Raw genomic sequence first — 55,842 nt, 5'->3', positions numbered from 1 at the left:
CCTCGTCACGTCGGCGAAGCCCTTGCGCGCCGCCACGAGCTGGCCCCGGCGCACCACCTGGAACGTCACATGGGCGTTCACCATGCGCGGGAAGCCGACCGAGGCGAGGTCGTCGGCGGAGCTCCAGGTGTCCCGCATGGTCCACCGCAGGGTCGGCGTCAGACCGCCGGTCGGGATCTTGAGGCCGTCGTTGAGGGTGCCGCGCACGCTGTCGGCGGACACCTCGCCGCCGCCCAGCGACTCGACGGCCTTCGTGAACACCGTGTAGGCGATCCAGGTGGTCTGCACCCCCGCGTCCGCCGAGTCGATGCGGTTGTCGCCAAAAGCCTGCGCGCTGATGACCTTCTTCATCGCGTCCCAGCGGGCGTCGCTCTCCACCGGGTACCAGCCGGTGATGTACGACCCCTCGTAGGGCCCCGAGCCCCCGCCGGACGCGTCGATCACCGTCTGGTCGACGCTGCCCATCGCCATGGCGGTGCGCACGGTCGGGTAGTCCTCGCGGGCGCGTCGGAAGGAGTCCATGAAGGTGCTGGTGCGGTCACCGAGCGCGGGCACCACGCACCCGTCCTTCGAGCCGGGGGCCGAGGCACGGGACGTCGAGCTGTCGAGCGCCTTCGTCGACTGCACCGAGTACTCGCTGGCGTCGTCCGCGGCCCGCACGTCGCTCGCGGCCCGGTGCCCGCCGGTGGTCAGCCCGGAGTCCAGCAGTACGGGCAGCTCGTCGCCCGCGATGGTGTCGGGCCGTACGAGGGTGACGTCGCCGCAGACCGCGGCGAGTTCCTTGCCGAGGCCGGCCAGCAGGGTGGGCTGGCCGCCGTTGACGGGGTAGGACAGCGGGCTGGTGAACTCGTCGTTGGTGACGCCGTAGCCGCCGATGTAGGGGATGCCCGCGCCTTCCAGCGGCGGGAAGAAGGAATCGCCGTACTGGCTGTAGGAACCGACGACCGCGACGACGTTCTCCTTGACCGCGCGCCGGGCGCACTTCGCCGCGGACACGGCGTCGTTGTGTTCGTTGCAGGTCAGAACGGTGAGCTTGCGGCCGTTGATGCCGCCCTTGGAGTTGATCCAGCGCGCGTAGGCCCGGGCGAAGGCGGGCATGCCGGGCTTGTTGGTCGCGTCGGTGTCCGACGGGGCCCAGGTCATGACCTTGATCGGGCCGTCCCCGGCACCCCCCGTGGTACCGGGGACGACCCCGCAACCGGTGACGAGGGAAGCACACGCCATCAGTGCCCCCGCCGCGAGGACGGTGGCTCTGACGGGCCGGTGGTGCTGGAGGAGGAAGGTGCTGCGGATGCGTCGCCTGCCGGTCATGGGCCCACACGTTTCCGTCACATCGCCAACTCGGGTGTGACCCTCGGTCAATGAAAGGTGACGTAAAGGTGAACAGCGAGGGCCTGTGCGGCACGTATGGGGGAAGAACGTACGATCGATGACCGTGCAAGGTTCGGAGAACTCTTCCCGTCGCGGCCGTCGCTCCTCCACCATGGGCGGCATGCCTCAGAACGACATGCCGTGGTGGCGCTGGCGCAGCAATGTGCGCTCCGCGCTGCACATGCTCTCCGACCCCGGGTTCCAGCAGAACGTCTGGCTGGCCGGCGTCGAGGGGTACGGGGACGTCACCGACGCCGTGTACCGCCTCGTCGAGGACACCTGGCTCGACAACTGGTCCGCCGAGAAATACGTCGGCACGATCTTCCGGGACTCCCAGGAGGCGGCCCTCGTCGACACCGCCGTGCTGCGGGTGCTGCGGATCATGCACCAGGTCGGCCCGGACGCCCCCGTCTCCGTGTACATGGAGAACCCGGGGTGGCCGGACGCGGTGCGGGCGGCACGGGACGCGCACGTGCGGATGGCGACGGCCGACGGGGAGGATCCCGACGCGCCGCCGCGCACGCTCCAGGTGCTGCAGATCATGACCCGGTCCGCGTGACGGACGCGGTGTTTCCCGCACCGGTGGATATGCGACCCTGTCCTGCATGAACGAGCAGTCCCCCCGAGCCGAGGCCCTGGCCGACCAGTACGTCCTGACCCTGTCCTGCCCCGACAAGCAGGGCATCGTGCACGCCGTGTCGAGCTACCTCTTCATGACCGGCTGCAACATCGAGGACAGCCAGCAGTTCGGCGACCACGACACGGGTCTGTTCTTCATGCGCGTCCACTTCTCGGCCGAGGCTCCGGTGACGGTGGACAAGCTGCGGGCGTCGTTCGCGGCGATCGGTGACTCCTTCCACATGGACTGGCAGATCAACCGGGCCGAGGACAAGATGCGGGTCGTGCTGATGGTCAGCAAGTTCGGGCACTGCCTGAACGACCTGCTCTTCCGCGCGCGCATCGGCGCACTGCCGGTCGAGATCGCCGCCGTCGTCTCCAACCACACCGACTTCGCGGAGCTCGTGGGGTCGTACGACGTTCCCTTCCACCACATTCCGGTGACGCGGGAGAACAAGGCCGAGGCGGAGGCGCGGCTCCTTGAGCTGGTGCGGGAGCAGGACGTCGAACTCGTCGTGCTCGCCCGGTACATGCAGGTGCTCTCCGACGACCTGTGCAAGCAGCTCAGCGGCAGGATCATCAACATCCACCACTCGTTCCTGCCGAGCTTCAAGGGCGCGAAGCCGTATCACCAGGCTCATGCGCGGGGGGTCAAGCTGATCGGGGCGACGGCGCACTACGTGACCGCGGACCTCGACGAGGGGCCGATCATCGAGCAGGAGGTCGAGCGGGTGGGGCACGGCGTCACTCCGGACCAGCTCGTGGCGATCGGGCGGGATGTGGAGTGCCAGGCGCTGGCGCGGGCCGTGAAGTGGCACGCCGAGCGCAGGATTCTGCTGAACGGGCGGCGGACGGTCGTGTTCGCCTAGGAGCGTCGGGCGGCCGCGGGTGCGTGGGGGCTGTTCGCGCAGTTCCCCGCGCCCCTGAAGGCAGGTCCACTGCACCTGCTCAAGGGGCGCGGGGAACTGCGCGAGCAACCACCCACCGCCCGCAGCCGCCCACCAACCCCCAACCAGCCTCCACCTACATGCGGCTCAGGCTCGCCGCGGCGAACAGCACATCCCTGATCGCCTCACGATCACCCACCTGCCCCGCCGCAGCCTCCGCAGGAGACACGTGGCCGGCCGCCAGCTGGCAGAACTCCACGCCGTCCAGCGCCACATGCGCCACCTCGTGCTCCGCCGAACCCACCGCCGCCGGGGAGTCGAGCGGGATCAGCCATTCGCCGCCACCGAGTCCCTCGATTTCCAGACGCAGGGTGCGGCCGGGGCCTCCGGCGCTCACCAGATGCCGGCCGTGGGTCGGTGACGTCAACCCCTTCTGCCGCCGCTGCGCCAGCACCGCGGGCAGCATCCGCGCCGCCAGGTCGATCATGCGGTTGAGGTGGCGGGGGGACGGGGGGTTGTAGGGGTAGTCGACCGCCTCCGCGATGTCCTCGGCGTGGACCCAGCACTCGAAGGCGCGGTCCAGCATCGCGTCGTGCAGGGGGAGCGTGAAGTCGCCGTAGGCGACCTCGAGTCTGCCGGCGGTGCCGCCGGTGAAGGACACCGTGCGGACGAGGTCGTGGCTCTGCTCGCGCCAGGGAGTCCGGACCGAGCGGGTCGGCGGGAAGTGCGACGCGCGCCAGTACGCCTCGGTGCGGCCCGACGGCGTGGGCGCGTCCGCGACGGCCTCGCCCAACGGGTCGTCCAGGCCCAGGGCGACCGCGACGAGACCGTCGACCGACAACAGGTGGGCCATGACCCCGGCGACCGTCGTACGGCGGCTCGTGGTCTCGTCGGCGTCGAACCAGCGCAGCCGGACCGGGGCGTGCCACTCGGCGTCGCCGAAGTCCTGCAGCAGGGCGTCGAGACGGGCGGCCTCGGCGTCGTACGGCGTTGCCCAGTCGGGAATCGGGATGCGGGGCGGGCGCCGGTCGAGGCAGCCGTCGAGGACGCGGGTGCGCAGGCCGGGGTCCAGGTCGAGGCTCTCCGGCCGCTGCAGCAGACCCACCGCGCCGCGCAGCCGCAGGGCCTCCTCGGCGCAGGAACCGCAGACGCCGAGGTGGTCCTCCACGGCGGCCGTCTCCTCCGCGGAACACGCGGCCAGCGCCCATGCCCCGAGCAGCGACGTCAGCACACGGTGCTCCAGGACCAGGGGAGCGGGCGGGGCCGCCTCGTCCAGCGCGGGCAGCGGCAGGCCGGTGTCCTCGACGGAGGCCCGGGGGAGGGGTATGCGGGGCGGGTGGCCGGGGTCGGTGCCGCCGCCCTCGCTGTCACCGGGGTCGGCCGGGCCGCCCGAGCCCGGGCTTGCGTCACCCGCGCCGGGGTCGCCCGGTCCGCCGGTGCCGCCGCCCGTATCGCCGGGGGTGTCGTCGTTCCCGGGGCCACCTGTGTTCTCGGGGCCCCCGGATTCCCCGGCACCCCCGTCCTGCTCGTCGTACGCCTCGAAATCGCCTGTGCCGCTCACGCCATGCCTCCGTATCCCGGGGGAGCCCCGGGCGCTCCGGTGTCGTGCGCCGTGGACAGGAGCTGGAGGCCCAGGCGGAGGCGGCGGCGGGCCTCGTCCTCGGTGATGCTGAGGTCGGCGGCCGCCTGGCGGTAGTCGCGGCGCTGGAAGTACGCCAGCTCCAGGGCGGCCCGCAGCGGGGTGGGCATGGACTGGACGATGTAGTCGGCGCGGGCGGCGACCGAGGCGCGGCGCACCTTGCGCTCCAGCTCGTCGGCGGAGCCCTCGCCGGCCCGGGTGAGCGCGGCGGTCTCGGTGGCGCGCAGCCGCTGCACGGCCAGGCGGTGGGTCAGCCCGGCGACCCAGGAGCGCAGCGGGCCCTGTTGGGGGTCGTAGGACTCGGGGTGCTGCCAGACGTGGACGAAGACGTCCCGGGTGATGCCGTCGGCGGCGCGCTCGTCTCCGAGGACCCGGTGGGCGAGGCCGTGCACGAGTGAAGCGAAACGGTCGTAGAGCTCGCCGAGGGCGGCCGCCTCACCGCGTGCGAGCCGCTGTTGCATCTTGCGGTCCCAGCGGGGCGGTGCGTCCTTCTTCGCCATGCGGCCCCCTCACCCCTGGCAGTGTCCGGGTCAAGCCTGCGCCGACCGTCTCCTCGAATGTAGTCGGCACCTCCGACAGCGCACGCCCCTTTGTTCCAATGCGCGCCCCCCGAAGGGCCTCAGGTGGTAGTGGACCTTCCCCTCCCGTGCACTCATTGATCAGACTCGATCGAACAGGATCGAAGCCGACTAAAACAAGCCTCTTTCGAACGATTTCTGTTTCTCGCTCTGTGTTTCAGGGAACGGCCGCTGGGCAGCCACGCTGCAAGGAAGCGTAGGAAAGGCTTCCGTTTGCTTTCCGGCGAATGAAGGGCATGGTGGTGGCGTTCAATGTGACCGGCGACGAGCAGGGCGAGTGGACCGTGCTCAGTGTGTCGGGCGAGCTGGACCTGGTGACCTCGCCGGCGCTCCGCCAGCGGGTCCACGACGCGGTGGCCGAGGGCCGCCACAGTCTCGTCCTCGACCTCTCCGAGGTGTACTTCTGCGATTCCAGCGGCGTCGGCGTCCTCATCGCCTCCCGCCGCCTGATCCGCTCCTGCCAGGGCGAACTGCGGCTGATCCTCCCGGCGCAGGGCGCCGCCGACGGCTCCCACGTCAACCGCGTCCTCGGCGCGCTCGGCGTCCGCCGCCTGTTCGAGGTCCACCCGGACCTGGACTCGGCGACCGACGAGGAGGCGGGACCACTGTCCGCCTGAGCCCGTACACCGAGCCCGTCCAACGAGCCCGAGCACCGGGCCCGTGGACCCGTAAGCCCTTCTGTACGCACGGCTGTGACCTGGGGCACCCCGACTGCCACACCGTTGTCCCGAAATTTCCCCGGTCCTGGCACAAGCGCCGCCTTCCGGCCCCCGGGGCGCCGCCCGCGTCGTACGCTCCGTGCGAGATGCACCCGATGTGATGTGAGGCGGCCCGAAAAGACATGGTCAGCAGCGAGTACGAGCGCAGGATCGCCGACCGGTTCGCCACCTTCGACCAGGACGGCAACGGCTACATCGACCGCGAGGACTTCAACGTGGCGGCCAAGGCGCTGCTCACGGAGTTCGGTACCGCGGCACGCTCCGACAAGGGACAGGCGCTGTACGTCGGCGCGGAGGCGTTCTGGCAGGGCATGGCCGGGATCGCCGACCGGGACGGCGACCAGCGGATCACTCGCGACGAGTTCGTGAACGGCGCGCTCAAGCGGCTGCGCGACAACCCGGACCGGTTCGCCGAGATCGCCCGCCCCTTCCTGCACGCGGCGATCGCCGTCGCCGACCAGGACGGCGACGGACGTGCCACCGTCGCGGACACCGCGCGCGTGCTGCGCATCCTGGGCGTCGGCGAGGACATCGCGCAGGCCGCCGCGGCCGGCCTGGACACCGACGGCGACGGCAAGGTCGGCGAGGCCGAGATCGTGCCCGCCTTCGCTCGTTACTTCACCGTCCCCGAGTAGCGCTCCCTGAGCTTGTACTTCAGGACCTTGCGCAGGGTCTCGTTGCGCGGAAGGGCGTCCACGACCTCCAGCTGCTCCGGCAGCTTGTGCGTCGACAGCCCAGCCGCGCGCAGATGGCCGGTCACGGCGTCCAGGGTCAACTCCTCGGCCCCATCGGGCTGCTCGACCACGGCACACACGCGTTCCCCGCGCTCGGCGTCCGGCAGCCCGATCACCGCCACGTCCCCGACGGCCGGATGCGCGGCCAGCAGGTCCTCGATCTCCTTCGCCGAGATGTTCTCGCCCTTGCGGATGATCACGTCCTTGAGCCGTCCGGTGAGCACCAGGTGGCCGGTGTCGGTGAGATGCCCGAGGTCACCGGTGCGCAGAAAGCCCTCCTCGTCGAAGGCCTCCGCCGTCTGCGCCGGATCCAGATATCCCTGACACACCGCCTCCCCCTTCAGCCGCACCTCCCCGTCCACGATCCGCACAAACATCCCCTCCGGCGGCCGCCCCTCGGTCGTCGCCAGGTTCTCCACCGTGTCGTCCGGCGCCCCCATGGTGATCATCGGCACCTCGGTCATGCCGTACCCGTGCGTGAGCTGCACCCCCAGCTCGCCTACGACGGCGTGGTAGACCTCCGGCGGCTTGGGCGCCCCGCCCCCGGCGAGCAGTCGCAGCGTCGGGATGATCCGCTCTCCCGGTTGCTTGCGCTGCTCGGTGAGGAACATCGAGTAGAACGCCGTCGAACCGCCCGCCACCGTCACCCCGTGCCGGCGGTAGCCCTCCAGGGCGTCCGGCAGCGCGAACTGCTCGAACATCACCGCGGGGAAGCCGTACAGCAGCAGCATGACGGTGTAGTCCGGGCCGGCGATGTGCGCGTACGGGAAGGCCATCGACCCGACGTCGTCGGCCGTGAGGCGCAGCGCGTGCGCGAGGCAGGAGCCGCCCGCGATCAGTGAACGGTCCGTGTGCAGCACGCCCTTGGGGTCGGAGGTGGTCCCCGAGGTCCAGTAGATCCACCGGACGGAGGTGCCGTCGGCGGGCGGGGCGGGGAGGACGGCCGGGTCGCCGTCCGGGAGATCGTCGTACGCCTCGAAGATCCCCTTGGCGCCGAGCCGCCGCGCCATCTCCGTGTGGTCGAAGCCGCGCCAGACGCCCGGTACCGCGAAGAACTCCGCCTTCGACTCCCGTAGCGCGAAACCGACTTCGCGGTCCCGGTAGAAGGGGATGACCGGCGACTGCACGGCACCCAGGCGGGCCAGCGCGAAGGAAAGCAGGGCCGTCTCGATACGGGTGGGCAGCTGCCAGGCGACGACCGTGCCGGGACGCACGCCCATGTCGTACAGGCCGGCCGCGACCCGCTCCGCACGCGCGCGTAGCTCGCCGAAGGTGAGGGTGCGCTCGTCCTGGAGGAGGACCGGGCGGTCGGGGCTCAGGTCGGCGCGGCGGGCGGCCAGCTCCCAGAGGGTGCGGGACGCACTGAGCGCGTGGGCGGTGTCGGTCACGGCGGCCCCCTTGTGCAGCAACAGAGCTGACGGATAGTCAGATCGTGGGCAGAGCGTAGGGCTCGACGCCTTGCCGGTCCAGGGGTGCGCGACCTAGCCTTCGTGCACGAGCTGTATCTGACGGGTTATCAGATATGGCGGACAGGGAGTGCCGTCATGGATCTCGCCTACACGCCGGAAGAGGAGGAGTTCCGGGCGCGGCTGCGCGAGTGGCTCGCCAAGGTGCTCCCCACGCTGCCACCGAAGCCGTCCCCGCAGGACTGGCCCGGACGCAGGGCGTACGACCTCGGCTGGCAGCGCATGCTCCACGACGCCGGGTACGCGCACGTGCACTGGGACGCGTCGCCCACCACGCGGCTGATCTTCCTGGAGGAGACGGAGACCGCGGGCGCGCCCTATGTGGGCGCCGGGTTCGTCGGACTGCTCCACGCGGGCCCGACGATCGCCGCCGAGGGCACGCCTGAACAGCGGGAACGCTGGCTGCCGCCGATCCTGCGCGGTGAGCAGGTCTGGTGCCAGGGGTTCAGCGAACCGGACGCCGGGAGCGACCTCGCCTCGCTCCGCACGCGCGCCCGCAGGGACGGTGACGACTATGTGGTGAGCGGGTCCAAGATCTGGACCTCGCACGCCGAAGTCGCCGACTGGTGCGAGCTGTTGGTGCGCACGGATCCGGCGGCGCCGAAACATCGCGGGATCAGCTGGCTGGCCATGCCCATGTCCGCGCCCGGTGTGGAGGTGCGCCCCCTGCGGACGCTCGCCGGGTCCGCCGAGTTCGCCGAGGTCTTCCTCGACGAGGTACGGGTGCCGGTGGCGAACCGGGTGGGGGAGGAGAACGACGGCTGGCGCGTGACCATGGTGACGTTGTCCTTCGAGCGCGGGACCGCCTTTGTGGGCGAGGTGGTCGCCTGCCGGCGGGTGCTGGGTGAACTGGCCCAGGCGGCACGGGAGAACGGGTGCTGGGACGATCCCGTGCTGCGGCGACGGCTGGGGCGGCTCAACGCGGAGTTCCGGGCGCTGTGGCGGCTCACGCAGTGGAACGTGAGCGAGGCCCAGGCGAGTGGTGGGGTGCCGGGGGTGGGGGGTTCTGTCTTCAAACTCCGGTACTCGCATGCGCGGCAGGAGCTGTACGACGCGGCGGCGGAGGTTCTGGGAGCGGAGTCGCTGGACCTCGAACAGCCCTGGGTGCTGGACCGGTTGTCCTCGTTGTCGTACACGATCGCGGCCGGGACCTCGCAGATTCAGCGCAACATCGTGGCCGAGCGGCTTCTCGGGCTGCCGAAGGGGCGGTAGCGGTTGAGTGCCGGTTGCGGGTTCGTTGTGGCTGGTCGCGCAGTTCCCCGCGCCCCTAGGTCGGCCACCGCAGCCTGCGTCGAGAAGGGGCTGTGACATGCGGTTTCAACTGTCTGTTGATCAGCGGGCCTTGCAGGTTGCCGTGCGGGAGTTGTTCGCTCGCCGGTTCGACGGCGAGGCACTGCGCGCTGCCGTGGACGCACCCGGGCTGGATCGGGTGCTGTGGCGGGAGTTGGGGGCCGCCGGGTTCTTTGCGCTGCGGGTGCCCGAGGCGGACGGGGGAGTCGGACTGGGGTTGCCGGAGGCCGTGTTGGTCTTCGAGGAGGCCGGGCGGGTCCTGTTGCCGGGGCCCCTGGTGGCCACCCATCTCGCGGCGGGTGTGGTGGAGGGGGCGGCCGAGGGCGAGGTCGTCGTGGCGGACGTCGACCGGGACGGGCTCGTGGAGTGGCTGGACGCGGCTGACGTCGTGCGCGGGGAGGTCGCCGGGGCCGTACCCCTGACGTCGGTGGATCCGCTGACACCGTTGCATCGGGTGCCCGGGGTGTCAGGGGCCACCGCCGATCCCGTCGCCGTCCTCCTCACCGCCGCCGAGCAGCTGGGCACGGCCACGCGCACATGTGAGCTGGCCGTGCAACACGCTCGGACGCGGGAGCAGTTCGGGCAGCCGATCGGGGCCTTCCAGGCGGTCAAGCATCTGTGCGCGCGGATGCTGGTGCGGGCGGAGACGGCCCGGGCCGCGGTGTACGCGGCCGCCGTGACCGCGGACCCGGTGGACATCGCCGCGGCCCGGCTGCTGGCCGACGAGGCGGCCGAGCAGGGTGCCCGGGACTGCATCCAGGTGCACGGCGGGATGGGCTTCACCTGGGAGTGCGAGGTGCAGCTGCATCTGAAGCGGGCCTGGGTGCGGGGCCGGCGGTGCGGCGGCGGTGCGGAGAGTGAGGAGTTGCTCGCCGTCGATCTGTTGGCCTGAGGTGCCCGCGGCCTGCCCGGTCTCCCGCGCGTCCGGAGCGGATGTCGCGGATTGTGGCATACCGGAATCACGGAGCGTTGATATCGGGTTGTGTCCTATGTGTGACTCGTCACGTCCTGGAGTCGGCGGCCCGCTCGGGTACCTTGTGTGAGATGCGAGTGGTTCCGAGCATGAGCCATGCCGGTGTTGCCGATGAGGCGGCCCCGGACCCGGCGATGCGCGCCGCTGCTCGCAGGGCGGAAAGGGCTGTGTCCACCGCCTGTTCGACTCTCCGCGGCGAGCGTCGCACAGTATCTCGCACGGGTAATCCTTCGCGCTGGAATATGCCCGAAGCGCTTGTTGGCGTGACTGTAGGTCAACCATGCTGTCCTGTAAGGGATTCACGTTCTGTGATCCCGGCTTTGGTCATTGTTCTGGTCATGCAAAAAATGGCTACGATCGTGGCCCTCGTGAGGCGCGAGGCCATGTGCCCGCCGGTTCGGATGGTGTGAGCGGTGCAGGTGCTTCAAGTGCAGCTGGAGATCCGGCCCGACCCCGCGGAAGTGGGGCGAGCCCGGCGGTGGGCCCGTTCTCGGCTCGCCGTATCCGGGACAGGGGTCGACGAGTCACTCGCCGAGATCCTGATCCTGCTCGTGTCCGAACTGGTCACCAATGCCGTGGTGCACACCGGCCGTCCGGCCGTCCTGCGGCTGTCCCTGCCGGGTGCCGAGGCGGAGTCGGCCCCCGTCCGCCTGGAGGTCGCCGACCGCAGCGGCCGGGCCCCGGTGCCGCGCTGCGTGGACGGTGACGCGACCGGCGGTCGCGGCCTGGCGCTTGTCGACGGGCTCGCGGACCGCTGGGGCTGGAGCCCCGAAGGCGCGGGCAAGAGCATCTGGTGCGAACTCGACCGCTGCGAGCGGCCGCGGAAAAGCACGGAGGCCTACGGCATCGAGGCCTCGGCCTACGAGGGGCTGGCGTTCGAGGCGGTGTGACCGGCGCACGGTCGCAGGGATCGCCCTCACCCCTTCCTCGGTGCGGGGCGGTGCGCCGGGACGTGCATCCGTGCGCGGTCGTGGCAAATGGGTCGTAAGTAATAAATCCCCGTGCGGGTGTTGACGCAACGTGTTCGGTTGATGACGCTGGTGGTCAGCGATTCGCCGCGAGGGGACGCCGAGGGTTTCGGTGACGGAAGCCCTCGACGAGTGCGGATCGTGACGCGGTGTCGATTTCCTCAGGGCGGAAGGAAGTCGATGACGGCGGCGCGCGATGCCGTGCTCGGGGCGGACCTGCGCGCCGCCGGCCGACCTCCTCACAGAACGGCCACCGGGGCCACGGGCGTTCCGGTACCGCCGACGAACGGCTCGGGCATCGCCGACAGCAGGAACGCGTACCGGCCGGTTTCTCCACAGGCTGTGGACAACTCTTCCAGGTTCCAGTTCTGGCCCTGGAGCATCCCCATCTCCACCAGGTCCAGCGCGTGCACCGGCAGCCACAGGTCCTCGATCTCGGGCGGGAAGATCTCGAACGTGAGCGTGTCGTTGGCGACCGCGGCCACATCGCGCGCGTGGAACCACTCCGGGGTGCGCACCGACAGACCCGGCGACGGATAGGCGTACGCCTCCCTGTCGCCGGCGAGATACACCTGGATCTGCCCGGTCCGTACGAGCACGACGTCCCCGGCGCGCACCCGCGTGCCCGCGAGTTCCTCGGCGGCCTCCAGGTCCTCGGGGGTCACGGCGTGGGCTCCGTCGAGCCGGTCCACGCCCCGGGCGCGGGCCACGTCGAGCAGCACCCCGCGCGAGACGACGTACCGCGCCTTGTCGATACCGCCGAACTCGGCGCCGCCGTGCGGGGTGATGGTGCCGGCCGGGCGGCCGTTGTAGAGCATGCCGGAGTGCGAGACATGGGTGAGCGCGTCCCAGTGGGTGGCCGCCTGCAGGCCCATGGTCACCGCGTCGTCGCTGCACGCGACCGTCCCCGGACCGAAGATCTCCTGGTTGATCTGCACCATCGCGTGCAGCGGGTTCACCCGGCCCGGCATCATCCCGGTCTGCACACCGTCCTGCCTGAGAGGGAGGGCGACGGGGACGCGGCGGCCCGTGCGGACGGTCGCGGCGGCCTCGCGGACGACCTCGTCGGTGATCAGGTTCAGGGTGCCGATCTCGTCGTCGGCTCCCCAACGGCCCCAGTTGTTCACGCGCTTGGCGATGTCGTGGAACGCGGCCGGAAGTGACATCGGGCCCTCCCCGGGGCTTGTGTCCGCACATCTGACGGGTCATAAAATCTAACGGTCCGTCAGAAACCGCGGGAAGGGGCCGGGCGTGGGGAACTTCTTGGCAGGCAGGGTCGTCGCCGTGACCGGCGCGGGACGGGGGATCGGGCGGGCGGTCGCACTGGCGGCTGCCGCCGAAGGGGCGCGGGTCGTCGTCAACGACTACGGCGTCTCCGTGGACGGGGCCTCTCCCGCGAGCGACGTCGCCTCGGGTGTGGTCAAGGAGATCGAGGCGGCCGGCGGCGAGGCCGTCGCCGTGGCCGACGACATCTCGACGATGGCGGGCGGGCAGCGGGTCGTCGATACCGCGCTGTCCTCGTTCGGGCGGCTCGACGGTGTTGTCTGCGTGGCCGGGATACTTCGTGAGCGGATGTTGTTCAACATGTCCGAGGAGGAGTGGGATCCGGTTCTCGCGACCCATCTGAAGGGGACCTTCACCGTCTTTCGGGCGGCTTCCGCCGTGATGCGGCAGCAGCGGGCGGGAACGCTGATCGGGTTCACCAGCGGAAATCACCAGGGGTCGGTTTCGCAGGCGAATTACAGCGCGGCGAAGGGCGGGATCATTTCGCTGGTGCGGAGTGCGGCGCTCGGGATGCACAAGTACGGGGTGACCGCGAACGCGGTGGCGCCGGTCGCCCGTACGCGGATGTCGGCGAACGTTCCGTTCGAGCTGACGGAGATCGGGGAGCCGGAGGACGTGGCCGCCATGGTGGTCTATCTGCTGTCCGAGCGCGCCCGGGAGATCACCGGGCAGGTGTACACCGTGGCGGGGGCGAAGATCGCGGTGTGGGCGCAGCCTCGGGAGTTGCGCGCCGCGTACGCCTCCGGCGGGTGGACGCCCCAGTCGATCGCGGAGTTCTTGCCGGGGTCGGTGGGGGTGGATCCGATGCCGTTGCTTTCGGGGCCGGGCGCCTAGTGGGTCGGGGGTTCTTGTTGTGGGGCGGCTGCGGGTTGTTCGTGGCTGGTCGCGCAGAGCCCCGCGCCCCTGGGTGGGATACCGGGGCCGGTGTGGAGAGGAGACGTTCGTGGACTTTGGATTCGGTGACGAGGATGAGGGGTTCCGTTCCGAGGTGCGGGAATGGCTCTCCACCCATGCTGATGGCTCGCAGGACCGTCGTACCTGGGAACGGACCCTCGGGAAGTCCGGGTGGATCGGGCTGGGTTGGGGTGAGTCCGGATACGGGAATCGGACGGCCACGCTTACCCAGCAAGTGGTCTGGGCGGAGGAGTACGCGCGGTCGGGGGCGCCGGCGCGGTCCGGGCACATCGGGGAGAAGCTCCTCGCGCCGACCCTCCTCGCGCACGGCACCGACGAGCAGAAGGCGCGGTTTCTTCCTCCCGTCGCCGCCGGGGAGGAGCTGTGGTGTCAGGGGTACAGCGAACCCGGGGCGGGGTCCGACCTCGCCGGGGTGCGGACCAGGGCCACGCGTGCCGGGGACGGGACGTACCGGATCAGCGGGCAGAAGATCTGGACGTCCCTCGCTCACGAGGCGGACTGGTGCTTCGTCCTGGCCCGGACCGACCCGGAGTCCCGTCGGCATCACGGGCTGACCTTTCTCCTCGTTCCCATGGACCAGCCGGGGCGCATCGAGGTGCGGCCCATTCGGCAGATGACCGGGACCAGTGAGTTCAACGAGGTCTTCTTCGACGGGGCACACGCGCGTGCGGAGCATGTCGTCGGGGGCGCGGGGCAGGGCTGGCGGGTGGCGATGAGTCTGTTGGGGTTCGAGCGCGGGGTGTCCACGCTGGCCCAGCAGGTCGGGTTCGCCCAGGAGTTGACCCGGGTGGTGCAGGCCGCCGTACGTACGGGCGCGGTCGCCGATCCGGTCGTCCGCGCGCTGCTCGTGCGGCAGTGGGCCGAGCTGCTGACCATGCGGTGGAACTCCCTGCGGACGCTGGGGGGTTCGGGGGATGCCGGGGCCGCCAGTGTGGCCAAGCTGCTGTGGGCGGGCTGGCATCAGCGGCTCGGGGAGCTGGCGATGCTCGTGCGGGGGGAGCAGGCCACGGTAGGGCCTCGGGAATGGTCCTCTTCCGCGCCGTACGAACTCGACGAGCTGCAGCATCTGTTCCTGTTCTCGCGGGCCGACACCATCTACGGCGGCTCGGACCAGGTCCAGCGCACCATCATCGCCGAGCGCGTGCTCGGTCTGCCCAGGGAACCCAAGGGGGTCGTCTGATGCGCGGCGTGCTGTTCGACGGGAGGCAGGTCCAGGTCGTCGACGATCTGGAGGTGCGGGATCCGGGGCCGGGCGAGGTACAGGTCGCGATCTCGGCGGCCGGGCTGTGCCACAGCGACCTGTCCGTCGTGGACGGGACCATTCCGTTCCCGGTCCCGGTGGTGCTGGGGCATGAGGGCGCGGGTGTGGTGGAGGCGGTGGGGGAGGGGGTCACGCATGTCGGGCCCGGTGACCACGTGGCGCTGTCCACGCTCGCCAACTGCGGTGCCTGCGCCGACTGCGACCGGGGGCGGCCGACCATGTGCCGCAAGGCCATCGGACGGCCCCAGCGGCCCTTCTCGCGCGGCGGGGAGCGGGTGTTCCAGTTCGCCTGCAACTCCGCCTTCGCGGAACGGACCGTGGTGAAGGCCGTGCAGGCGGTGCGGATCCCGAAGGACATCCCGCTGCCGTCCGCCGCGCTCATCGGGTGCGGGGTGCTGACCGGGGTGGGAGCCGTGCTCAACCGGGCCCGGGTGGACCGGGGGGAGAGCGTGCTGGTCATCGGGACGGGGGGCATCGGGCTCAACGTCATCCAGGGCGCGCGGATCGCCGGAGCGTCACGGATCGTGGCGGTGGACGCCAACCCGGCGAAGGAGGCGGTGGCCCGGCAGTTCGGGGCCACGGACTTTCTGACCTCGACGGACGGCGTGCGGGAACTGCTGCCGCACGGGGTGGACCACGCCTTCGAGTGCGTCGGCCGGGTCGAACTCGTCCGTGCCGCCGTCGACCTGCTGGACCGGCACGGCCAGGCGGTCCTGCTGGGAGTTCCGGCGGCGGGCGCGGAGGCGTCCTTCGTCGTCTCCTCGATGTTCCTCGACAAGGCCATCCTCGGCTGCCGCTACGGCTCCTCGCGACCGCAACGGGACATCCCGCTGTACGCGGACCTCTACCGGCAGGGACGGCTCTTCCTCGACGAACTGGTCACGGAGACCTACCCGGTCCAGGACTTCGAGAAGGCGGTGGCGGACGCGGAGGCGGGACGGGTGGCTCGGGGGGTGCTGACGTTCTAGCGCGGGGTGCGAGGTTTTCCACAGGCCCTGGAAAACCCTTGGGGCGTTGTCGGTGCCGGGCCCTAACTTCGACGCATGACCTACCGTGACGTCGCCTCCCCACAGGTCCTGGTCTGGGCCTGCACGTCCGTCGGCGCCCGTATGCCGGTGGCGATGGCTCCGCTGGCCCTCGTCTTCCTGGTGCGCGAGAGACCAGGAGGGTATGCGCTCGGGGCGGTGCTCGCGGCGGCCTATGTGATCGGCGAGATCGTCGGCGCCCCGGTGCTCGGGATGCGGCTGCGGCCCGAGCGGCCCCGGCCCCATCTGGCGGTGGGGCTGGCGGTCGGCGCGGCCGGATTCGCGGGCCTCGGACTCCTGCCCGACGCGCACCCCCTGCTTCTGGGCGCCTTCGCGGTCATCGCCGGGGCCGCCCCCGCCGCCGTGACCGGCGGGCTGCGCGCACTGCTCACCGAACTGGTCCCGGAGCGGGCCGTGGCCCAGGCGCTGTCCACCGAGTCGATGCTCAACTCCGTCATCTGGGCCGTCTCCCCGGCCGCCGTCACCGGCCTCGCCCTCCAAGTCGCGCCGCGCGTCCCGCTGTTGCTGGCCGCCACGCTGATGGCGGCGTCGGTCGCGGGGCTGTGGCTGCTCCCGGCCGGCTGGAAGGTGGACGACTCGGGCGGCGGGGCGTGGGCAGGCGGGTCGTTGCCCCGCCTGCTGCTCGCCGCCTGGCCGGTGTACGTCATGGGCGCGGCCAGCCTCAGCCTGCTGGGCCTCGCCGAACTCGTCCTGCCCGCCCTGCTCGAACAGCGGGGCATCGGCGTCGGCTGGTCAGGACCGCTGCTGACCGGGCTGGCGGTGGGCGCCGGACTCGGGGCGTTCCTCTACGGCCTGCGCACCTGGCCCGGTCTGCTGCGCACCCGCAGTGTCGTGCTGATGTGCGGCACCTCGGTGTGCGTCACCCTCATCGCGCTGATACCGAACATCGCCGGGATCGCGGCCGCGCTCGCCGTGGGCGGCCTGCTCCAGTCGGGCGCGCTGCTCACCCGCAACCTCGCCCTGCGTGAGGCGCTTCCTCCCCGTGCGTTGGCGGCCGGCTACTCCGTGATGTACGCGGCGGCCGGCGCGGGTTACGCGGCCACGGGTTCGCTCGCCGGGGCCCTGCTCGAGGTGACGGTGCCGTCCAGCGCCGTCCTGGCCGGAGTGGCGCTGACCCTCGCGCTGACGGGGCTCGGCTGGTGGGGGGAGGTGCGCCGGACGGGGAGCTCAGTGCGGGGTGCCGACGTCGTCGTAGGGCCTGGAGGTGTCGTCGAGGCTCCCGATCCCGGCCCCGGCCCCGATCCCAGCCCCGGCCCCGGCCCGGAACGTGCGGCGGTACGCGGTCGGGGTGACGCCGAGGGCTGTCTGTAGGTGCTGGCGCATGGACTGGGCGGTGCCGAAGCCCGCGTCGTGGGCGACCTGGTCGATGGAGAGGTCGGTGGACTCCAGGAGGTGGCGGGCGCGTTCCACCCGTTGCTGGGTGAGCCACTGGCCGGGGCTGACGCCGACCTCCTCGCGGAAGCGGCGGGTGAAGGTGCGCACGGACATGGCCTCCTGCTCGGCCATGTCCCGCAGCTGGATCGGCTCGTGGAGGCGGCCGAGCGCCCAGGCGCGGGCCGAGGTCGTGGTCGACTGCTGGGGGTCGGGGACGGGGCGGTGGATGTACTGCGCCTGCCCGCCGTCGCGGTGCGGCGGTACGACGGTGCGGCGGGCCACGTCGTTGGCGACCGCCGTGCCGTGGTCCTGGCGCACCATGTGCAGGCACAGGTCGATGCCGGCGGCGACACCCGCGGAGGTCAGCACGTCACCGTCGTCGATGAACAGGACGTCGGGGTCGACCGTGACCTGCGGGAAGAGCTCCTGGAGACGGTCGGAGTCGGCCCAGTGCGTGGTGGCGGGGCGGCCGTCGAGGAAACCGGCGGCGGCCAGGACGTAGACGCCGGTGCAGATGGAGGCGAGCCGGGTGCCGGGGCGGATGTGGGCGAGGGCGGCGGCCAGTTCGTCGGTCAGCACGCCCTGCTCGAAGACCGGGCCCAGTTCGTACGACGCCGGGACGATCACGGTGTCGGCGGTGGCCAGGGCTTCCGGGCCGTACTCGACCTGGATGGCGAAGTCGGCGTCGGTCCGCACCGGGCCCGGCGGGCGGATCGAGCAGGTGACGACCTCGTACAGGTGACGTCCCTGGGTGTCCGTGGGGCGGCCGAAGATCCGGTGCGGGATGCCCAGCTCGAAGGGGAGGACTCCGTCCATGGCGAGGACGACCACGCGGTGCGGGCGGAACTCCGGAGCACGCGACTCCAGGTCACGACGGTCTCGGCTCATGGCCCGATCCTAACGAATGCTGTCCTTCGGGCCAATGGATTCGAGGCGGCGCAGGACGGAAGCTCTATGTCGTGACCCAGACAACCGCAGCCGCCGTCCAGGCCTCCCAGCCGGAAAAGCAGCCCGCCCGCATCCACCGCGCCTGGTTCGTGGCCGCCGTCACCTTCGTGACGATCATCGGCGCGGCCGCCTTCCGTTCCCTGCCGGGCCTGCTCATCGACCCCCTGCACCAGGACTTCGGCTGGTCACGCGGCACCATCAGCGCGGCCGTCTCCGTCAACCTCGCGCTGTACGGCCTGACCGCGCCCTTCGCCGCGGCGCTGATGGACCGTTTCGGCATCCGGCGGGTGGTCGCGGTCGCGCTGACCGTGATCGCGATCGGCTCGGGCCTGACCGTGTGGATGACGGCCGCCTGGCAGCTGATGCTCTACTGGGGCCTGCTCGTCGGCCTCGGCAGCGGCTCGATGGCGCTGGCCTTCGCCGCGACCGTCACCAACCGCTGGTTCACCGAGCGGCGCGGCCTGGTCACCGGCATCCTCACCGCCGCCTCCGCCTCCGGCCAGCTGATCTTCCTGCCGGTGCTGTCCTGGATGGTGGAGAAGCACGACTGGCGCCCGGCCGCGATCACGGTCGCCCTCGCCGCCCTCGCGGTCGTCCCCTTCGTCTGGCTGCTGCTGCGCGACCACCCGGCCGACGTGGGCCTGAAGCCGTACGGCGCCGAGGAGTTCGTGCCGAAGCCCGCTCCGGTGACGGGTGCCGCCCGGCGAACGATCACGGTGTTGCTGAAGGCCGCCCGCACCGGCCCCTTCTGGCTGCTCGCCGGCACCTTCGCGATCTGCGGCGCCTCCACCAACGGCCTGGTCCAGACCCACTTCGTGCCCGCCGCCCACGACCACGGCATGCCCGTCACGGCCGCCGCCTCGCTCCTCGCGGTCATCGGCGTCTTCGACGTCGTCGGCACGGTGGCCTCCGGCTGGTTCACCGACCGCTTCGAACCGCGCCGCCTGCTCGCCGTCTACTACGCCCTGCGCGGGGTCTCACTCCTCTTCCTCCCCATGCTGCTGGCGCCCTCGGTCCACCCGCCGATGCTCTTCTTCATCGTCTTCTACGGCCTCGACTGGGTCGCCACCGTCCCGCCCACCGTCGCCCTGTGCCGTGAGCAGTACGGCGACGACAGCGCGATCGTCTTCGGCTGGGTCCTCGCCTCCCACCAGGTCGGCGCGGCCCTGATCGCCTTCCTCGGCGGCCTGGCACGGGACGTGTTCGGCACGTACGACATGGTCTGGTACGCGTCGGGCGCACTGTGCGCGGCGGCGGCGCTGATGGCACTGGTGATCCGGCGCCGACCGGTTACGGCGCCCTTGGCGGCGACGGCCTAGAGGCTGCCCTCCGCTGTCGTCCTGGTGATCCCAGGGCGGTCCCACAGTGCGAGGAGTTCGTCGGCGAGGTCCGCAACCGGGAGCGGGTGGCGTTCGCCGTGGACCGTGATGCCGGCGGCGAGCATGCTGCGGGGGACCGCGTCGGCGTCGAGCAGGACGCGCCACTCCTCGGGGCCGAGCTTCAGGTACTCGAGTCCTTTCAGCTCAGTGATCTCCAGGGGGTCGGCGAGTGTGCCGGGATACGCGCTGAGAGTCCGCAGTCGGGGCAGCCCGACCACGGGGGCCAGGCTGACCGGCTCACCCTCCCAGACGCCGATCGACAGGACTTCGAGCGCGGGGTGGGCGGCGGCCTGGACGCTGCTCACCCCACGGATGTTGACGTGGGCCACGGCGGGTTGCTCGCGCCGGTGGCGCCGACCCTCCCCCTCGCTCTCTCCGTCGAGCACCAGGCCGGTGAGGGAGGCGGCGAGGAGCTCGGCGCCGATGTTCTCCTCGTGGCTGAGCAGGATGATCTGCCCCGTGTGTCCGCGCGGACCCGGCGTCAGGTCGACCGCGAGCCGGTCGCCGCCGCCGTTGTCGCCGAAGACGATCCACCCGGGGGAGCCCACCACCCCTTGCACCGCCGCGTCGGGCGGGGTGACGACCGCTTCCATCGCCGCGAACTGCCAGGGGCACCGCCGGGACGACGCGTCGGCGATGTACAGGCCGTCCAGGGAGAAGAGCTCGCAGCCGACCGCATCGAAGACCTGGTCCGCCTTCTCGTACTTGCTCCCCCAGTCCTCCCGGCGCGCCCGCGTGACCCGGTACAGCACCTTCAGCTCCTCAGGCAGCGGGATGCCCAGGCGGTCCTCCACGGCGGCGATCTCCGCCTCGGTGGCGCCGATCGCGTCGGGGAGCCGCTCGCGGAGCGTCCGCTCCAGCAGCGCGGGGTCGGCAGCAGGGTCCGGTGCGGCCCCGTCCACGGGCTCGGGCAGACGACGCCACGGCTCGGCTACGGCATCCTCGACCAGGAGGATCGACCCCGGATAGGGTCCGCCGATGCCGGGCTCGACGGCGGGACCGGGTTCGAGCAGGTGAAGGACGGCTCCTCCGGCCGGAGCGGCCTCGGTCACGAAGGAGATGGCGGCCAAGCCGGAGTCGGCGAGCGCGGTGCGCACCCGCTCCACTGCGTCGTACTCGTCCTGCATGTCCTCGATCTGCGCGGCCCGGCCGGGCGGCGGGGATTTCCGCCGCAGGGGCACGCTCCATCCGCCGCGGCTGATCTGCCCGGTCACGTAACCGCCCGGCACGGCGAGGCGTTCCGCGTGCTGGGCGTGCAGGAGCCTCAACAGCGGTTCCCAAGTGGTGAATTCGTGGATCGAGGGCAACGGGGGCCTCCGGCCGTACCGGTGATCGGGACGAAGGTGATTATTACGGAGGCCACTGACATGGGCTGCCAAGCCCTCTGCCGGGACGCCTCAAAGGAACCGCCCCCGGTGGAACAACAGCGGAGCCTCGCCCTCGGCCGTCCCCAGCGCGTCCACCCGTCCCACCACGATGAGGTGGTCCCCGCCGGTGTGCACCGCGTGGATCGTGCAGTCGATCCACGCGAGCGTGCCCGCGAGGCACGGGGAGCCGGAGGCCGGGGCCGGGGCGTGGGGGACGCCCGCGAACTTGTCCGCGCCGCTCACCGCGAACGCCCTGCACAGCTCGCCCTGGTCAGCGCTCAGGACGTTCACGCAGAAGACGCCCGCCCGGGCGATGCGCGGCCAGGTCGTCGACGTGCGGCCCACCATGAAGGCGACGAGCGGGGGGTCGAGGGAGAGGGAGGAGAAGGACTGGCAGGCGAAGCCGGCCGGGGGCGTGCCGGGCGCCGTGATCACCGTGACCCCGGTCGCGAAGTTCCCCAGCACGCGCCGGAACTCGCCCGGGTCGACCGGCGCCCGCTCGTCCTCGCGCACACACCGCAGCTCCGGGCGGGGCAGCGCCTCCACGGCGAGCGCCTTCCCGGACCTGAGGTAGCGGACGGCCGCTTCCGCCGTCCCTGCTTGTCCCATCACACCGTCCATTGAAGCTGACGGTGTGTCAGATGGGAAGGGGTCGGGCGCGCGTGCGAAAGGTCGCACGTACGCTGCGTCCATGCAGTGGGGGAACAAGCAGGTCAATGAGGCCGCCGCGGTGTGCGCGGCGCAGTTTCCGGCGATCGGACTGGTCTGGTGGATCAGGGGTCAGCTGGGCGACGACTACGCGAACGCGGGCGCCTTCGGGGTCTTCGCCGTGTTCGCCCTGGCCTGCCTCCTTGCCGTGGCGCCGCTGGTCCTGCCGGTCCTCGGCCTCCTGCACGCGGCCGTCCAGGTGCTGCCGGCGGAGCTGCTCGCCCGCCGGGCCGCCCGTCGCGCGCGGGGACCCGTGTGGGCCTGGCACCTGGGTCTGACCGCGGTCCTCGGAGTGGTCTGGGCCGCGCTCGCCCTGCTGCTCTGGAACTGGCCGTTCGCCATCACCGCCCCGCTCTTCGCGGCCCTCGGCGTGTTCCCGGTGCTCGGCCTCGGGTGGCTGCGCAGGCGTACCCGGGGGTTCTGGGGCGTATGGCTGCCCGCGCTGTTCGCCTCCGTCGGCCTGTTCCTCCTGGTGTTCGTCGGCGGAGTGCTGGCCACGGTCACCGGGATCGTCGAGGAGTACGAGCCTCCCGTGCTGTCCTCCGCGCAGCTCACCGGCGTCTGGCGGGGTGAGGAGGGCGCGGTGCTGCGCCTCGGCACGGGCGGCCGGGCCGAACTCACCGCCCTGCCCGCCGAGTCCGAGCCCGGATCCCGCGACCCGTACGCCGAGCCGCCCTACGCCGTGTGCGACGGCACCGGTACCTGGCTGCTCGACGGCAAGGGCGGCCACGACCCCTACGGCGACGGCTCCGCGGGGCGCGCCGGTGTGGTCGTACGGCCGGACGGCGGATGCGGGCGGGAGACGTACTGGCGGATCGGCGGGACCGAGGCCGAGCCCGAGCTGTTCGTGCCGTTCGGGGACCCGGACGCGCCGGACGTGCGGATCCTGAAGCCGGCCCCCTGAGCCTCAACGCCCCCGGTACTCGGGGCTCCTGCGTTCCACGAAGCTCGCCACGCCCTCCTTGGCGTCGGTCGTCGTCATGTTGATCTCCTGGGCGGCGGCCTCCGCGGCGAAGGCGGTGGTGCGGTCGGTGTCCAGGGAGGCGTTCACGAGCTGCTTGGTCAGTGCGAGGGCGCGGGTCGGGCCGGTGGCCAGGCGGGTGGCCCACTCGCGGGCCGTCTTGTCCAGCTCCTCGTCCGGGACGACCCGGTTGACCAGGCCGAGGCGTTCGGCGTCGGCGGCGTGGAGCGCGTCGCCGAAGAACATCAGCTCCTTGGCGCGCTGAGGGCCGAGGAGACGGGTCAGCAGATACGCGCCGCCACCGTCCGGGACCAGGCCCCGGCGTACGAACACCTCGACGAACCGCGCCGATTCGGCGGCCAGGACCAGATCGCAGGCGAGGGCGAGATGCGCGCCGATGCCGGCCGCGGTGCCGTTCACCGCCGCGATCACCGGTTTCTCGCAGTCGAGGACGGCGGCGATCAGGCGTTGCGCGCCGAGGCGGATCACGCGGGCGACGTCGCCCGGGACCGGATCCGAAGTGGTTGCTCCGCCCCGCAGATCCGCCCCCGCGCAGAAACCGCGCCCGGTCCCGGTGAGGACCACCGCCCGTACGTTCGGATCGGCCGACGCCTGCGCCAACAGCTCGATGAGACGGTCCCGTTGGCCGGGCGCGAGGGCGTTGAGGACCTCGGGTCTGTTGAGGGTGACGTACGAGACCTGGCCCTCGACGGTGTGCAGCACCTCGCTCACCGGCACACCACCAACGCGTCCAGCGCCACCGCCCCCTGCCCCCGGGGAAGCACCATCAGCGGGTTGATGTCGAGCTCCGCGACATCGTCCCCCAGCTCCACGACCATGCGCTGCACGCGGAGCACGACTTCCACGAGCGCGTCGAGATCCGCGGGGGGCCGCCCCCTGACCCCGTCCAGCAGGGCCCGCCCGCGCAGGTCGAGCAGCATGTCCCGGGCCTGCTCCTCACCGAAGGGCGGCACACGGACGGCGGTGTCCCGCAGCACCTCGACCAGGACCCCGCCGAGCCCGACCGTCACCGTCGGTCCGAACAGCTCGTCGTGCGCGGCCCCGACCACCATCTCGACACCCCGCTCGACCATCTGGCAGACCAGGACGCCGTCCAACGAGACATCCTCGTAGCGGGCGATGTCAGTCAACTCGCGATAGGCGTCCCGCACTTGGCTGGCGGAGGTCAAGCCGATCCGCACCAGGCCCAGCTCGGTCTTGTGGGCGATCCTCGCGCCGGACGCCTTCATCACGACCGGATAGCCGACCAGTCCGGCCGCGCGGACGGCCGCCGCCGCGCTGGTCACCAGCTGCTCGCGCGGCACCCGGATCCCGTACGCCCGCAACAGCTGCTTCGCCGCGTGCTCGCTCAGCTGCTGGCCCGGGCGCATCAGGGCCTGGGCCTTGCGGAAGGAGGGCGAGGGGGTGCGCGGGGCCTCGTCGAAGGGGGAGCGGTAGCCGGTGACGAAGCGGTGGTGGTCGAGGTAGGCGCGCACGGCGGTGATGCAGTTGCCGACCGTGCGGAAGGTGGCCACCCGGGAGGAGCCGAGCAGGACCTCGCGGTACGCCGGCTCGGTGCCGACCGGCGATCCCCACACCACGCACACCAGCTTGTCGGTCTGCTCGGCCGCGTCCACCAGATCCTGGACCAGCCGGTCGCTCAGGGGAGGGAAAGGCCCGGTGACCGGGCAGATCAGCACCCCGACCGACGGGTCGGCGAGGATCGCGTCGATGATCTTCCGGCCGCGCCAGTCGCCGACCGGGTGGCCGCCGTTGTCGACGGGGTTGGCCACGCTCAGGAACTCCGGTATCCACTGGTGCAGTTCGGCCTGCTTGGCCTCCGACAGAGCGGGCAGTTTCAGCCCCGCCTCCGTGGCCAGGTCGGCGAAGTGCGCGCCGGTGCCGCCCGAGATGGAGTACACGACGACACCCTCGGCGCGCGGCGGCCTGGCGCGGGCCAACAGGGCGGCGGTGTCCTGGAGTTCGTCGAGACCGTCGACGCGGATCACGCCGTACTGACGCATCGCCGCGTCCACCACCGTGTCCGCGCCGGTGAGCTTGCCGGTGTGGGAGGCGGCCGTGCGGGCGCCGGTCTCGGTGCGGCCGACCTTGACCGCGACGACCGGGACCTTGCGGCGGGCGGCCCGGTCGGCGGCGAGCAGAAAGGAGCGGCCGTCCTTGAGGCCCTCCAGGTAGCAGGCGATGGCTCCGACCTCGGGACGCTCGGCGAAGTAGGAGAGGAAGTCGGAGGTCTCCAGATCGGCCTCGTTGCCGGTGGGCGCCCAGTGGGTGAGGCGGATGCCGAGTTCCTGGAGGGCGAAGACCGGGCGGCCCTGGTGGCCCGACTGGGTGATGAGGGCGATGCCCGGCCCGTCCAGGTCCGCCCGGAACGACGAGAAGGCGTTCAGGTTGGTGTTCGGCCCCAGCAGTCGCATCCCGGACTCCGCCACGGCGGCCGCGAGCCGCTCCTGAGCCGCCGCTCCCTCCTCGCCGGTCTCCGCGAACCCGGAGGCGAAGACGACGGCGAACTTCACCTTGGCCTCGGCCAGTTGCTCGATCAGCGGGAGGGGGTCGGCGACCAGCAGGACGGCGAGATCGACCTGCTCGGGCAGCTCGGCCACGGACGCCACACAAGGAACGCCGAAGACGGACGGGCGGGTCGGGTGCACCGGATGCAGCCGGGCTCCCACCCGGTCCGCCCAGTCGGCCAACTGCCGGGTGATCCCCGTGTTCGGTCGGCCCTCGGTGTCCGAGGCGCCGATCACGGCGACCGACTCCGGCCGGAAGAACCGGTCCAGATCGGGGACGTCGGCATACAACGGCCGTCCGCCGACGTCGAGATCGTCGACCTCGGCGGGCCGGCCGTGGACGGCGGGCCCGGGTTGCTCGCCGCACGCGATGACCCGGGCCCGGCGGGAGTCGGTGGTGAGGGTGCCGTGGGTTGATCCAAGCATCGGTCCGCCCGCTCCTGTGTGACAGCACAAATAACTGACGTAGTGTCAGATTACAGAACTGACGGTGTGTCAGGAATGGTCGTGCACACACAAAGGAGCGGACCGGCAGGGACCGGGGCACGGCGTGAACCGGCCGGGACCGGGCCTACAGCACCGCCAGCACCTCCTTCGCCACCCGCTCGCCCGACCGCACCGCACCGTCCATGAAGCCCATCCAGTGCACCGACGTCTCCGTCCCGGCCCAGTGGATGCCGCCGACGGGGGCACGCAGGGCGGGGCCGTACTGGGTGAGCACCCCGGGCGCGCCGATGGAGACGGGGCCGCCGCGGGTGTAGGCCTCGTTGTTCCAGCGTTGCAGGACGAAGGAGGTGGGGGAGGCCGCTTTCGAGCCGAAGTACGTCACGTAGTCCTTGAGGACGGCCGCCTTGACCTCCGCCTCGCTCGCCGCGTCGTACTTGCGGGCCTCGTCGGCCTCGATGAAGCCCATCAGGGCGCCGTAGGAGGCGTCGGGCGGGGAGTTGTCGAAGGTCGAACTGATCACGCCGGTGTCGCTGACGACCTGGCCGTTGAGGCCGTCGGCCCGCCAGAAGGGGGTGTCGTAGATCGCGATCGCCTTGCCGACCGACGCCATCGGGAGGCGCTGGGTGAGCTGGTCCCGGGCGGCGGGCAGCAGCGGGTCATAGGTGATGCGGGCCGCGAGCGGCGGCGGTACGGCGACGACGACCCGCTTGGCGGTGACCGTGACGCCGTCGGCCGTGACGACGTACTTCGAGCCGGACCTGGCGATCGTGCGCACCGGGGCGTTCAGCACCACACGGTCGCCGAGGGTCGCGGCGAGCTTGATCGGCACGAGCTGGGAGCCGCCGACGAAGCGCAGTTCCTGGGCGCCGCCCGCCGTCTCGGTGAGGCGTTCCAGGGTGCCGGGAGTGGTCTCGTTGCCGGCGGCGGCGATGTAGAAGAGGACGAACAGCAGGGAGAGTTCCCGGGGTTCGGCCGAGAAGATCGACGTGCAGGCCACGTCGAGGAGGAACTTGGCCGACGGGATCACGGCGTTGGCGCGCAGCCAGGACTCGAAGGTCTGCCGGTCCCACTCCTCGGCCTTGGCGGCGGTCCAGGGCGCGTCGACCGGGATCGTCTTGGCCATGTCGTCGAGGGAGGCCTGGACGATGGCCGCGTTGGCGAGGCCGGCCGCGTCGATGGGCGGGACCGAACCGAGCAGGCCGTCGGTGGCGTAGGCGGTTTTCTTGCCGTCCTTGTAGAGGAGGTTGTTGCCGGTGTTGTAGGTGGCGAAGGTCTGCACCCCGAGCGAGTCCGCGAGGGCCTTGATGCGGTCCTGGGTGGGGCCGATGAACTCGCCGCCGCCCTCGGTGACTCCGCCGTTCGCCAGTTTCAGGTTGAGGACCCGGCCGCCGACGCGGTCGCGGGCCTCCAGGACGGCGACCGTCTTTCCGCCCGCCACCAGGTCCCGGGCCGCGGTGAGTCCGGCGAGTCCGCCGCCGACGATCGCCACGTCCACGTCACGGGTGGCGGCGGAGGCGGGGGAGGCGGCGGTGCCGGTGAGGGTGACGGCCCCGGCCGCGGCGGCGGCACCGCCGAGCAGGGAGCGCCGGGAGAGGCGGGGGAGCGAGGGGAGCGGGGGGAGCTGTCTTTCGCGTGCCACGTGCGTCCTCCGTGGTGGAGAGAGTGTGGAGCTAGAACATGAGAAGTGTTCACATTCTGGCCCCGGACGACGGCACACGACAACGCTCCTGTCACATGTCTCGCACATGTAACAGGAGCGCCGGTGAAGCGAGTTGGGGTCCTCCCGGTCAGACGGGGAGCCGCGAGAGCCGGCCCGCCCCGTCCTTCGCCACGGCCTTGGCGATCTTCTCCGCGTCGATCGCGACCTCGCGGAAGGTGCCGCTGATGGGAGTGACGTAGCCCGTGAAATAGAGACCCGGGGCGTTCTGTGGGGTCCGGGCACCGTTGACGAGCGGACCCCCGCGCCCGTCGAGGACGTCGAGATGGCCGACCAGCCCGTCGAGGGCGCGGGTGTACCCCGTGGCCGCGATCACCGCGTCCGGCGCGATCCGGGTGCCGTCGGCGAGCAGGACCTCGCCGTCCTCGAACCCCTCGACGGCGGCCACGACCTCCACCCTGCCCCTGCGGATCGCGTCGATGAGCCCGACGTCCTGGACCGGGATGGCGCCCTCCTTGACCCGGCTGTAGAGACCGGTGTCCGGGCGGGGCAGGCCGTGCCCGGACAGGTCGGGCACGCTGAGCTTCGCCATGGGCCGGGCCAGCCGGTCCACGAGCCCGACCGGCAGCCGTCGTACGAGAACGCCCGTGTACTGGGCGGCCCAGCCGGCCGTGGAGCGGCGCACGATGTGCGGGGCGGTACGCACGGACAGCCGTACCCGCGAGGCGCCGCCCTCGACCAGGTCCACGGCGATCTCGGCGCCGGTGTTGCCGACGCCCACGACGAGGACGTCACGGCCGGCGTACGGCGCCGGGTTGCGGTACTCGCCGGCGTGCAGGAGCTCGCCCTTGTACTCCTCGCGGCCCGGCCAGTCCGGCAGCAGCGGGGTGTGGTTGTAGCCGGTGGCCACGACCACCGCGGCCCCGGTCAGTTCGCGGCCGCCGGTGGCGTGCAGCAGCCAGCCGGTGCCGTCGGGGGTGCGCTCGACGCGCGAGACCTCGACGCCGGTGACGGTCTCCAGCTCGTGGACCTCGGCGTACTTCTCCAGATAGCGCACCACGTCGTCGCGGGAGACCCAGCGGCCGAAGCGGCGGGGCATGGGCAGGCCGGGGAGTGCGGAGAGGCGGCGGGTGGTGTGCAGGTGGAGGCGGTCGTAGTGGCGCCGCCAGGACGCGCCGACCTGCTCGGACTTCTCCAGGACGACGGCACGGATGCCCCGGGCCCGCAGTGCGTACGCGACGGAGAGCCCGGCCGGGCCGCCGCCGATGACGTACACGGGGCGATCGGGCTGGTCGGGGCGGTCTGCGGGGGCGGGGTCGGGTGCGGAGTCGGCCATGAGCGCGAGCGTAATCAGACAGCGCGTTGATGGGTCTCGGTCAAGACGGGAATTGGTTGCGGATCGATCACGCCTGTAGGAGAAGTGCGTGGGTCGCGTGACGTAGCCCACACGGAAAAGGCCAGGGCGCCGGGGGCGCGTGACGCGGGGCCCTCGACGCCCTGGCGGCGGCGGCCGGAACCTGACGGGAAACCGGGGGCCGCGTCCGTGGGGCTACTTGGTGGTCTTCTTGTGACCCGTGACCTTGGCGATCCAGGTGATGAAGTCGCCGGGGTCGGTGTTGGCGCCGTGGCCCTGGTCCCAGTAGTAGAGGTGGTTCACATGGATTCTCACCGTGAACACGGTCTTCCCGGACCCTACTATCTGACGTACCGTCAGATTTCATGGACACGATCTGGCTGACCGGCGCCGAGTGGCTGGCCGTGCTGCGCATAGGCCTCGGGTTGTGGTGGCTGGAGAGCTGGCGGCACAAGGACAAGAGCACGTGGTTCGAGGGCGGCGGCATCACCTGGGCCGCGGACATCGCCGCCAAGCACCGCTGGACCCCGGTCCGCAGCGGCTTCGACGTGCTGGTCGCACCCCGCCCGAAGACGATGGCGTACGTCGTCGCGTACGCCGAACTCGCCCTCGGCGCGGGCCTGATCCTCGGCTTCCTGACCCCTTTGGCCCTGGTCGGCGGCCTGCTCCTGAACGTCCTCTACTTCACCCTGATGATCCACGACTGGGCCGAGCAGGGGCAGAACTCGATGATGGCCCTCATCTCGCTCGTGGCCCTGTTCGCGATGTCCTGGCAGACCTGGTCGCTCGACGCCGCGCTGGGCTGGTTCTGATGGGCGCGAGGTACGACCTGCCGGAGACGGACGCCTTCACACAGACCTACTGGGACGCGGCGGCGCGGGGCGCCCTGCTGCTCCGGCACTGCGGGTCATGCGCCGAAGTCCACCACTACCCCCGGGAGTTCTGCCCGCGCTGCTGGAGCGAGGACGTCTCCTGGTCCGCGGCGAGCGGCCGGGCCACGCTCTATACCTGGTCCGTGGTCCACCGCAACGACCTCCCGCCGTTCAAGGACCGCACCCCGTACGTCGCCGCCGTGGTCGACCTCGTCGAGGGGCCCCGGATGATGACGGAGATCGTCGACTGCGTGCACGAGGAGCTGCGGGCGGGGTTGGAGCTGGAGGTCGTGTTCCCGGAGGGGGTGCCGAAGTTCCGGCCGGCGGGTCTGCTCGGGCGGGTTTGTTGACTGGTTGGCGCGCTGGGGTGTCGACGGTGATGATCTGTCGCCGTTCATCGGGGAGCCGCAGCCCGGGCTGGACCTGGCGGCGGTGTTGCCGGGCGGGTGTCTGAATCAGGCCGCGCGGGACGGCCAAGGCGTTTGAATGGGCGTATGACCGACGTCGATGACCAGCACCTCATACGCCCCTTCACTTCGCTGCACGGCCACGGACTGCTCCTGTGCGCCTGGGACCCGGACTCCGACGCCCAGGCCGAGGACTGGCTGCGCGCATCGCTGGACCCCGAGTTCGGGCGCTGGAACACTCCTCTCAGCCTCGTCCGCGACCTCGACGGTGCCCGTGCCGCCATGCGACGCAGGGCCGAACAGGCGGCGCGGGGCACGAGCGCGTCGTACCGGATCACGGACGAGTCGAGCGGTACGACCCTCGGGCACGTCGGCGTCAACATGATCGACCACGTCTTCCGCACCGCCCGCGTCGGCTACTGGGTCCTGCCCGAGGCCCGCGGCCGGGGAGTCGCCACCCGCGCCCTGCGCCTCGCCGCCCACTGGGCCCTCACCGACCTCGGCCTGCACCGCCTGGAACTGGGCCACGCCCTCGGCCACGACGCCTCCTGCACCGTCGCCGAACGCTGCGGCTTCCGCTACGAGGGCACGCTGCGGGGCGCGATGTTCGAGGCGGGCCGCCACGACACGTTCCGGGACCTGCACCTGCACGCCCGGCTGGCGACGGATCCGCAGCCGTCGTAATCGGCAACGGTCGTAATCGGCAACCGTCGTAATCCGCCGCCGCCGTAATCCGCGTGCGCCCGAGTCCGGTCGCGCCGGATCATGGAGCATGGTTCACGACGACTGGCACATCACCGAGGACCTCGACGCGTTCCTGTCCCGCGCCGGAGACTTCCTGCACGCGCGCCCCGACCTGCACACCGTCCTGCTGACCGTGACCGACGGGCTGCGCACCCGAGGGCTGCACGCGTACGGGAGCGAGGCACCGTTCTTCGGGCTGCTGGAGGAAGGAGGGAGGGTGTGCGGGGCCTGCTTCAGGACCCCGCCGCACCGGCTGTATCTCACGCCCCTGAACGCCGCCCGCACCGACGCCCTCGCCGCCCATCTCGTGGCCCTGGGACGGGCCGTCCCCGGGGTCGGTGGCGAGGCCGGGACCGCTGCCGCGTTCGCCGAGGCCTGGCAGCGGCACACCGGGGCCGCACCCGTGCCGTATCGGCGCCAGCGGCTGTACCGGCTCGGCGCGCTCACCGTCCCGCGGCCCGCGCCGGAAGGGCGGGCGAGGATCGCCGAGGAGGGCGACCGGGAGCTGCTGGTGCGCTGGTTCGGCGAGTTCAGCAGGGACATCGGCGAGAGCGAGAGCATGCCCGCCGAGTCCTGGGCCGACGCCCGCCTCGCCTACGGCGGTGTCACGCTCTGGGAGGCTCCCGACGGCACTCCCCTCGCCATGGCCGGCCTCACCCCGCCGGTCGCCGGCCAGATCCGGGTAACACCCGTCTACACCCCGGCCCCGCTGCGCGGCCGCGGTTACGCCGGTGCCGCCACCGCCGAGGTCAGCCGGCTCGCCCGGGAGCGGGGCGCCGACGAGGTGCTGCTCTTCACCGACCTGGCCAACCCGACCAGCAACGGCCTCTACCAGCGCATCGGTTACCGGCCGGTGGCGGACTTTGCGGTGTACGACTTTCAGGGCCAGAGCAGTTCCTGAGCCCAACCGCCGTCCGTACGACGGTAGGTGAGCCGTACGTGCCGCCTGCGCTCGTCCCCCTGGAAGAACTCCACCTCTTCGGGGGCGAGCCGGTACAGCGTCCAGGTCGGGACGGGCGCCGCGGGCTCCCGCTGTGCCCGCTCCCACGCCTCCTCGGACGCCCGGGCCAACTCGTCGAGGGAGCCCAGGACGTCGCTCTGCCGACCGGTGAGCGCGGCGGCCAGCGCGCCGGTCGAGCGGGCGTGGAGATCCGCGGCCGCCTCCCCGGAGGGCGCGGCGGTCACCGGCCCCCGCACCCGCACCTGCCGCCCGAGGACCGGCCAGTAGAAGCCGAGGGCGGCGTACGGCCGTTGCGCCAGATGTCCGCCCTTGCGGCTGTGGGAGTGGCTGGCGAAGGCCCAGCCGTCCTCGTCCGCGCCGTGCAGCATCACGGTCCGTACGTCCGGCCGGCCCGCCGCGTCCGCCGTCGCGAGGGACATGGTGTGCGGCTCGGTCTGCCCGGCGGCCACCGTCTCCGCGAACCAGGTGGTGAACAGTTCCAGCGGGGTCGCGGGCGCGGCGGCGGGGTCGAAGGAGGGCAGCGAGGTGACCTCCGGGTCCCACACCCGCAGTGATCTGAGCAGCTCGTGAAGATCCGTTGCCATGCCTCAGACGGTACCGAGGCCGCGACGGTGCGCCGCACCTCTGGGAGAGCTGAAGTTAGTCCACCACTTAGTCCACTCGTTGACCTGGTCGTGAGGCAGTCATGGAATCAGCACGTCAGTACAACGTCCATGAAGCCAAGACGCACTTTTCGCGGATTCTGGAGCAGGTCGCGACCGGTGAGGAAGTCGTGATCAGCAAGGCGGGGGAGCCGGTGGCCAAGCTGGTGCCGCTGCGCCCCGAGGTGAAGCGGACCGGCCGGGGCTCGCTCCGGGGGCAGATCCACATCCCGGACGACTTCGACGAACTGCCCGACGACATCGCCGACGCTTTCGGGATGCGCTGATGCGACTGCTGCTCGACACCCATGTCGTTCTGTGGTGGCTGGACGACTCCCCTGAGCTGTCCGGTGAGATCAAGGATCTGCTCGACACCGAACCCGCGGTGTACGTCAGCGCCGTATCACCGTGGGAGATCGCCCTCAAGCAGTCCCTCGGGAAACTGGAGGGCCCGGAGGACCTGGCCGAGCGGGTGCGCGACAGTCAGTTCACCGGCCTGCCCATCACGGCCGGGCACGGGGTACGGGCAAACCGGCTTCCGGCGCATCACCGGGACCCCTTCGACCGGATACTGGTCGCCCAGGCGCAGATCGAAGGGATGACCCTGGTGACGCGGGACAAGTGGATCCCGCAGTACGACGTGCGGGTCGTGCCCGTGTGAGGGGCAACCCGCCTCCGCACGGTGAGGGAGGCCGCCTCAGACGGTACCGAGGTCGGACGTCACCCACCGCTCGGGCCGCATCCGGACAATGACCTGCTCGCCGTGGTTCTTCGAGGCGAACTCCACGTACCCGTCCACCTTCTCGGCGGGCAGGTAGCGGGCGGAGATCTCCTGGAGGTCTTCGAGCGTGCCCGGCCGGGTGTCGACGACCGGCCCCTCCACCGACACGTAACGGATGGTGGGCTCGACGCGCTCGACCAGCAGGGAGAAGCGGCCGGCCGCCCGGATCAGCTCATGCTTGCGGGAACCGGCACCCGTCATGATCCAGATGTCGGCGCCGGGCGTGTACTGGTACCAGATCGGCACGGCGAGCGGCGCGCGCCCCTCTTCCGCGTCGACCGCCAGCGCGGCGACATGCGGCTCGGCCAGGAACTGTTCACGTTGTGCGCGAGTCAGGTCCATACAGTGCAGGGTACTTGGGCCGTGGACCCGGACCCGGCCGACGACGAGGCGTCCATCTGGGGCCTGGCCCTAACGCCCCAGCACCACCGTCCCCGACGAGCAGAACCATCCGCCCGTCCCGGACGCCACCGCCAGCCCCGGCGCCGACCCGTCCCGGCGCCGCACCTGCCGTGCGCCCGCATCCCCGCGCAGCTGCCGTACGGCCTCCACCAGCAGGAACAGCCCCCGCATGCCAGGGTGTTGGGCGGACAGACCGCCGCCGTCCGTGTTCACCGGCAGGTCCCCGCCCTCGACCTTCAGCCGCCCCTTCTCCACGAAGGAACCGCCCTCGCCCTTCCCGCAGAAGCCGAGGTCCTCCAGCGTCACCAGCGTCATGTAGGTGAACGCGTCGTAGATCTCGGCGAGTTCGATCTCCTCGGGGCGCACGCCCGCCCGCTCGAAGGCCAGCCGTCCGCTCACCGCCGCCGGGGACACCGTGAAGTCGGGCCACTCGGACATGCTGACGTGCGAGACGTACTCCCCGGTGCCGAGCACCCAGACGGGAGCGGTACGGCAGTCCCTTACGTACTCCTCGGCCACGAGCAGCACCGCCGCGCCGCCGTCGGAGCGGAGGCAGCAGTGCAGCTTGGTGAAGGGGTCCGCGATCACCGGGCCGGAGAGGACGTCGTCGACGGTGATCGGGTCGCGGAACATCGCCTCGGGGTTGAGGGCGGCGTTCGCGCGGGCCTGGACCGCGATCTCGGCCAACTGCTCGATGGTCGTGCCGTGTTCGATCATGTGGCGGCGGGCCGCCATGGCGTACTTGGCGATCAGGGTGTGGCCGTAGGGCACCTCGAACTGGAGCGGGCCGCGGGCGCCGAAGGAGAGGGTGCCGGTGCGGCGGCCCGCCTTGAGGTCGGCGCGGGCCGTGGAGCCGTAGACCAGCAGGACCGCGTTCGCGTGTCCGGCGGCGATCGCGTCGGCCGCGTGGGCCGCCATGACCTCCCAGGTGGAGCCGCCCACCGAGGTCGAGTCGACCCAGGTGGGGCGCAGGCCCAGGTACTCGGCGATCTCGACGGGGGCGAGGGTGCCGGTGCCGGCCGAGGCCAGGCCGTCGACGAGCTCGCGGTCCAGGCCCGCGTCGGCGAGGGCGCGACGGGCCGCCTGGGCGTGCAGGGCGTAGGCGGTCGTGCCGTCCGCGCGGCCGCAGTCGGCCAGGGCCACGCCGGTGATCGCGACTTTCCGGCTCCCGGGGGGCATGAGGGTCTCCTGCCTCTGGGCATCTGGTGCGGGCGCTCCTAATATGACGGACCGTCAGATCGGGAGGGAAGAGGAAGAGCCATGGACGCTCGCTTCACCGCCGAACAGGACGAGATCCGGGGTGCCTTGCGGGAACTGCTGCGGAGGCGGTGCGGGCCCGCGGAGTCGAGGAGCGCGGCCGACACTTTGGCCGGGTACGACCCGGCGCTGTGGACGGCCCTCGCCGAACAGCTGGGACTGCCGGGGCTGGCGCTCCCCGAGGAGTACGGCGGTGTGGGGTGCTCGGCGACGGAACTCGCGCTGGCCTGCGAGGAGATGGGCCGGGCGCTGGCGGCCACGCCGTTGCTGGGCACGGCGGTCCTCGTGGCCCCCTTGGTGCTGGCCCTGGGGACGACCGCCCAGCGCACCGACCTGCTGCCACGCATCGCGTCGGGCGGCCTGACAGCAGCCCTCGCCGCGCCGCCGGGCACGGCCCTCGCCCTGACCGGCGACAACCGGGGCGACTGGGCCGGAGGCGGACGGGCGGGCGGGGTGCAGGCCCGGCCGGCCGGTGGTGGGGGTGGTGTCGCCGGGCCGGGAGCCGCCTCGGGGACGGAGCGACCGGCCGCCGAACCGGTGCCGCCCGCCGCCCGCTGGCGGCTCTACGGGCAGGTCGATCACGTCCTCGACGGGCACAGCGCCGACGTCCTCCTCGTCGCCGCCCATGCCGGAGGCTTCGCCCGCTCCCGCACGCTTCTCTTTCTCGTCCGCGGCGACGCCCCCGGGCTCCTCCGCACCCGGCAGACCGCCCTCGACGCCACTCGCCCCCAGGCCCGCGTCCAACTCCGCGACGTCGAAGCCGAACTGCTCGGTGCCGACGACGGGGCCGATGTGCTCGGGGCGCTCGCCCGCACGGGGGACACCGCCGCGGCCGTCCTCGCCTGCGAGGCCGTCGGGGCCGCCGACCGTGTGCTGGAGACGACCGTCGAGTACGTCAAGCAGCGGGAGCAGTTCGGGCGGCCGATCGGGTCCTTCCAGGCCGTCAAGCATCGGCTCGCCGATGTGTACGTCCAGCTCCAAGCGGCCCGTTCCGCGGCCTACTTCGCCGCCTGGGCCGCCGTCCACGACGAGCAACGGGCCGGCGGGCTCGCCCTGGCCCAGGCCCTCGAAGCGCTGCGGACCGCCGCCGCCGAGGGGATCCAGCTGCACGGGGGCATCGGGTTCACCTGGGAACACGAGGTGCAGCGGTACTTCAAGCGCGCCGGCGCGGACGAGCTGCTCTTCGGGCCGGCGCACCGGCTGCGGGCGCACGCCGCCGACGCGGCGCGGCTCTTCGAGCGGGCGGAGGTGGCGGTGTGATCGGGGAACGGATCGTCCAGAAGATGTCGTCCACGCGCGGTTTCGCGAAGGTCGCGCCGCATGTCATCCCGGCCCTGGACCGGGCCGTGCACCGGATCACCCGGGGGAGGGTCCTGCTCAGCGCGCAGATGCTTCCGGGGGTCGTCCTGACCTCGACGGGGGCGCGGAGCGGGCTGCCCCGGCGGACCCCGCTCGCCTGCATGCCCGAGGACGACGGCCGCACCTGGATCCTCGTCGGCTCCAACTTCGGCCGCGACGGCCACCCCGCCTGGACCGCCAACCTCCTCGCCCACCCCAACGCCGAAGTCAACTGGAAGGGCACGGACATCCCGGTCACGGCGACCCTGCTGACGGGGGAGGAGCGGGCGGCCGTATGGAAGACCGCGCTGGCGTTCTGGCCGCCGTACGCGACCTATCAGGCGCGGGTCGAGCGGGAGATCCGGCTTTTCAGGATCACTCGCAGGTGATTCCGGACGCACGACAGGCGGCCGTCCACCGGTGTGAACGGCCGCCCGCCAGACAGGACTCGAAACAGGGACGCTACTTCGTCGGCTTCTTGCCCGTCACGCCCAGATACACCAACAGTGCCAGGTTCGGCTTGAGTTCGGCCTGCTTCACACCCCAGCTCTGGAAGCCCTTCTGGTGCGAGGCCACCGCCGCGAGCATGGCGACGAGGGAACCCGCGACCGCGGCCGGGTTGACGTCCTTGTCGACCTTGCCCTTGGACTGGAGCTCGGCGACCGCGTCCGCGAGGGAGTTGTTCACCGAATTGAGGATCTTCATGCGGATCTTGTAGAAGCGCTTGTCGCCCTCGGCGGCCCCGAGATCGACCACGCGCAGGATCGCGTCGTTCTTGCGCCAGAACTCCAGAAAACCGTCCACGAGTTCCTGCGCGGTCTGCCAGCCCGCCTTGCCGACCCACGACCGGCCGTCGAGCAACCGTGTCAACTGGCCGCCCTCGGTGGCCATTTGCTCGGCGACCTCCAGGACGGCGCCCTCGACGTCCGGAAAGTACTGGTAGAAGGTCGCGGGTGAAGTTCCCGCCTTCCGGGCGACATCGATGACTTTGACGTCCCGGTAAGGGGAGGAGCTGAGCATCTCGCTGAGGCAGTCGAGCAGCTTCTGCCGGGTCGCCTGCCCACGCCGGCCGGCCACACGGCCGTCGACGGTACGCACTTGTCCTGTCATGCCGTCAGCTTACCGAGGGGTGATCGGAGCGCGATTCGGCCGACTGCAAATGGGGTGCAAGGGGTCCGGGAGACGGGTGTGCCTGGTCCTGCGGGGTGCGTGCGGCGCCGTTACTTTGACGGTATGGCCGAAAACAGGGCATCCGCAGACGGAACGGGATACGGGGAGGGCGTCCCCTGCTGGGTGGACGCGCAGCTGCCCGACGTGGCCGCCGGGAAGCGGTTCTACGGTGAGCTCTTCGGATGGACCTTCCGTGACCGGCCGGACGCCCACGAGGGTTCGGTATGGGCCCACCACGAGGGCCGCCCCGTGGCCGCCCTCGCCCGCAAGACGGACGGCCGTATGCCCACCGTGTGGACGGTCTACTTCGCCACCCCGGACATCGAGAACCTCGCCGACCGGATCTGGGCGGCCGGCGGACAGGTCGTCACCGCGCCCGTGCCGGTGGCGGAACTGGGAGTGTCCGCGCTGGTCACCGACCCGGAGGGGGCCGCTTTCGGCCTCTGGGAGCCGGGCAGCCACCCCGGCTTCGGCGCCCGGCACGAGCCCGGCACCTTCGCCTGGGCCGAGCTGTACGCACGCGACACCGAGGCCGCCAACACCTTCTACGGCGGGCTCTTCCACGACGCCCTCTTCGGACCCGAGGCCCGCCCCGACTTCGGCCGCGCCCCCGTCTTCGACGTCTTCCCCGCCGAGATGCCGCCCCACTTCCTCGTGCACTTCGGTGTCGAGGACTGCGAGAGCGTGCTCGGGACGGTCAGCCGGCTCGGCGGACGGGTCCAGGCGCCGCCATTCGAGACGTCGTACGGAAAAGTGGCCGTCGTCACCGACAATCAGGGAGCGTCGTTCGCCGTTCTGGAGCGATCGGAGCGGTAGAGAGTTCCGCTTTGAGGTGAGACACCCCATTTGACCCCGGGTTCGCCACCGGGCCTCCGGCCAGGAAGAATCAGGGTTGCGTGCCGCCATGGCGGTGCGGTGGTGAGACGCTGCACGGGGTCGCGTACATATGTGGGTGGCGCGGCTTGTACGGGGAGGTGGCAGGCAGAGTGGTGGATCAGCTGACGCAGCACGATCCGCGCAGGATCGGGCCGTTCGAGGTGCTGGGACGGCTCGGTGCCGGCGGCATGGGGCTGGTCTATCTCGCGCGTTCGGCGTCGGGCCGGCGCGTGGCGATCAAGACGGTCCGTACGGAGCTCGCCGAGGACCAGCTCTTCCGCGTCCGCTTCACCCGCGAGGTGGAGGCGGCCCGGGCGGTCTCCGGCTTCTACACGGCGGCCGTGGTCGACGCCGACCCGCGCGCGGCGGTGCCGTGGCTGGCCACCGCGTACGTCCCCGCGCCCTCCCTCGAAGAGATAGTGAACGAGTGCGGGCCGCTCCCGGCTCAGGCGGTGCGCTGGTTCGCGGCGGGCGTCGCCGAGGCCCTGCAGTCCATCCACGGCGCCGGCCTGGTCCACCGCGACCTCAAGCCCTCCAACGTCCTGGTGGTCGAGGACGGCCCCCGGGTGATCGACTTCGGCATCGCGTCCGGCGTCTCGAACACCCGTTTGACGATGACGAACGTCGCCGTCGGCACCCCCGCCTACATGTCCCCCGAGCAGGCCAAGGACTCGCGCAGCGTCACCGGCGCCAGCGACGTGTTCTCCCTCGGCTCCATGCTGGTCTTCGCCGCCACCGGCCACCCGCCCTTCCACGGCGCCAACCCGGTCGAGACGGTCTTCATGCTGCTGCGCGAGGGCCCCGACCTGGAAGGCCTCCCGGACGAGCTGCGTCCGCTCATCGAGTCCTGCATGCAGATGGAGGCCACGGCCCGCCCCAACCCGGCCGACCTCCAGGCCCAGCTGGCGCCCCACCTCTACGGCTCCGGCTCGGACGACAGCGGTACGGCGTCGGCGTGGCTGCCCGAGAAGGCCGTCGCCATGATCGAGTCGCGGCGCGGCGGCCGCCCGACGCCCGCCCAGACCGGCGGCGCCCGCGGCGGAGGCGGCCGTCCCGCCGCCGCCCTCCTACGACCCGCCGCAGCCCGCTCCCGTCCCCGTCGGGGCCCCCGACACCGGCCCCGTGCGCCTGGCCGGCGCCCAGGTGCCCATCGGGCCCGGACCGCGCGTCGCCGACGCCCGGGCCGCCGCCGTGAAGGCGCCCCCGCCGGAGGCCGGCCTGGTCGCCTCCTGGTCCCGGCCGCGCCCCGGCGTCAACGGCACCGACGGCGCCGTGGGCCCGGCCGTACCGGCACCCCCGCCCGCGCCGCCGGAGACCGCGGCCGGCTGGCGGCCCTGGCGGTTCCGCATGTCGAACGACGTGTGGGGCACCCCGGCCGTCGCCGGGGACCTCGTCTACGTCACCTCCTTCGAGGTGCACGCCCTGGACGTCGGCACCGGCCGCCGCCGCTTCAAGACCCGGGACGTGGCCTGGTCGATGGCGGTCGCGGACGGCCGTATCCACGCCTCCGACGGCCCGACCCTCTTCGCGCTCGACGCCCGTGAGGGCGCCGACCAGTGGCGGCTCAACACGGACGCCTGGGTGTACTCCCTCAAGGCCGAGCGCGGCACGGTCATCACCGGCACGCGCGGCGGCGGCGTCCAGGCGTGGGACGCCTCGGGCGGCCAGAAACTCTGGGAGATCGCCGGCTGCCAGACCGACTTCGAGTCCCCCGAGGCCGGACCCGCGCTCCACGAGGGCACGGTCTACGTCTGGCAGGAGGGCCGACTGCGGGCCCTGGACGCCCGCACCGGCGAGGAGCGCTGGGCGTTCCCCATCGGCGACGCGGCCTCCTGCGGCGGGGTACCGGTCCGGGTGGCCCAGGCCCACGACGGGTACGTGTACATCTCGGCCGGGACGCGCGTCATGGCCCTCGACGTGGCGAGCGGACGGGTGCGCTGGCACTTCGAGGCCCCGGCGGTCTTCCTGTGCCCGCCGACCTTCGTGCCGGGGGCCGCGGTGACGGGCGGCGGGGTGTACCTCGCCGACTACCTCGGCACGGTCTACGCCCTCGACGCGACCGACGGCCGCGACCGCTGGCGCATCGCCACCGAGGCCCGGGCGTCGGTCGAGCCGGTGCTGGTGGCCGCGGGCCATGTCCACGTGGGCAGCGGCAAGGGCCTGTACACGCTGGACGCGGTCACCGGTACGCCGAAGTGGCGGTTCCAGGCCGGCGGGGACATCGTGGGGGCGCCCGCGGTGGCCGAGGGCCGTATCCACTTCGGGTCCACCGACCATCTGCTCTACACCCTGAAGGCCGACGACGGCCGCCTGCGCTGGAAGCTCGCGACCGGCGGGGAGATCACCGGGTCGCCGGTGGTCAGGGACGGGGTCGTGTACGCGTGCAGCAAGGACCGGTGCGTGTACGCGCTGGACGCGGAGAAGGGGACGGGAACGGCCCGGACGAACTAGCGTCCGCCGTTAGAGTGATCACATGCATACACGGGGGCGCGTTCTCAAGTTCACGGCTGTGTCGGTGCTGGTGGTCCTGTCGCTGACAGGGTTCTCCACCGGCCATGGTCACAGCAGCGGTCGGCACAAGAGCAAGAGCAGGAGCAGCGACAGTGGCGGCGGGTGCAGCAGCTCCCGCCAGAACCACGACAGCTACACGCCGCGCACCACCAGCACCCGCCGTAGCTCGACGCTGCAGGACGGCACCGCGGTGCTGGTGAGCTGTGCGACGAAGGCGATTCCCCACGCCACGGTCGAGGTCAGCAACCCGAACAGCCGTCGGGCCACCTTCGAGGTGGGGTTCTCCTTCACCGACGCCGCCGGCCGGACGCTGAGCTCCGGGGAGAAGCAGGTCACGGTGTCCGCGAGGGGCACGTCGAAGATCCAGGTGCCGGTGGGTCAGGCCGTTCTGGCGAAGCTCGACCACTGCTGGGTCGAGCCGGAGGCCGACCGGGTGAACTGACCGTCAGCCCCGCAGCTCCGTAAGGAACTCCACCAGCGCCGCGTTCACCTCGTCCGGCCGTTCCTGCTGGGTCCAGTGGCCGCAGCCCGGCAGCAGGACCGGGTCGCGGACCAGGTTCGGCATCAGCTTCGGCAGGCGCTCGATCAGTTCCGGGGTGCCCGGGAACGCGGGGACCAGGTCCCGGTCGCCGTACATGTAGAGGGCGGGCGGGGTGACCCTCGCGCCGTGCCAGGGGGCCGTCAGCTCCCAGTTGCGGTCCAGGTTGCGGTACCAGTTGAGGGCGCCGGTGAAGCCCTTGGCGTAGCTCTTGGTGAGCTCGTCGAGGTCGGCCTCGGTGAGCCAGGCGGGGAGCATCTCGGGGTCGGGCATGTCCGCGAGCCAGCCGCGGTCCAGGTCGGTCACCAGGGCCTGCTCGTAGCGTCCGCCGCCCTCGCCGTCGCCCGAGGCGCCGACCAGCAGCCTGCGCAGCGCGGAACGGGGGTTGGCGCCGAACTCGGCGTCGGCCACCCCGGGCTGGTTGAAGTAGTTCCAGTAGAAGTGTCCGTCGAACCGCTCTCGCATGGTCACGAGCGGCGGCCGCTCACCCCGGAACGGCGGCGGCACGCTCAGTCCGGCCACCCCGCGCACCACATCGGGGCGGAACAGCGCGGTGTGCCATGCGACCGGCGCCCCCCAGTCGTGCCCGACGACGAACGCCGTCTCCTCGCCCAGCGCGTGGACGAGCCCGACGACATCCCCGACCAGGTGGAGGATGCTGTACGCCGACACATCCTCCGGGTGGTCGCTGGTGCCGTATCCGCGCTGGTCGGGCGCGACCACCCGGAACCCGGCGGCGGCCAGCGGGCCGAACTGGTGGCGCCAGGAGTGCCAGGACTCCGGGAAGCCGTGCAGCAGCACGACGAGCGGCCCCTCGCCCTCCTCCGCGATGTGCAGCCGTATGCCGTTCACGTCGACCATGCGATGTTCAACCATGGGGTGAGCATACGTCTGTACAGGGCACCGAAATTGCTAACGCAACCTGAATCCGGGTTGCCGGGAACGGAACAGTCCGGCCTGCCGGTCTGGCGGCAGGTTCCCGAGCGCGACGAGATGCGGTGCCTGCGCGAACCCCTGGCGCACAGAAGTCTCCTTGGCGGCCCAGAGCGCGCGGACCGTGCCCTGCACCCCCTCGGCCGGATACCCGGCGATCACCGACGCGGCGGCGGTCGCGGCCGCCAACGCCCCGCCCGGCTCAGTGAGTTCGGTGACGAGTCCGATGGCGTGGGCGCGCTCGGCGGACAGCCGCTCCGCCGTTCCCATGAGCGCCGTCCGCGCCGCCTCCCCGTGCGGCATGAGCTGCGCCATGAGCACCGACTCGTAGGCGCTGACCATGCCGTAGGTGGTGTGCGGGTCGAAGAACGTGGCGGCCGGGTCGGCGACGAGGAAGTCGCACTCGCCGAGGAGATAGAAGGCGCCTCCGCAGGCCATCCCGTTCACCGCCGCGATGACCGGTTTCCACAGGTCGTTGGATTTCGGTCCGGCGCGCAGGAGCGGATCGTCCGCCATGTAGGGGGAGTTCGGCTGCGGAACCTCGGCGTCCCGGTCGAGGCCGGTGCAGAAGGCCCGCTCCCCGGCACCGGTGAGGACCACGGCCCGTACGGAGTCGTCGAACCGCACCTCACGCCACGCGTCGACGATGTCGTCCCGCATCTCCAGGTCGATGGCGTTCAGCCGGTGGGGCCGGTCGAGGGTGACGACCGCGACCCCGGTGTCCTTGTCGGCGGTGACCCGCAGGCCGGTCATGACAGCACCCACTGGGGGAGCCCGTCGGAGAACACCACATGCACCCGGGCACCCATCCGGATCCGGCGCGGATCAAGGGAGTTGAGCGGCGCCCCGGCCGCGGTGACCAGGTTGCCGACCAGCCGTATCCGAGGTGCCTCCTCCAGTTCGACCACGACCACGTTGTACGGCGCCTGCGCCGCGTAGTCGGGGAGGAGGGGCGGGTGGGGGACGACGTAGGACCAGATCCGGCCGCGCCCGGAGACCGGACGCCACTCGGTCCCGAAGGAGCGGCAGTGCGGGCAGCAGGGCCGGGGCGGGAAGCGGAGTTCGCCGCAGTCGGCGCAGGCCTGGACGCGCAGTTCGCCCCGGGCGGCGTACTGCCAGAAGGGGGCGCCCGTGGAGTCCTTCACCGGTTCGAGCATGTCAGCTCCTGTTGGTCAGCAGCAGGGCGGAGGTGGGGACGCCCTCGCCGGCGGTGACGAGGCAGGTCGCGGCGTCCGGCACCTGGGCGGTGCTGGTCCCGCGCAGCTGTCGTACGCCTTCGTCGATGAGGTTGAAGCCGTGCACGTAGGCCTCGGACAGGCCCCCGCCGCCGGTGTTGATCGGCAGCCGTCCGCCGATCTCCAGGGCCCCGCCCTCGGTGAAGGCGCCGCCCTCGCCGCGACCGCAGAAGCCGTAGCCCTCCAGGGAGAGCGGGACGAGGGCGGTGAACGCGTCGTAGATCTGGGCCACGTTGACGTCCTGCGGGGTGAAGTCGGCGTGTTTCCACAGGTGTCGGGCGGCGGTCCAGGCGGGCCCGGTGAGCGGGTCGTCGTTCCAGTAGTTGACCATGCCGTGGTGCTGGGCGGGCAGTCCCTGGGCGGCGGAGTGGACGTAGACAGGGGTGTTCGGGCAGTCCCGGGCGCGCTCCCTGCTGACCAGCACGCACGCCAACGCCCCGTCCGTCTCCAGGCAGTTGTCGAAGAGACACAGGGGCTCGCTGATCCAGCGGGAGGTCATGTACATCTCGCGGGTCAGGGGGCGGTCGTACATGATCGCCGCCGGGTTCTGGTTGGCGCGGTTGCGGCAGGCGAGGGCGACGTTGAAGAGGTGGTCGCGGGTCGCGCCGTACTCGTGCATGTAGCGGCGGGTGAGCATGGCGATCTCGTCGGCGGGGCGGAGCAGGCCGAAGGGTCTCGTCCACTGGGCGGGGGTGGGGAGTTGGACGCTGGTGTTCGTCCAGGGGCGGGGGCCCGAGCCGCGCTTGCGGGACCGCCAGGCGACCCCGACCGTGGCCTGGCCGCTCGCTATCGCCGCCGCGAGGTGGGCGACCGTCGCGCACGAACCGCCGCCGCCGTAGCCGACCTTGCTGAAGAAGGTGAGGTCGCCGAGGCCGACGGCCTTCGCCAGCTCGACCTCGTCCGTCTCCTCCATGGTGTACGAGGCCAGGGCGTCGACCTCGCCCGGGTCGATCCCGGCGTCGTCGAGGGCGGCGAGCACGGCCCGGCAGGCCAGCGTTCTCTCGTCCTCGGCAAGGCGTTTGGCGAAGGGGGTCCGTCCGATACCGACGATCGCCGTGGCGTCCTTGAGGGTCACGCTGCACGCACCTCCGCACCTGTGAGGCCTGCTGACAGCCCGTCAGGCTACAGCTAATCTGACGGGTAGTCAGCTAACGCGTTTCCGCTTTCGGGGAGGCCGATGTGGAGTGGCGGAGCATCCCGGAGCTGGTCCGCCGGGCGGCACGGCGGTACGCCGCCACGGAGGCGGTCGTCGAGGGCCGGACCCGGATCACCTACGGCGAGTTGGGCGCCCGTGTGGAGCGGGCGGCGGCCGCGTGCGTCGCGAACGACGTGCGGCCGGGCGACCGGGTGGCCGTCTGGGCCCCCAACTCCCTGGACTGGATGGTCTCAGCACTGGGCGCGGTGTCGGCCGGGGCGGTCCTGGTCCCCCTCAACACCCGCTTCAAGGGCACCGAGGCCGCGGACGTGCTGCGCAGGAGCGGGGCCCGGCTGCTGTTCATCACCGGCACCTTCCTGGGCACGTCGTACGTGGCGTCCCTGCGCAGGGCGGTCGCGGAGGGCCCGGGGCTGCCGGACCTGGAGCAGGTGGTGGTGCTGTCGGACGACGCCCCCGCCGACTTCCGCACCTGGAAGGACTTCCTGGTGAGCGGGGACACGGTGGGGGAGGCGGAGGTACGGGCGCGGGCCGCCGCCGTGGCCCCCGACTGGCCCTCGGACATCGTCTTCACGTCCGGGACGACGGGCCGCCCCAAGGGTGCGGTGATCACCCACGAGCAGACCCTGCGGGCGTACGAGGTCTGGTGCGAGCTGGCCGGGCTGCGGCACGGCGACCGCTACCTGATCGTCAACCCCTTCTTCCACACCTTCGGCTACAAGGCCGGGGTGATCGCCTGTCTGATGCGCGGGGCGACGATGATCCCGCAGCCGGTGTTCGACGTGGACACCGTGCTGGCGAACATCGCGGCGGAACGGGTCTCGGTGCTGCCGGGCCCGCCCACCCTCCACCAGTCGCTCCTGGACCACCCGGCGCGCTCCTCGCACGACCTGTCCGCCCTGCGCCTGGTGGTCACGGGCGCGGCCGTGGTGCCGCTCAGGCTGGTCGAGCAACTGCGCGGCGAACTGGGCGTGGAGACGGTCCTGACCGCGTACGGCCTCTCGGAGGCGAGCGGCATCGTGACCATGTGCCGGCGGGGCGACCCGTTGCCGGTGATCGCGTCGACGTCCGGGCGGGCCATCCCCGGCACCGAGGTGCGGGTGGCGGCGCCGGACGGGGAGCCCGGTGAGGTCCTGGTCCGCGGCTTCAACGTGATGCGCGGCTACTACCGGGACGAGGCGGCCACCGCGGAGGCGGTGACCGAGGACGGCTGGCTGCGCACCGGCGACATCGGTGTCCTGGACGCGGCGGGCAACCTGCGGATCACCGACCGGCTGAAGGACATGTTCATCGTCGGCGGCTTCAACGCGTACCCGGCGGAGATCGAGCAACTCCTCGGCCTGCACCCGGCGGTGGCCGACGTGGCGGTCGTCGGCGTGCCCGACGCGCGGCTCGGCGAGGTCGGCAGGGCGTACGTGGTGCGCCGCCCGGGCTCGGTCCTGACCGCCGACGACCTGATCGCCTGGGCCCGCCGGGAGATGGCCAACTACAAGGTGCCGAGGACGGTGGAGTTCGTGGCGCGGCTGCCCCGGAACGCGAGCGGGAAGGTGGTCAAGGGCGAACTGCGCCGGGGGCCGGCCTGAACGGCCGGCCCCCGGACACGCCTCGGCCGCGACGGCTTCCCCTCCGCGCCGCCGCGGCCGATCCCCGTGTGCGGAAAGTCCTTGTCAGGCCTTCTCGTCCGTGGCGTGGTTGTCGAGCGGCTTGACCGTGCCGTCCGTCGTGCCAGCGGCCAGGGTGACGACCTTCTCGGCGCCGGTGGCGTGGTTGTCGAGCGGCTTGACCGTGTCCTCGGTCCCCGTGGCGTGGTTGTCGAGCGGCTTGACCGTGCCGTCCTGCTTCTCGGTTTCACTCATGGGTGGTGACTCTCTCGATTCGGCGATGGGCGAAGCCGCCCGGCGACTCCCCCGAGGGTCGCCGGGCGGCATGTCAGGGCCGGTAACCCTAGCGATGGAGACCACCGCTGACCCGTCTGCCCCCCGACGCGACGGATCGACAAGCTGAGCCTGCCGTGCGGCGATAAACGAACGATGAACGCCTGTCCGCCGGAGGCCCTACACGGTGGCCGACGGCGTGAGCAGGAGCCGTACGTCGGCGGCCTCCGGCGAGTCCAGCTGCTCGAAGATGCCGAGCGCCTCCTGCCAGCACACCTCCGCCCGGCCGGGCTGGCCGAGCCCGCTGAGGGCGCGGCCGAGGACGGTGAGGACGTTGCCGCGCCGCCACTCGCCTCCGATGCCCCGCAGCACGGCGAGGGCCTGCTCGGTCAGGGCGGCGGCCGGGGCGGGCCGGTGGCCGGCGAGGTGCGCCTCGGCGAGCCGGAACAGCGTCATGCCCTCCCACAGCCGCTGCCGGCTGTCACGGAAGACCTCCAGGGCCTCCGTGAGCCGGTCCACGGCGGCGTCCAGCCGCCCCTGCCCGGTGAGCGCCAGGCCCAGCGCGTACCGGCCGTTCGCGCCGCGCAGCGTGTGTCCGAGCCGGTCGTAGATGACGATGCCCTGCTGGGCGAGCTCCACGGCGCTGGTTCTCTGCCCCAGGGCCAGGTGGATGCGGGAGAGGTTGCACAGCGCGCTGGCCTCGCCCGCGAGGTTGCGGTCGAGCCGGAAGCTCTCGATGGCCTCCTTCAGGTAGGCCTCGCCCTCGGCGTGGCGGCCCTGGTAGAGCGCGATGATGCCGCGGTCGTTGGCGGCCCAGCAGCTGGGTGCCAGGTCGTCCGCCGTGCGGGCGAGGTCCATGGCGAGCCGGGCCTCCGCGTCCGCCTGCTCGAAACGGCCGGCGACGAGATGCACGTTGGTCAGCGTGGTGAGCGCACGCGCGCGGGTGCGCGGGTCGTCCGCCGCGTCGGCCGCGTCCCGCAGGGCGACGGCGGCGACCTCGTACTGCTTGGAGTTGGCCCCCGACTCGGCCAGGTCCTTCGCCACCCACAGCAGGTCCACCGCGCGTCGCAGCAGGGCTCCCTTGGCGCACTGCTGGACGAAGGCGAGCAGGGCGTTGGCCTCCGCGTACAGCCAGTCCTGGGCGGTGTGGCGGTCCTCGAAGGACAGCCCGGGGTAGTGGATCTCCTCCAGGTGCTCCACCAGCCGGTCCCCGGGCCGCTCGATGGCGTACACGGCCGCCGCGGTCGCGAGATAGAAGTCCAGCAGCCGCGACAGCGCCGCCGCACGCCCGCTGGGCGGCCACTCGTCGCGTTCGGCGCACGCACGCGCGTAGAGCCGTACGAGATCGTGGAACCGGTAGCGGCCGGGCGCCGCCGACTCCAGCAGCGAGGTGTCGACGAGGGCCTCCAGGAGGTCCTCGGTGTCCTCGACGGGCAGGTCCAGTACGGCGGCGGCCGCGGCCAGCGAGATGTCCGGGCCGTCGGCGAGGCCCAGCAGCCGGAAGGCGCGGGCCTGGGCGGGCTCCAGCTGGCCGTAGCCGAGCTCGAAGGTGGCCTTCACCGCGAGGTCGCCGGCCTGGAGTTCGTCGAGGCGGCGGCGTTCGTCGGCGAGCTTCGCCGCCAGGACGGAGACCGTCCAGGTGCGGCGGGCCGCCAGGCGGGAGGCGGCGATGCGGATGGCGAGCGGGAGGAAGCCGCAGGCGGCGACCACGTCGAGGGCGGCCTTGCGCTCGGAGGCGACCCGCTCCTCGCCGACGATCTTCGTGAAGAGCTGGAGTGCCTCGTCGGGGGACATGACGTCCAGGTCGACCAGGTGGGCGCCGGCGAGGTCGACCATCCGGACCCGGGAGGTCACGAGGGCCGCGCAGCCCTCCGTGCCCGGCAGCAGGGGCCGTATCTGGGCCGCGTCGCGCGCGTTGTCGAGCAGGACGAGGACCCGGCGGCCGTCCAGCACCGAGCGGTACAGGGCGGCCCGTTCCTCCAGGGAGTCGGGGATCGCCGAGTCGGCGGTGCCGAGGGCTCTGAGGAAGGCGCCGAGGACCGTCTCCGGGTCGGCGGCCCGGGCGCCGGCGCCCTGGAGGTCGACGTAGAGCTGTCCGTCGGGGAAGGCGGCACGGGACTGGTGGGCCACGTGCACGGCCAGCGTGGTCTTGCCGACGCCACCGATGCCGGCCAGCGCGGAGACCGCCATCACACGGCCCTCGGAGCCGGAGGCGAGCACCTCGCTCAGTTCGGACACGAAGGACGCGCGACCGGTGAAGTCCGGGACCGTCGCCGGGAGTTGGGCGGGGCGGACCGGGGCCGCGACCGGTTCGGGCTGCGGGGAGGAGGGTTCCGCGAGACCGGGGTCGGCCTGGAGGATGCGCTGCTGGAGCTCGCGCAGGCCGGGGCGGGGGTCGACGCCGAGTTCGTCGGCGAGCAGGCGGCGGGTGTCGGCGTAGACCGCGAGGGCCTCCGCCTGCCGGCCGCTGCGGTACAGGGCGAGCATGAGGAGTTCCCTGAGCCGCTCGCGCAGGGGGTGCGCGGCGGTGAGCGCGGTGAGTTCGGAGACCGCCTCCGCGTGGCAGCCCTGCTCCAGGTCCATGTCGAGGCGGGATTCGAGGAGTTGCAGCCGCCACTCCTCCAGCCGCACGCGCTGTGCCTCGGCGTACGGCCCCGGCACGCCCGCGAGCACCTCGCCGTCCCACAGTCCGAGCGCCCGGGTCAGGGCGTCCCGCGCGTGGCACAGGTCCCCGGCGCTCTTGGCCTTCTCCGCGTCGGTGGCGAGTTCCTGGGCGGCGGCGAGGTCCAGCGCGTCCTCGCCGAGCCCGCGGATCGCGTAACCGCCGGACTCGCTGACCAGGATCCCGGGGTCGAGGATCTTGCGGAGCCGGGAGGCGTACGTGCGCACGGCGGCCAGCGCCTGCGACGGGGGCTCCTCTCCCCACAGGGCGTCGATCAGCTCGGCGGCGGTCGCGGTACGGCCCTCGCGCAGCAACAGGGCGGCGAGCAGGGCGCGTTGCTGCGGGGATCCGGTGTTCAGCAGTTCCTCACCGCGCCGGGCGCGCACCGGGCCCAGCACGAAGAAACGCAGCGGCGCGGGCTCCGCCGCGGCACCTGTGTCCTGCCCGGTCCCCGCCGAGGAGCCGGGACGCCTCTGCTCCGGCACCCGCGGTACACCGTCCATCGCCGTCCCCCTAGGGCCTGTCTGCAACCCCGTCAGTTTGCCTTGTCCATGGCGGATGCGTCAGCTGTGGAGAGCCTGATCACAGGAGGACGCGCGGGATGTCACAAGCCCCTCACCCTCTCTCCGCACACTTCCGCCCAGGAACGCCCGCGAAGCGCCCGCCGGCACCCGCCTCCCGACACGACACCGGCAGGGGGGCGGACGGTTCCGGGCGGGCACGCGCAGGGGTGGCCGGTGACCGGTGGGCCGCGGCGGTGGCGGGTGCTGCGCCCGTAGCTGACGGACCGTCAGATCGGCGCTACCGTGGGCGTCATGGAGACCACGACGGCACTTCCGAAGATCATCTCCGTCGACGACCACACGGTGGAGCCCTCCGACGTCTGGCAGAACCGGCTCCCGAAGAAGTACCTGGACACCGGCCCCCGCATAGTCCGGGCCCCGCTGAAGGAGATCAGCTTCCTCGGCGGCCGCTTCAAGCCCGTGATGGGCGCCCCCGGCGAGGACGGCCCCCTCGGCGACTGGTGGCTGTACGAGGGACTCCAGCGCCCCCTCACCCGCCTCGACACCGCGGTCGGCTACAGCAGGGACGAGATCAAGCTGGAGGTCATCACCTACGAACAGATGCGCCCCGGCTCCTACGACGTCCCGCAGCGCCTCGCCGACATGGACGTCAACCACGTCCAGTCCGCCCTCTGCTTCCCGACCTTCCCGCGCTTCTGCGGCCAGACCTTCACCGAGGCCAAGGACCACGAACTGGGCCTGCTGTGCGTCCGGGCCTACAACGACTGGATGGTGGAGGAGTGGTGCGGCCCCCAAGCGCAGGGACGCCTCATACCGCTCACCCTGATCCCGCTGTGGGACGCCGAGTTGGCGGCCGCCGAGGTCCGCCGCAACGCGGCCCGGGGCGTGCGGGCCGTCGCCTTCTCCGAGATACCCCCGCACCTGGGCCTGCCCTCCGTCCACTCCGACGACTGGGACCCCTTCCTCGCCGCCTGCGACGAGACCGGCACGGTCATCGCCATGCACATCGGCTCCAGCAGCCGTATGCCCTCCACCTCCGCCGACGCCCCGCCCGCCGTCGGCTCCACGATCACCTTCGCCAACTGCTGCTTCTCGATGGTCGACTGGCTGATGAGCGGCAAGTTCGAGCGCTTCCCGAACCTCAAGGTCATGTACGCCGAGGGGCAGATCGGCTGGATCCCCTACATCCTGGAGCGCGCCGACGTCGTCTGGGAGGAGAACCGCGGCTGGGGCGGCGTCGCCGACAAGGTCCACCGCCCGCCGTCGGAACTCTTCACCGAGCACGTCTTCGGCTGCTTCTTCGACGACGCGTTCGGCCTGAAGAACCTCGACTCGATCGGCGTCGGCAACGTCCTCTACGAGACCGACTACCCCCACTCCGACTCCACCTGGCCGAAGTCGCGCGAGGTCGGCGAGGCCCAGATGGGACACCTGGCGCCGGACGTGGTCGAGAAGATCGTCCGCGGGAACGCCATCGAGCTCCTCGGTCTCACCCCGGACGGCCTCTGGGGCGGCCCCCGGTGACCGCGTACGGCATCCAGCTCCCCGTCCAGTCCCAGAGCACCCTCTACGCCGAGCCCTGGGAGGCCGGCGCGGGCCCCGAGGATCTCGTCGAGGTGGCCCGGGCCGCCGACCGCGCCGGGTTCGCGTACATCGCCGCCTGCGACCACGTGGGCGTTCCGCGCCGCCTGGCCCCCGCGATGAGTACGGTCTGGTACGACCCGGTCGCCACCCTCGCCTACCTGGCGGGCGTGACCGAACGGGTAAGGCTGCTCAGCCATGTGGCCGTCGTGGGGCTGCGGCACCCGCTCCTCACCGCCAAGCAGTACGCCACCCTCGACCATCTCAGCGGCGGACGGCTGATCCTCGGCGTCGGCGCGGGACACGTCCAGGAGGAGTTCGAGGCGCTCGGGGTCGACTTCGCCGGACGCGGGGCCGTCCTCGACGAGTCGATCGACGCCCTGCGCAAGGCCCTCGGCCCCGACGAGTTCCCCGAACACCACGGCAAGCTCTACGACTTCGAGGGCCTCGGCCAGCGTCCCCGCCCCGCCCAGGCCCGCGTCCCGGTGTGGGTCGGGGGCTCCTCCCCGGCCGCCGTACGCCGTGCCGCCCTCAAGGGCGACGGATGGCTGCCCCAGGGCGACCCCCGGGACCGGCTGCCCGCGCAGATCGAGCGGATACGGCGGCTGCGGGCGGAGGCGGGCATCGAGGGGCCCTTCACCGTCGGAGCCATCGCCGAGCCGCTCTACCTCGGCACGCCCACGTGGGACGTCGGCCGCCGGACGCTCAGCGGCGCGCCCGACGAGCTCGCGGCGTCCCTGCGCGCCTACCGCGCGATGGGCGTGGACCAGATCCAGGTGCGCTTCCGCAGCCGTGACCGCGAGGAACTCATCGACCAGATCTCGGCGTTCGGCGCCGAGACTGCCCCCCACCTCTGAGGAGTCACCGCATGGGCAAGCTGGACGGACGTGTCGTCCTCGTCACCGGCGCGGCGCGCGGGCAGGGGGAGCAGGAGGCCCGGCTGTTCCGGGAGGAGGGCGCCGAGGTCGTCGTGGGGGATGTGCTGGACGAGCAGGGGAGGGCGCTCGCCGAGGAGATCGGGGCGCTGTACGTGCACCTCGACGTGAGCCGGGAGGCCGACTGGCAGCAGGCGGTACAGGCCGTCGTCGAGGAGTACGGGCGGGTCGACGGGCTCGTCAACAACGCGGGCATCCTGCGCTTCAACGCCCTTCTCGACACGCCCCTCGACGAGTTCATGCAGATCGTGAACGTCAACCAGGTCGGCTGCTTCCTCGGCATCAGGACCGTCGGGCCGGTCCTGGCCGACGGGGGCACGATCGTCAACACCGCCTCCTACACCGGGGTGACCGGGATGGCGGGCGTGGGCGCCTACGCGGCCTCCAAGCATGCGATCCTCGGGCTCACCCGGGTCGCCGCGCTGGAGCTGGCACCGCGCGGTATCCGGGTCAACGCCATGTGCCCCGGCGCCATCGACACCGCGATGTCCAACCCGGCCGTCCTGGACCCGTCGGCGGACGGGGCGGAGGCCTCCCGGGGGCTCGACCGGTTCTACCGCAAGATCGTGCCGCTCGGCCGGATCGGGCGGCCGGAGGAGGTGGCGGCGCTCGCGCTGTTCCTGACCGCCGCCGACTCCTCGTACATCACCGGGCAGCCGTTCGTGATCGACGGCGGCTGGCTCGCCGGGGTCTCCGTCATCTGACCGTTCGTCAGCTATTGACCCTGCGTGCACCCGGTGCCACAGTCGGCGGCAGATCAGGAATCTGACGGAGTGTCAGAAAACAGGAGTGTCAGAGACAGACTGGGGACGGTGAACCTCCTTGGAATTCGGGCTCTTTGTACAGGGATACGTGGGCAAGCGCGCCGAGACCGACCCGCTGGCCGAGCACAAGGCGCTGATGGAGGAGACCGAGTACGTCATCCAGGCGGACCGGTCCGGCTTCAAGTACGCCTGGGCGTCCGAGCACCACTTCCTGGAGGAGTACTCGCACCTCTCCGCCAACGACGTCTTCCTCGGCTACCTCGCGCACGCCACGGAGCGGATCCACCTGGGGTCGGGCATCTTCAATCCGCTCGCCCAGGTCAACCACCCCGTGAAGGTCGCCGAGAAGGTGGCCATGCTCGACCATCTCACCGAGAACCGCTTCGAGTTCGGCAGCGGGCGCGGGGCCGGGTCGCACGAGATCCTCGGGTTCATCCCCGGGGTGACCGACATGAACTACACCAAGGAGATCTGGGAAGAGACCATCGCCGAGTTCCCCAAGATGTGGCTCCAGGACGAGTACGTGGGCTTCCAGGGCAAGCACTGGCAGCTGCCGCCGCGCAAGATCCTGCCGAAGCCGTACGGGAAGTCGCACCCCGCGATGTGGTACGCCGCCGGGTCGCCGCCGTCGTACGCCATGGCCGCGCGCAAGGGGCTCGGGGTCCTGGGCTTCAGCGTGCAGAAGGTCGCCGACATGGAGTGGGTGCTGGAGCAGTACAAGACGGCGGTGGTCGACGCCGAGCCGATCGGGGACTTCGTCAACGACAACGTGATGGTGACGACCACGGCGATCTGCGCGCCGACGCACGCCGAGGCGATCGAGATCGCCGTGCGCGGGGGGCTGCACTATCTGCCCTCGCTGGTCTTCCGGTACCACGACACGTTCCCGCGGCCCGAGGGGTTCCCCGTGTGGCCGGAGACCCTGCCCGAATACACCGCGGAGTTCGTCGAGTTGCTCATCGAGGAGGAGCTGCTGATCTGCGGTGACCCGGACGAGGTGGTCCGGCAGTGCAAGCGCTGGGAGCAGGCCGGGGCGGACCAGCTGAGCTTCGGGCTGCCGGTGGGGGTGCCGAAGGAGGAGACGCTCCAGACGATCCGGCTCATCGGGGAGCACGTGATTCCGAAGATCGACACGGATCCGGTGCACCGGACGACCCGTTTCCGCGAATCCGTCTAAGCGCGCATCCATCTGAGGGGGCTCGGTTCCATGCTCGATCACGTCATCAAGGGTGCGACCGTTGTCGACGGGACCGGCGCTCCCGCCTTCACCGCCGACGTCGGTGTCCGGGACGGTCGGATCGCCGTCGTCGGGGAGGTCACCGAGGACGCCCGCACCGGCGAGGACGCCACCGGGCTCGTCCTCGCCCCCGGGTTCGTCGACCCCCACACCCACTACGACGCCCAGCTGTTCTGGGATCCGTACGCGACCCCCTCCCTCAACCACGGGGTCACCACGGTCGCCGCCGGCAACTGCGGCTTCACCCTGGCGCCCCTGAACCCGGCCCGCCCGGACGACGCCGACTACACCCGCCGCATGATGTCCAAGGTCGAGGGGATGTCGCTGGTCGCCCTGGAGGAGGGGGCGCCCTGGAGCTGGAGTTCCTTCGGCGAGTACCTGGACGCCCTGGAGGGGCGGATCGCCGTCAACGCCGGGTTCATGGTGGGGCATTGCGCGCTGCGGCGGTACGTGATGGGGCCGGACGCCGTCGGGGGACAGCCGTCCGAGGAGCAACTCGGCGAGATGCTGCGGCTGTTCCATGACGCCATGGACGTCGGAGCCTGGGGGTTCTCCACCACCCAGTCGTCCACCCACTCCGACGGCGACGGCAGGCCCGTCGCGTCCCGGCACGCCCTGCCCGCCGAACTCCTCGCGCTCTCCCGGGCCGTCGGAGAGCACGAGGGGACACAGATCGAGGCCATCGTCGCCGGGTGCCTCGACCAGTTCAGCGACGCCGAGATCGAACTGTTCGCGGAGATGAGCGCGGCGGCCGGGCGGCCGTTGAACTGGAACGTGCTGACCATCGACTCGTCCGTGCCGGAACGGGTGCCGAGGCAACTGCTCGCGAGTGAGCAGGCGAGGAAGGCGGGCGGCCGGGTCGTCGCCCTGACCATGCCGATCCTCACCCCGATGAACATGTCCCTGGGCACCTTCTGCGCGCTCAACCTCATCCCCGGGTGGGGGCCGGTCCTCGCACTGCCCGTCCCCGAGCGGATCGAGAAACTGCGCGATCCGGACGTCCAGAGGGAACTGCTCCGGCAGTCCCAGTCCAAGGAGGCCGGGGTCTTCAGGCGGCTGACCAACTTCGGGCGGTACGTCATCGGCGACACCTACAGCGAGGCGAACCGCGGGCTCAGCGGGCGGGTCGTTCAGGACATCGCGGCCGAGCGCGGGCAGGAGCCGTTCGCCGCGCTGGTCGAGATCTGCGCGGCCGACTCGTTGCGTACGGTCCTGTGGCCCATGCCCACCGACAACGACCCGGCGTCCTGGGCGATGCGTGCCGAGGCCTGGCAGCACGAGGACGTCCTGCTCGGCGGGTCCGACGCGGGCGCGCATCTGGACCGGATGTGCGGGGCGCCGTACACGACCCGCTTCCTCGGGGACTGTCTGCGCGGGCGGAAGCTGACGTCGTTGGAGCAGGCCGTGAAGATGCTCACCGACGACCCGGCCCGGCTGTTCGGACTGCGGGAGCGCGGGCGGATCCAGGAGGGCTTCCATGCGGACCTCGTCCTCTTCGACCCGGAACGGATCGCCGCGGGCACGGCCACCCTGGTGCACGACCTGCCGGGTGACAGTCCGCGGCTGGACTCCAAGGCGATCGGGGTACGGGCCGTGTGGGTCAACGGGGTCGAGGCGATCCGGGACGACGTGGTGAGCGGGGCCGTGCCGGGCCGGGTGCTGCGGTCGGGGCGGGACACCCGGACGGTGAGCACGAGGTGACGCCGTCGGATGGTGCTTCGGGTGGTGGTTTCGGTGACTCCGGCCGTTCCGGTGATTCCGGCGGTTCAGGTGGTTCTTCGGGCGGTTCCAGGGGCGGTGGCCGCGAAGTGACGGGCTCGAAGGGCTCGGGTGGTTCCCCGGACGCGCAGCGGCTGTTCGTCGGCGGCGAGTGGCTGGAGCCGGACGGCGGGCACTACGCGGTGGTCGACCCGGCCACCGAGGAGACCGTCGGGTGGGCTCCGGAGGCCTCGCGGGATCAGGTGCACGCGGCCT

At 71.7% G+C, this 55,842-nt stretch carries 51 protein-coding genes and 2 pseudogenes (2 of these 53 running past the window's edge); 31 read left to right on the top strand and 22 right to left on the bottom strand.

The window, feature by feature from the left end; genetic code table 11:
- Positions 1-1,311, bottom strand: the 5' portion of a protein-coding gene (locus ABZT02_RS16905) for an ABC transporter substrate-binding protein (RefSeq protein ID WP_356018584.1). The gene continues 27 nt to the left of window position 1, outside the view; only the first 1,311 of its 1,338 coding nucleotides appear in the window; it begins with the start codon at positions 1,309-1,311; its stop codon lies beyond the left edge, outside the window.
- Positions 1,312-1,429: 118 nt separating this feature from the next.
- Between ABZT02_RS16905 and ABZT02_RS16900 the strand changes: the two genes are divergently transcribed.
- Both ABZT02_RS16900 and purU read left to right on the top strand, forming a co-directional pair.
- A complete protein-coding gene (locus tag ABZT02_RS16900) occupies positions 1,430-1,930 on the top strand; it encodes a hypothetical protein (protein ID WP_356018583.1) in 501 nt (166 codons plus the stop codon).
- A 46-nt stretch (positions 1,931-1,976) separates the two neighbouring features.
- Positions 1,977-2,858 (top strand): formyltetrahydrofolate deformylase, encoded by an 882-nt coding sequence (purU, locus tag ABZT02_RS16895; protein ID WP_356018581.1) that lies wholly within the window; start codon positions 1,977-1,979, stop codon positions 2,856-2,858.
- Between the two features lie 154 nt (positions 2,859-3,012).
- On the opposite strand, the gene ABZT02_RS16890 is transcribed toward purU, so the two are convergent.
- Complete coding sequence (locus ABZT02_RS16890; RefSeq protein WP_356018580.1) at positions 3,013-4,437, bottom strand: maleylpyruvate isomerase N-terminal domain-containing protein; 1,425 nt, start codon at positions 4,435-4,437, stop codon at positions 3,013-3,015.
- Complete coding sequence (locus ABZT02_RS16885) at positions 4,434-5,015, bottom strand: sigma-70 family RNA polymerase sigma factor (protein WP_356018579.1); 582 nt, start codon at positions 5,013-5,015, stop codon at positions 4,434-4,436. Before ABZT02_RS16885 ends, ABZT02_RS16890 begins: the two co-directional genes overlap by 4 nt.
- A 314-nt stretch (positions 5,016-5,329) precedes the next feature.
- Here ABZT02_RS16885 and ABZT02_RS16880 point away from each other — a divergent pair, with 314 nt between their 5' ends.
- Positions 5,330-5,710: an STAS domain-containing protein gene (locus tag ABZT02_RS16880; protein WP_356018653.1), complete on the top strand. Its 381-nt coding sequence runs from the start codon at positions 5,330-5,332 to the stop codon at positions 5,708-5,710.
- A gap of 224 nt (positions 5,711-5,934) precedes the next feature.
- A complete protein-coding gene (locus tag ABZT02_RS16875) occupies positions 5,935-6,447 on the top strand; it encodes an EF-hand domain-containing protein (RefSeq protein ID WP_356018578.1) in 513 nt (170 codons plus the stop codon).
- Here the strand turns inward: ABZT02_RS16875 and ABZT02_RS16870 are convergent.
- On the bottom strand, positions 6,426-7,934 hold the full coding sequence (locus ABZT02_RS16870) for an AMP-binding protein (protein ID WP_356018577.1): 1,509 nt from the start codon (positions 7,932-7,934) through the stop codon (positions 6,426-6,428). The two genes, ABZT02_RS16875 and ABZT02_RS16870, sit on opposite strands and share 22 nt — an antisense overlap.
- A 156-nt stretch (positions 7,935-8,090) precedes the next feature.
- Here ABZT02_RS16870 and ABZT02_RS16865 point away from each other — a divergent pair, with 156 nt between their 5' ends.
- The 3 genes from ABZT02_RS16865 (at position 8,091) to ABZT02_RS16855 (ending at position 11,165) form a co-directional block, all read left to right on the top strand.
- Positions 8,091-9,224, top strand: coding sequence for an acyl-CoA dehydrogenase family protein (locus tag ABZT02_RS16865; protein ID WP_356018576.1), 1,134 nt, complete (start codon positions 8,091-8,093; stop codon positions 9,222-9,224).
- A gap of 97 nt (positions 9,225-9,321) precedes the next feature.
- Positions 9,322-10,194 carry an acyl-CoA dehydrogenase family protein gene (locus ABZT02_RS16860; protein ID WP_356018574.1) on the top strand — a complete coding sequence of 291 codons (873 nt, stop codon included), beginning with the start codon at positions 9,322-9,324 and terminating at the stop codon, positions 10,192-10,194.
- Between the two features lie 509 nt (positions 10,195-10,703).
- Positions 10,704-11,165, top strand: a complete 462-nt coding sequence (locus ABZT02_RS16855; protein ID WP_356018652.1) for an ATP-binding protein — start codon at positions 10,704-10,706, stop codon at positions 11,163-11,165.
- Positions 11,166-11,482: 317 nt separating this feature from the next.
- Here the strand turns inward: ABZT02_RS16855 and ABZT02_RS16850 are convergent, their stop codons facing one another.
- Complete coding sequence (locus ABZT02_RS16850) at positions 11,483-12,409, bottom strand: cyclase family protein (protein ID WP_356018573.1); 927 nt, start codon at positions 12,407-12,409, stop codon at positions 11,483-11,485.
- An 85-nt stretch (positions 12,410-12,494) separates the two neighbouring features.
- Between ABZT02_RS16850 and ABZT02_RS16845 the strand changes: the two genes are divergently transcribed.
- From ABZT02_RS16845 to ABZT02_RS16830, 4 genes and pseudogenes are all read left to right on the top strand, one after another.
- Positions 12,495-13,361, top strand: coding sequence for an SDR family oxidoreductase (locus tag ABZT02_RS16845; RefSeq protein ID WP_356018572.1), 867 nt, complete (start codon positions 12,495-12,497; stop codon positions 13,359-13,361).
- A 109-nt stretch (positions 13,362-13,470) separates the two neighbouring features.
- On the top strand, positions 13,471-14,622 hold the full coding sequence (locus tag ABZT02_RS16840) for an acyl-CoA dehydrogenase family protein (RefSeq protein WP_356018571.1): 1,152 nt from the start codon (positions 13,471-13,473) through the stop codon (positions 14,620-14,622).
- Positions 14,622-15,671 (top strand): Zn-dependent alcohol dehydrogenase, encoded by a 1,050-nt coding sequence (locus ABZT02_RS16835; RefSeq protein WP_356018570.1) that lies wholly within the window; start codon positions 14,622-14,624, stop codon positions 15,669-15,671. Before ABZT02_RS16840 ends, ABZT02_RS16835 begins: the two co-directional genes overlap by 1 nt.
- A 75-nt stretch (positions 15,672-15,746) precedes the next feature.
- Positions 15,747-16,904: pseudogene (locus ABZT02_RS16830) on the top strand (MFS transporter); the annotation flags it as partial.
- A gap of 12 nt (positions 16,905-16,916) precedes the next feature.
- Here the strand turns inward: ABZT02_RS16830 and ABZT02_RS16825 are convergent.
- Entirely contained in the window at positions 16,917-18,011 is a 1,095-nt protein-coding gene (locus ABZT02_RS16825; protein WP_356018569.1) for a helix-turn-helix domain-containing protein, read from the bottom strand.
- Between the two features lie 71 nt (positions 18,012-18,082).
- On the opposite strand from ABZT02_RS16825, the gene ABZT02_RS16820 reads away from it, so the two are divergent.
- Complete coding sequence (locus ABZT02_RS16820) at positions 18,083-19,390, top strand: MFS transporter (protein ID WP_356018568.1); 1,308 nt, start codon at positions 18,083-18,085, stop codon at positions 19,388-19,390.
- On the opposite strand, the gene ABZT02_RS16815 is transcribed toward ABZT02_RS16820, so the two are convergent.
- Both ABZT02_RS16815 and ABZT02_RS16810 read right to left on the bottom strand, forming a co-directional pair.
- Positions 19,387-20,757 carry an SMI1/KNR4 family protein gene (locus tag ABZT02_RS16815; RefSeq protein ID WP_356018566.1) on the bottom strand — a complete coding sequence of 457 codons (1,371 nt, stop codon included), beginning with the start codon at positions 20,755-20,757 and terminating at the stop codon, positions 19,387-19,389. The genes ABZT02_RS16820 and ABZT02_RS16815 overlap by 4 nt on opposite strands.
- A 90-nt stretch (positions 20,758-20,847) precedes the next feature.
- Positions 20,848-21,426: a flavin reductase family protein gene (locus ABZT02_RS16810; RefSeq protein ID WP_356018565.1), complete on the bottom strand. Its 579-nt coding sequence runs from the start codon at positions 21,424-21,426 to the stop codon at positions 20,848-20,850.
- 82 nt (positions 21,427-21,508) lie between these two features.
- Here ABZT02_RS16810 and ABZT02_RS16805 point away from each other — a divergent pair, with 82 nt between their 5' ends.
- Entirely contained in the window at positions 21,509-22,429 is a 921-nt protein-coding gene (locus ABZT02_RS16805; RefSeq protein WP_356018563.1) for a hypothetical protein, read from the top strand.
- A gap of 3 nt (positions 22,430-22,432) precedes the next feature.
- On the opposite strand, the gene ABZT02_RS16800 is transcribed toward ABZT02_RS16805, so the two are convergent.
- The 4 genes from ABZT02_RS16800 to ABZT02_RS16785 form a co-directional block, all read right to left on the bottom strand.
- Positions 22,433-23,224, bottom strand: coding sequence for an enoyl-CoA hydratase-related protein (locus tag ABZT02_RS16800; RefSeq protein WP_356018562.1), 792 nt, complete (start codon positions 23,222-23,224; stop codon positions 22,433-22,435).
- Positions 23,215-25,440 carry an acetate--CoA ligase family protein gene (locus ABZT02_RS16795; RefSeq protein WP_356018561.1) on the bottom strand — a complete coding sequence of 742 codons (2,226 nt, stop codon included), beginning with the start codon at positions 25,438-25,440 and terminating at the stop codon, positions 23,215-23,217. Before ABZT02_RS16795 ends, ABZT02_RS16800 begins: the two co-directional genes overlap by 10 nt.
- Positions 25,441-25,585: 145 nt before the next feature.
- The gene (locus ABZT02_RS16790) at positions 25,586-27,100 is read right to left on the bottom strand and encodes an FAD-dependent oxidoreductase (protein ID WP_356018560.1); all 1,515 of its coding nucleotides are present in this window, start codon (positions 27,098-27,100) and stop codon (positions 25,586-25,588) included.
- A 148-nt stretch (positions 27,101-27,248) separates the two neighbouring features.
- Entirely contained in the window at positions 27,249-28,454 is a 1,206-nt protein-coding gene (locus ABZT02_RS16785; protein ID WP_356018558.1) for an NAD(P)/FAD-dependent oxidoreductase, read from the bottom strand.
- A gap of 383 nt (positions 28,455-28,837) precedes the next feature.
- Here ABZT02_RS16785 and ABZT02_RS16780 point away from each other — a divergent pair, with 383 nt between their 5' ends.
- The 4 genes from ABZT02_RS16780 (at position 28,838) to ABZT02_RS16765 (ending at position 31,396) form a co-directional block, all read left to right on the top strand.
- Positions 28,838-29,284 (top strand): DoxX family membrane protein, encoded by a 447-nt coding sequence (locus ABZT02_RS16780; protein WP_356018557.1) that lies wholly within the window; start codon positions 28,838-28,840, stop codon positions 29,282-29,284.
- Positions 29,284-29,694, top strand: coding sequence for an OB-fold domain-containing protein (locus tag ABZT02_RS16775; protein WP_356018556.1), 411 nt, complete (start codon positions 29,284-29,286; stop codon positions 29,692-29,694). Before ABZT02_RS16780 ends, ABZT02_RS16775 begins: the two co-directional genes overlap by 1 nt.
- A 144-nt stretch (positions 29,695-29,838) precedes the next feature.
- Positions 29,839-30,435: a GNAT family N-acetyltransferase gene (locus ABZT02_RS16770; RefSeq protein WP_356018555.1), complete on the top strand. Its 597-nt coding sequence runs from the start codon at positions 29,839-29,841 to the stop codon at positions 30,433-30,435.
- 88 nt (positions 30,436-30,523) lie between these two features.
- On the top strand, positions 30,524-31,396 hold the full coding sequence (locus tag ABZT02_RS16765; protein ID WP_356018554.1) for a GNAT family N-acetyltransferase: 873 nt from the start codon (positions 30,524-30,526) through the stop codon (positions 31,394-31,396).
- On the opposite strand, the gene ABZT02_RS16760 is transcribed toward ABZT02_RS16765, so the two are convergent.
- The gene (locus ABZT02_RS16760; protein ID WP_356018553.1) at positions 31,375-32,040 is read right to left on the bottom strand and encodes a pyridoxal 5'-phosphate synthase; all 666 of its coding nucleotides are present in this window, start codon (positions 32,038-32,040) and stop codon (positions 31,375-31,377) included. The two genes, ABZT02_RS16765 and ABZT02_RS16760, sit on opposite strands and share 22 nt — an antisense overlap.
- 101 nt (positions 32,041-32,141) lie before the next feature.
- Between ABZT02_RS16760 and ABZT02_RS16755 the strand changes: the two genes are divergently transcribed.
- The gene (locus ABZT02_RS16755) at positions 32,142-32,384 is read left to right on the top strand and encodes a type II toxin-antitoxin system prevent-host-death family antitoxin (RefSeq protein WP_356018551.1); all 243 of its coding nucleotides are present in this window, start codon (positions 32,142-32,144) and stop codon (positions 32,382-32,384) included.
- Positions 32,384-32,758 carry a type II toxin-antitoxin system VapC family toxin gene (locus ABZT02_RS16750; protein ID WP_356018550.1) on the top strand — a complete coding sequence of 125 codons (375 nt, stop codon included), beginning with the start codon at positions 32,384-32,386 and terminating at the stop codon, positions 32,756-32,758. The genes ABZT02_RS16755 and ABZT02_RS16750 overlap by 1 nt, the downstream gene beginning before the upstream one ends.
- Before the next feature lie 36 nt (positions 32,759-32,794).
- Here ABZT02_RS16750 and ABZT02_RS16745 read toward each other — a convergent pair whose 3' ends face one another.
- Both ABZT02_RS16745 and ABZT02_RS16740 read right to left on the bottom strand, forming a co-directional pair.
- Positions 32,795-33,220 carry a pyridoxamine 5'-phosphate oxidase family protein gene (locus ABZT02_RS16745; RefSeq protein ID WP_356018549.1) on the bottom strand — a complete coding sequence of 142 codons (426 nt, stop codon included), beginning with the start codon at positions 33,218-33,220 and terminating at the stop codon, positions 32,795-32,797.
- A 69-nt stretch (positions 33,221-33,289) separates the two neighbouring features.
- Complete coding sequence (locus ABZT02_RS16740) at positions 33,290-34,459, bottom strand: acetyl-CoA acetyltransferase (protein ID WP_356018547.1); 1,170 nt, start codon at positions 34,457-34,459, stop codon at positions 33,290-33,292.
- Between the two features lie 81 nt (positions 34,460-34,540).
- Between ABZT02_RS16740 and ABZT02_RS16735 the strand changes: the two genes are divergently transcribed.
- On the top strand, positions 34,541-35,797 hold the full coding sequence (locus ABZT02_RS16735) for an acyl-CoA dehydrogenase family protein (protein WP_356018546.1): 1,257 nt from the start codon (positions 34,541-34,543) through the stop codon (positions 35,795-35,797).
- Positions 35,794-36,264 carry a nitroreductase/quinone reductase family protein gene (locus ABZT02_RS16730; protein ID WP_356018545.1) on the top strand — a complete coding sequence of 157 codons (471 nt, stop codon included), beginning with the start codon at positions 35,794-35,796 and terminating at the stop codon, positions 36,262-36,264. The genes ABZT02_RS16735 and ABZT02_RS16730 overlap by 4 nt, the downstream gene beginning before the upstream one ends.
- A 73-nt stretch (positions 36,265-36,337) precedes the next feature.
- Here the strand turns inward: ABZT02_RS16730 and ABZT02_RS16725 are convergent, their stop codons facing one another.
- Entirely contained in the window at positions 36,338-36,985 is a 648-nt protein-coding gene (locus ABZT02_RS16725) for a TetR family transcriptional regulator (RefSeq protein WP_356018544.1), read from the bottom strand.
- Positions 36,986-37,108: 123 nt separating this feature from the next.
- Here ABZT02_RS16725 and ABZT02_RS16720 point away from each other — a divergent pair, with 123 nt between their 5' ends.
- The 3 genes and pseudogenes from ABZT02_RS16720 to ABZT02_RS16710 all read left to right on the top strand — a co-directional run bounded on the left by ABZT02_RS16720 (position 37,109) and on the right by ABZT02_RS16710 (position 40,874).
- Positions 37,109-37,861: a VOC family protein gene (locus ABZT02_RS16720; RefSeq protein ID WP_356018542.1), complete on the top strand. Its 753-nt coding sequence runs from the start codon at positions 37,109-37,111 to the stop codon at positions 37,859-37,861.
- A gap of 170 nt (positions 37,862-38,031) precedes the next feature.
- Positions 38,032-40,372 (top strand): annotated as a pseudogene (locus ABZT02_RS16715) (serine/threonine-protein kinase).
- 22 nt (positions 40,373-40,394) lie between these two features.
- Positions 40,395-40,874, top strand: coding sequence for a hypothetical protein (locus tag ABZT02_RS16710; RefSeq protein WP_356018541.1), 480 nt, complete (start codon positions 40,395-40,397; stop codon positions 40,872-40,874).
- A 3-nt stretch (positions 40,875-40,877) separates the two neighbouring features.
- Here ABZT02_RS16710 and ABZT02_RS16705 read toward each other — a convergent pair whose 3' ends face one another.
- The 4 genes from ABZT02_RS16705 to ABZT02_RS16690 are packed head-to-tail and all read right to left on the bottom strand — an operon-like array spanning position 40,878 to position 44,213.
- Positions 40,878-41,846: an alpha/beta hydrolase gene (locus ABZT02_RS16705; protein WP_356018540.1), complete on the bottom strand. Its 969-nt coding sequence runs from the start codon at positions 41,844-41,846 to the stop codon at positions 40,878-40,880.
- A 36-nt stretch (positions 41,847-41,882) separates the two neighbouring features.
- Complete coding sequence (locus tag ABZT02_RS16700; RefSeq protein ID WP_356018539.1) at positions 41,883-42,656, bottom strand: enoyl-CoA hydratase/isomerase family protein; 774 nt, start codon at positions 42,654-42,656, stop codon at positions 41,883-41,885.
- Positions 42,653-43,060 (bottom strand): OB-fold domain-containing protein, encoded by a 408-nt coding sequence (locus ABZT02_RS16695; RefSeq protein WP_356018537.1) that lies wholly within the window; start codon positions 43,058-43,060, stop codon positions 42,653-42,655. The genes ABZT02_RS16700 and ABZT02_RS16695 overlap by 4 nt, the downstream gene beginning before the upstream one ends.
- A gap of 1 nt (position 43,061) precedes the next feature.
- Positions 43,062-44,213, bottom strand: coding sequence for a lipid-transfer protein (locus ABZT02_RS16690; protein ID WP_356018536.1), 1,152 nt, complete (start codon positions 44,211-44,213; stop codon positions 43,062-43,064).
- Between the two features lie 104 nt (positions 44,214-44,317).
- Here ABZT02_RS16690 and ABZT02_RS16685 point away from each other — a divergent pair, with 104 nt between their 5' ends.
- On the top strand, positions 44,318-45,874 hold the full coding sequence (locus ABZT02_RS16685) for a FadD3 family acyl-CoA ligase (RefSeq protein ID WP_356018535.1): 1,557 nt from the start codon (positions 44,318-44,320) through the stop codon (positions 45,872-45,874).
- Between the two features lie 84 nt (positions 45,875-45,958).
- On the opposite strand, the gene ABZT02_RS16680 is transcribed toward ABZT02_RS16685, so the two are convergent.
- Together ABZT02_RS16680 and ABZT02_RS16675 are read right to left on the bottom strand one after the other, a co-directional pair.
- Entirely contained in the window at positions 45,959-46,147 is a 189-nt protein-coding gene (locus tag ABZT02_RS16680) for a hypothetical protein (protein ID WP_007382754.1), read from the bottom strand.
- A 198-nt stretch (positions 46,148-46,345) separates the two neighbouring features.
- Positions 46,346-49,330, bottom strand: a complete 2,985-nt coding sequence (locus ABZT02_RS16675; protein WP_356018533.1) for a BTAD domain-containing putative transcriptional regulator — start codon at positions 49,328-49,330, stop codon at positions 46,346-46,348.
- A 303-nt stretch (positions 49,331-49,633) separates the two neighbouring features.
- Here ABZT02_RS16675 and ABZT02_RS16670 point away from each other — a divergent pair, with 303 nt between their 5' ends.
- The 6 genes from ABZT02_RS16670 to ABZT02_RS16645 form a co-directional block, all read left to right on the top strand.
- Positions 49,634-50,875 (top strand): amidohydrolase family protein, encoded by a 1,242-nt coding sequence (locus tag ABZT02_RS16670; protein WP_356018532.1) that lies wholly within the window; start codon positions 49,634-49,636, stop codon positions 50,873-50,875.
- Positions 50,872-51,789 (top strand): LLM class F420-dependent oxidoreductase, encoded by a 918-nt coding sequence (locus ABZT02_RS16665; RefSeq protein WP_356018531.1) that lies wholly within the window; start codon positions 50,872-50,874, stop codon positions 51,787-51,789. Before ABZT02_RS16670 ends, ABZT02_RS16665 begins: the two co-directional genes overlap by 4 nt.
- 11 nt (positions 51,790-51,800) lie before the next feature.
- Positions 51,801-52,571 (top strand): glucose 1-dehydrogenase, encoded by a 771-nt coding sequence (locus ABZT02_RS16660; RefSeq protein ID WP_356018530.1) that lies wholly within the window; start codon positions 51,801-51,803, stop codon positions 52,569-52,571.
- 118 nt (positions 52,572-52,689) lie between these two features.
- On the top strand, positions 52,690-53,808 hold the full coding sequence (locus ABZT02_RS16655; protein WP_356018528.1) for an LLM class flavin-dependent oxidoreductase: 1,119 nt from the start codon (positions 52,690-52,692) through the stop codon (positions 53,806-53,808).
- A gap of 30 nt (positions 53,809-53,838) precedes the next feature.
- Positions 53,839-55,569 carry a D-aminoacylase gene (locus ABZT02_RS16650; protein ID WP_356018527.1) on the top strand — a complete coding sequence of 577 codons (1,731 nt, stop codon included), beginning with the start codon at positions 53,839-53,841 and terminating at the stop codon, positions 55,567-55,569.
- Between the two features lie 107 nt (positions 55,570-55,676).
- Positions 55,677-55,842 carry the 5' portion of an aldehyde dehydrogenase family protein gene (locus ABZT02_RS16645; protein ID WP_356018526.1) on the top strand. It continues 1,313 nt past the right edge of the window, so the window shows 166 of its 1,479 coding nt (coding positions 1-166); it begins with the start codon at positions 55,677-55,679; the stop codon falls past the right edge of the window.

This window comes from Streptomyces sp. NPDC005402, from assembly GCF_040606575.1.
GTDB lineage: Bacteria > Actinomycetota > Actinomycetes > Streptomycetales > Streptomycetaceae > Streptomyces.
The sequence above is the reverse complement of the archived record's forward strand: the minus strand, read 5'-3'. Positions and strand labels throughout refer to the sequence as shown.

Bases quoted from the DNA above. Each gene is read 5' to 3' on its own strand.
- ABZT02_RS16900 (WP_356018583.1), top strand. From the start codon at position 1,430: ATGACCGTGCAAGGTTCGGAGAACTCTTCCCGTCGCGGCCGTCGCTCC.
- purU (WP_356018581.1), top strand. From the start codon at position 1,977: ATGAACGAGCAGTCCCCCCGAGCCGAGGCCCTGGCCGACCAGTACGTC.
- ABZT02_RS16885 (WP_356018579.1), bottom strand. From the start codon at position 5,015: ATGGCGAAGAAGGACGCACCGCCCCGCTGGGACCGCAAGATGCAACAG.
- ABZT02_RS16880 (WP_356018653.1), top strand. From the start codon at position 5,330: ATGGTGGTGGCGTTCAATGTGACCGGCGACGAGCAGGGCGAGTGGACC.
- ABZT02_RS16875 (WP_356018578.1), top strand. From the start codon at position 5,935: ATGGTCAGCAGCGAGTACGAGCGCAGGATCGCCGACCGGTTCGCCACC.
- ABZT02_RS16865 (WP_356018576.1), top strand. From the start codon at position 8,091: ATGGATCTCGCCTACACGCCGGAAGAGGAGGAGTTCCGGGCGCGGCTG.
- ABZT02_RS16860 (WP_356018574.1), top strand. From the start codon at position 9,322: ATGCGGTTTCAACTGTCTGTTGATCAGCGGGCCTTGCAGGTTGCCGTG.
- ABZT02_RS16850 (WP_356018573.1), bottom strand. From the start codon at position 12,409: ATGTCACTTCCGGCCGCGTTCCACGACATCGCCAAGCGCGTGAACAAC.
- ABZT02_RS16835 (WP_356018570.1), top strand. From the start codon at position 14,622: ATGCGCGGCGTGCTGTTCGACGGGAGGCAGGTCCAGGTCGTCGACGAT.
- ABZT02_RS16825 (WP_356018569.1), bottom strand. From the start codon at position 18,011: ATGAGCCGAGACCGTCGTGACCTGGAGTCGCGTGCTCCGGAGTTCCGC.
- ABZT02_RS16810 (WP_356018565.1), bottom strand. From the start codon at position 21,426: ATGGGACAAGCAGGGACGGCGGAAGCGGCCGTCCGCTACCTCAGGTCC.
- ABZT02_RS16805 (WP_356018563.1), top strand. From the start codon at position 21,509: ATGCAGTGGGGGAACAAGCAGGTCAATGAGGCCGCCGCGGTGTGCGCG.
- ABZT02_RS16795 (WP_356018561.1), bottom strand. From the start codon at position 25,440: ATGCTTGGATCAACCCACGGCACCCTCACCACCGACTCCCGCCGGGCC.
- ABZT02_RS16785 (WP_356018558.1), bottom strand. From the start codon at position 28,454: ATGGCCGACTCCGCACCCGACCCCGCCCCCGCAGACCGCCCCGACCAG.
- ABZT02_RS16780 (WP_356018557.1), top strand. From the start codon at position 28,838: ATGGACACGATCTGGCTGACCGGCGCCGAGTGGCTGGCCGTGCTGCGC.
- ABZT02_RS16775 (WP_356018556.1), top strand. From the start codon at position 29,284: ATGGGCGCGAGGTACGACCTGCCGGAGACGGACGCCTTCACACAGACC.
- ABZT02_RS16770 (WP_356018555.1), top strand. From the start codon at position 29,839: ATGACCGACGTCGATGACCAGCACCTCATACGCCCCTTCACTTCGCTG.
- ABZT02_RS16765 (WP_356018554.1), top strand. From the start codon at position 30,524: ATGGTTCACGACGACTGGCACATCACCGAGGACCTCGACGCGTTCCTG.
- ABZT02_RS16760 (WP_356018553.1), bottom strand. From the start codon at position 32,040: ATGGCAACGGATCTTCACGAGCTGCTCAGATCACTGCGGGTGTGGGAC.
- ABZT02_RS16755 (WP_356018551.1), top strand. From the start codon at position 32,142: ATGGAATCAGCACGTCAGTACAACGTCCATGAAGCCAAGACGCACTTT.
- ABZT02_RS16750 (WP_356018550.1), top strand. From the start codon at position 32,384: ATGCGACTGCTGCTCGACACCCATGTCGTTCTGTGGTGGCTGGACGAC.
- ABZT02_RS16745 (WP_356018549.1), bottom strand. From the start codon at position 33,220: ATGGACCTGACTCGCGCACAACGTGAACAGTTCCTGGCCGAGCCGCAT.
- ABZT02_RS16740 (WP_356018547.1), bottom strand. From the start codon at position 34,459: ATGCCCCCCGGGAGCCGGAAAGTCGCGATCACCGGCGTGGCCCTGGCC.
- ABZT02_RS16735 (WP_356018546.1), top strand. From the start codon at position 34,541: ATGGACGCTCGCTTCACCGCCGAACAGGACGAGATCCGGGGTGCCTTG.
- ABZT02_RS16725 (WP_356018544.1), bottom strand. From the start codon at position 36,985: ATGACAGGACAAGTGCGTACCGTCGACGGCCGTGTGGCCGGCCGGCGT.
- ABZT02_RS16720 (WP_356018542.1), top strand. From the start codon at position 37,109: ATGGCCGAAAACAGGGCATCCGCAGACGGAACGGGATACGGGGAGGGC.
- ABZT02_RS16710 (WP_356018541.1), top strand. From the start codon at position 40,395: ATGCATACACGGGGGCGCGTTCTCAAGTTCACGGCTGTGTCGGTGCTG.
- ABZT02_RS16705 (WP_356018540.1), bottom strand. From the start codon at position 41,846: ATGGTTGAACATCGCATGGTCGACGTGAACGGCATACGGCTGCACATC.
- ABZT02_RS16700 (WP_356018539.1), bottom strand. From the start codon at position 42,656: ATGACCGGCCTGCGGGTCACCGCCGACAAGGACACCGGGGTCGCGGTC.
- ABZT02_RS16695 (WP_356018537.1), bottom strand. From the start codon at position 43,060: ATGCTCGAACCGGTGAAGGACTCCACGGGCGCCCCCTTCTGGCAGTAC.
- ABZT02_RS16680 (WP_007382754.1), bottom strand. From the start codon at position 46,147: ATGAGTGAAACCGAGAAGCAGGACGGCACGGTCAAGCCGCTCGACAAC.
- ABZT02_RS16675 (WP_356018533.1), bottom strand. From the start codon at position 49,330: ATGGACGGTGTACCGCGGGTGCCGGAGCAGAGGCGTCCCGGCTCCTCG.
- ABZT02_RS16660 (WP_356018530.1), top strand. From the start codon at position 51,801: ATGGGCAAGCTGGACGGACGTGTCGTCCTCGTCACCGGCGCGGCGCGC.
- ABZT02_RS16650 (WP_356018527.1), top strand. From the start codon at position 53,839: ATGCTCGATCACGTCATCAAGGGTGCGACCGTTGTCGACGGGACCGGC.